Origin of the sequence: Nocardia lijiangensis NBRC 108240 (assembly GCF_001613045.1) — a bacterium.
In the GTDB taxonomy this organism is placed as follows: Bacteria; Actinomycetota; Actinomycetes; order Mycobacteriales; family Mycobacteriaceae; genus Nocardia; species Nocardia lijiangensis.
Genome location: NZ_BDBP01000047.1, coordinates 1 through 56,253, shown reverse-complemented (window position 1 = coordinate 56,253; position 56,253 = coordinate 1). Strand labels below are relative to the sequence as shown.

General features: G+C 68.3%; 56 protein-coding genes and 1 pseudogene (1 of these 57 only partly in view). 27 read left to right on the top strand and 30 right to left on the bottom strand.

Annotated features, from left to right (window positions below; translation table 11 throughout):
• Window positions 1-20: the start of a hypothetical protein gene (locus NL1_RS18675; RefSeq protein WP_245673381.1), read on the bottom strand. Its footprint begins 238 nt before the window's first position; 20 of the gene's 258 nt are visible here — the first part of the coding sequence; it begins with the start codon at window positions 18-20; its stop codon lies off the left edge, out of view.
• A 220-nt stretch (window positions 21-240) separates the two neighbouring features.
• Here NL1_RS18675 and NL1_RS18670 point away from each other — a divergent pair, with 220 nt between their 5' ends.
• A complete protein-coding gene (locus NL1_RS18670) occupies window positions 241-1,101 on the top strand; it encodes a helix-turn-helix domain-containing protein (RefSeq protein ID WP_067841070.1) in 861 nt (286 codons plus the stop codon).
• 9 nt (window positions 1,102-1,110) lie between these two features.
• Window positions 1,111-1,332 carry a DUF397 domain-containing protein gene (locus NL1_RS18665; protein WP_067841068.1) on the top strand — a complete coding sequence of 74 codons (222 nt, stop codon included), beginning with the start codon at window positions 1,111-1,113 and terminating at the stop codon, window positions 1,330-1,332.
• 245 nt (window positions 1,333-1,577) lie between these two features.
• On the opposite strand, the gene NL1_RS18660 is transcribed toward NL1_RS18665, so the two are convergent.
• The 5 genes from NL1_RS18660 to NL1_RS18640 form a co-directional block, all read right to left on the bottom strand.
• Entirely contained in the window at window positions 1,578-1,907 is a 330-nt protein-coding gene (locus tag NL1_RS18660; protein ID WP_084510733.1) for a DUF3349 domain-containing protein, read from the bottom strand.
• A gap of 11 nt (window positions 1,908-1,918) precedes the next feature.
• On the bottom strand, window positions 1,919-2,203 hold the full coding sequence (locus NL1_RS18655) for a hypothetical protein (protein WP_067841066.1): 285 nt from the start codon (window positions 2,201-2,203) through the stop codon (window positions 1,919-1,921).
• A gap of 12 nt (window positions 2,204-2,215) precedes the next feature.
• Window positions 2,216-3,553, bottom strand: coding sequence for an inorganic phosphate transporter (locus NL1_RS18650; protein WP_084510732.1), 1,338 nt, complete (start codon window positions 3,551-3,553; stop codon window positions 2,216-2,218).
• 106 nt (window positions 3,554-3,659) lie between these two features.
• Window positions 3,660-3,857 (bottom strand): lipase family protein, encoded by a 198-nt coding sequence (locus NL1_RS18645; protein ID WP_067841064.1) that lies wholly within the window; start codon window positions 3,855-3,857, stop codon window positions 3,660-3,662.
• Window positions 3,858-3,964: 107 nt separating this feature from the next.
• Window positions 3,965-5,539: an ATP-dependent DNA ligase gene (locus NL1_RS18640; RefSeq protein ID WP_067841062.1), complete on the bottom strand. Its 1,575-nt coding sequence runs from the start codon at window positions 5,537-5,539 to the stop codon at window positions 3,965-3,967.
• Between the two features lie 92 nt (window positions 5,540-5,631).
• Here NL1_RS18640 and ramB point away from each other — a divergent pair, with 92 nt between their 5' ends.
• Window positions 5,632-7,038, top strand: coding sequence for an acetate metabolism transcriptional regulator RamB (ramB, locus tag NL1_RS18635; RefSeq protein ID WP_067841060.1), 1,407 nt, complete (start codon window positions 5,632-5,634; stop codon window positions 7,036-7,038).
• A gap of 90 nt (window positions 7,039-7,128) precedes the next feature.
• Here the strand turns inward: ramB and NL1_RS18630 are convergent, their stop codons facing one another.
• A complete protein-coding gene (locus tag NL1_RS18630; RefSeq protein WP_067841104.1) occupies window positions 7,129-8,955 on the bottom strand; it encodes an acyl-CoA dehydrogenase in 1,827 nt (608 codons plus the stop codon).
• A 466-nt stretch (window positions 8,956-9,421) separates the two neighbouring features.
• Between NL1_RS18630 and urtA the strand changes: the two genes are divergently transcribed.
• The 5 genes from urtA to urtE all read left to right on the top strand — a co-directional run bounded on the left by urtA (window position 9,422) and on the right by urtE (window position 14,481).
• Window positions 9,422-10,693, top strand: a complete 1,272-nt coding sequence (urtA, locus tag NL1_RS18625; RefSeq protein ID WP_067841058.1) for an urea ABC transporter substrate-binding protein — start codon at window positions 9,422-9,424, stop codon at window positions 10,691-10,693.
• A 222-nt stretch (window positions 10,694-10,915) separates the two neighbouring features.
• On the top strand, window positions 10,916-11,800 hold the full coding sequence (gene urtB, locus NL1_RS18620) for an urea ABC transporter permease subunit UrtB (protein WP_067841056.1): 885 nt from the start codon (window positions 10,916-10,918) through the stop codon (window positions 11,798-11,800).
• On the top strand, window positions 11,797-12,960 hold the full coding sequence (gene urtC / locus NL1_RS18615) for an urea ABC transporter permease subunit UrtC (RefSeq protein WP_067841054.1): 1,164 nt from the start codon (window positions 11,797-11,799) through the stop codon (window positions 12,958-12,960). The genes urtB and urtC overlap by 4 nt, the downstream gene beginning before the upstream one ends.
• Complete coding sequence (gene urtD / locus NL1_RS18610) at window positions 12,957-13,796, top strand: urea ABC transporter ATP-binding protein UrtD (protein WP_067841052.1); 840 nt, start codon at window positions 12,957-12,959, stop codon at window positions 13,794-13,796. Before urtC ends, urtD begins: the two co-directional genes overlap by 4 nt.
• Window positions 13,789-14,481: an urea ABC transporter ATP-binding subunit UrtE gene (gene urtE, locus NL1_RS18605; protein ID WP_067841051.1), complete on the top strand. Its 693-nt coding sequence runs from the start codon at window positions 13,789-13,791 to the stop codon at window positions 14,479-14,481. The genes urtD and urtE overlap by 8 nt, the downstream gene beginning before the upstream one ends.
• Before the next feature lie 6 nt (window positions 14,482-14,487).
• Here the strand turns inward: urtE and NL1_RS18600 are convergent, their stop codons facing one another.
• Window positions 14,488-15,378 (bottom strand): nuclease-related domain-containing protein, encoded by an 891-nt coding sequence (locus NL1_RS18600; RefSeq protein WP_067841049.1) that lies wholly within the window; start codon window positions 15,376-15,378, stop codon window positions 14,488-14,490.
• 219 nt (window positions 15,379-15,597) lie between these two features.
• Between NL1_RS18600 and NL1_RS18595 the strand changes: the two genes are divergently transcribed.
• Window positions 15,598-16,143 (top strand): carboxymuconolactone decarboxylase family protein, encoded by a 546-nt coding sequence (locus NL1_RS18595; protein ID WP_067841047.1) that lies wholly within the window; start codon window positions 15,598-15,600, stop codon window positions 16,141-16,143.
• A 4-nt stretch (window positions 16,144-16,147) separates the two neighbouring features.
• Here the strand turns inward: NL1_RS18595 and NL1_RS18590 are convergent, their stop codons facing one another.
• Window positions 16,148-16,864, bottom strand: coding sequence for a TetR/AcrR family transcriptional regulator C-terminal domain-containing protein (locus NL1_RS18590; protein WP_067841103.1), 717 nt, complete (start codon window positions 16,862-16,864; stop codon window positions 16,148-16,150).
• A gap of 351 nt (window positions 16,865-17,215) precedes the next feature.
• On the opposite strand from NL1_RS18590, the gene NL1_RS18585 reads away from it, so the two are divergent.
• Window positions 17,216-17,593 carry a VOC family protein gene (locus tag NL1_RS18585; protein ID WP_067841045.1) on the top strand — a complete coding sequence of 126 codons (378 nt, stop codon included), beginning with the start codon at window positions 17,216-17,218 and terminating at the stop codon, window positions 17,591-17,593.
• A 78-nt stretch (window positions 17,594-17,671) separates the two neighbouring features.
• On the opposite strand, the gene NL1_RS18580 is transcribed toward NL1_RS18585, so the two are convergent.
• The gene (locus NL1_RS18580; protein WP_067841101.1) at window positions 17,672-18,523 is read right to left on the bottom strand and encodes an SDR family oxidoreductase; all 852 of its coding nucleotides are present in this window, start codon (window positions 18,521-18,523) and stop codon (window positions 17,672-17,674) included.
• Window positions 18,524-18,620: 97 nt separating this feature from the next.
• On the opposite strand from NL1_RS18580, the gene NL1_RS18575 reads away from it, so the two are divergent.
• Together NL1_RS18575 and NL1_RS18570 are read left to right on the top strand one after the other, a co-directional pair.
• Window positions 18,621-19,019, top strand: coding sequence for a winged helix-turn-helix transcriptional regulator (locus NL1_RS18575; protein WP_067841044.1), 399 nt, complete (start codon window positions 18,621-18,623; stop codon window positions 19,017-19,019).
• Window positions 19,020-19,066: 47 nt separating this feature from the next.
• Window positions 19,067-19,483, top strand: a complete 417-nt coding sequence (locus NL1_RS18570; protein ID WP_067841042.1) for a PPOX class F420-dependent oxidoreductase — start codon at window positions 19,067-19,069, stop codon at window positions 19,481-19,483.
• 149 nt (window positions 19,484-19,632) lie between these two features.
• Here the strand turns inward: NL1_RS18570 and NL1_RS18565 are convergent, their stop codons facing one another.
• Both NL1_RS18565 and lpdA read right to left on the bottom strand, forming a co-directional pair.
• Entirely contained in the window at window positions 19,633-20,331 is a 699-nt protein-coding gene (locus tag NL1_RS18565; RefSeq protein WP_067841040.1) for a polysaccharide deacetylase family protein, read from the bottom strand.
• Between the two features lie 70 nt (window positions 20,332-20,401).
• Window positions 20,402-21,802 carry a dihydrolipoyl dehydrogenase gene (gene lpdA / locus NL1_RS18560; protein ID WP_067841038.1) on the bottom strand — a complete coding sequence of 467 codons (1,401 nt, stop codon included), beginning with the start codon at window positions 21,800-21,802 and terminating at the stop codon, window positions 20,402-20,404.
• A gap of 154 nt (window positions 21,803-21,956) precedes the next feature.
• On the opposite strand from lpdA, the gene NL1_RS18555 reads away from it, so the two are divergent.
• The gene (locus NL1_RS18555; protein ID WP_067841036.1) at window positions 21,957-23,003 is read left to right on the top strand and encodes an AraC family transcriptional regulator; all 1,047 of its coding nucleotides are present in this window, start codon (window positions 21,957-21,959) and stop codon (window positions 23,001-23,003) included.
• A gap of 156 nt (window positions 23,004-23,159) precedes the next feature.
• On the opposite strand, the gene NL1_RS18550 is transcribed toward NL1_RS18555, so the two are convergent.
• Window positions 23,160-23,801, bottom strand: coding sequence for a maleylpyruvate isomerase family mycothiol-dependent enzyme (locus NL1_RS18550; protein WP_067841034.1), 642 nt, complete (start codon window positions 23,799-23,801; stop codon window positions 23,160-23,162).
• Between the two features lie 796 nt (window positions 23,802-24,597).
• On the opposite strand from NL1_RS18550, the gene NL1_RS18545 reads away from it, so the two are divergent.
• Window positions 24,598-25,629 (top strand): NADP-dependent oxidoreductase, encoded by a 1,032-nt coding sequence (locus NL1_RS18545; protein ID WP_067841032.1) that lies wholly within the window; start codon window positions 24,598-24,600, stop codon window positions 25,627-25,629.
• 322 nt (window positions 25,630-25,951) lie between these two features.
• On the opposite strand, the gene NL1_RS18540 is transcribed toward NL1_RS18545, so the two are convergent.
• Window positions 25,952-26,926 (bottom strand): dipeptidase, encoded by a 975-nt coding sequence (locus NL1_RS18540; protein ID WP_067841030.1) that lies wholly within the window; start codon window positions 26,924-26,926, stop codon window positions 25,952-25,954.
• 179 nt (window positions 26,927-27,105) lie between these two features.
• On the opposite strand from NL1_RS18540, the gene NL1_RS18535 reads away from it, so the two are divergent.
• The gene (locus NL1_RS18535) at window positions 27,106-27,651 is read left to right on the top strand and encodes an AMIN-like domain-containing (lipo)protein (RefSeq protein WP_067841029.1); all 546 of its coding nucleotides are present in this window, start codon (window positions 27,106-27,108) and stop codon (window positions 27,649-27,651) included.
• Window positions 27,652-27,769: 118 nt separating this feature from the next.
• Complete coding sequence (locus tag NL1_RS18530) at window positions 27,770-29,824, top strand: prolyl oligopeptidase family serine peptidase (protein ID WP_067841027.1); 2,055 nt, start codon at window positions 27,770-27,772, stop codon at window positions 29,822-29,824.
• Between the two features lie 59 nt (window positions 29,825-29,883).
• Here NL1_RS18530 and NL1_RS18525 read toward each other — a convergent pair whose 3' ends face one another.
• From NL1_RS18525 to NL1_RS18495, 7 genes are all read right to left on the bottom strand, one after another.
• On the bottom strand, window positions 29,884-31,239 hold the full coding sequence (locus NL1_RS18525) for a WS/DGAT/MGAT family O-acyltransferase (RefSeq protein WP_067841025.1): 1,356 nt from the start codon (window positions 31,237-31,239) through the stop codon (window positions 29,884-29,886).
• 141 nt (window positions 31,240-31,380) lie between these two features.
• Window positions 31,381-32,241, bottom strand: a complete 861-nt coding sequence (locus NL1_RS18520) for an alpha/beta hydrolase family protein (protein WP_067841023.1) — start codon at window positions 32,239-32,241, stop codon at window positions 31,381-31,383.
• A gap of 62 nt (window positions 32,242-32,303) precedes the next feature.
• Window positions 32,304-32,909, bottom strand: coding sequence for a TetR/AcrR family transcriptional regulator (locus tag NL1_RS18515; RefSeq protein ID WP_084510729.1), 606 nt, complete (start codon window positions 32,907-32,909; stop codon window positions 32,304-32,306).
• Between the two features lie 279 nt (window positions 32,910-33,188).
• The gene (locus tag NL1_RS18510) at window positions 33,189-33,983 is read right to left on the bottom strand and encodes an HAD-IIA family hydrolase (RefSeq protein WP_067841019.1); all 795 of its coding nucleotides are present in this window, start codon (window positions 33,981-33,983) and stop codon (window positions 33,189-33,191) included.
• A 211-nt stretch (window positions 33,984-34,194) separates the two neighbouring features.
• Window positions 34,195-34,854 carry a DUF8020 domain-containing protein gene (locus tag NL1_RS18505; protein WP_067841017.1) on the bottom strand — a complete coding sequence of 220 codons (660 nt, stop codon included), beginning with the start codon at window positions 34,852-34,854 and terminating at the stop codon, window positions 34,195-34,197.
• 126 nt (window positions 34,855-34,980) lie between these two features.
• The gene (locus tag NL1_RS18500; RefSeq protein ID WP_067841015.1) at window positions 34,981-35,391 is read right to left on the bottom strand and encodes a DMT family transporter; all 411 of its coding nucleotides are present in this window, start codon (window positions 35,389-35,391) and stop codon (window positions 34,981-34,983) included.
• Window positions 35,392-35,427: 36 nt separating this feature from the next.
• Window positions 35,428-35,892: a MarR family winged helix-turn-helix transcriptional regulator gene (locus tag NL1_RS18495; protein ID WP_245673377.1), complete on the bottom strand. Its 465-nt coding sequence runs from the start codon at window positions 35,890-35,892 to the stop codon at window positions 35,428-35,430.
• 111 nt (window positions 35,893-36,003) lie between these two features.
• Between NL1_RS18495 and NL1_RS18490 the strand changes: the two genes are divergently transcribed.
• The 3 genes from NL1_RS18490 to NL1_RS18480 all read left to right on the top strand — a co-directional run bounded on the left by NL1_RS18490 (window position 36,004) and on the right by NL1_RS18480 (window position 38,625).
• Window positions 36,004-36,984 carry an SMP-30/gluconolactonase/LRE family protein gene (locus NL1_RS18490; protein WP_067841014.1) on the top strand — a complete coding sequence of 327 codons (981 nt, stop codon included), beginning with the start codon at window positions 36,004-36,006 and terminating at the stop codon, window positions 36,982-36,984.
• Between the two features lie 24 nt (window positions 36,985-37,008).
• Complete coding sequence (locus NL1_RS18485; protein ID WP_067841012.1) at window positions 37,009-37,698, top strand: ZIP family metal transporter; 690 nt, start codon at window positions 37,009-37,011, stop codon at window positions 37,696-37,698.
• 186 nt (window positions 37,699-37,884) lie between these two features.
• Window positions 37,885-38,625 carry a DUF6585 family protein gene (locus NL1_RS18480; protein WP_245673375.1) on the top strand — a complete coding sequence of 247 codons (741 nt, stop codon included), beginning with the start codon at window positions 37,885-37,887 and terminating at the stop codon, window positions 38,623-38,625.
• Between the two features lie 146 nt (window positions 38,626-38,771).
• On the opposite strand, the gene groL is transcribed toward NL1_RS18480, so the two are convergent.
• Both groL and NL1_RS18470 read right to left on the bottom strand, forming a co-directional pair.
• Window positions 38,772-40,397: a chaperonin GroEL gene (groL, locus tag NL1_RS18475; protein WP_067841098.1), complete on the bottom strand. Its 1,626-nt coding sequence runs from the start codon at window positions 40,395-40,397 to the stop codon at window positions 38,772-38,774.
• A 282-nt stretch (window positions 40,398-40,679) separates the two neighbouring features.
• The gene (locus tag NL1_RS18470) at window positions 40,680-40,982 is read right to left on the bottom strand and encodes a hypothetical protein (RefSeq protein WP_067841008.1); all 303 of its coding nucleotides are present in this window, start codon (window positions 40,980-40,982) and stop codon (window positions 40,680-40,682) included.
• Window positions 40,983-41,137: 155 nt separating this feature from the next.
• Between NL1_RS18470 and NL1_RS18465 the strand changes: the two genes are divergently transcribed.
• Window positions 41,138-41,812 carry a suppressor of fused domain protein gene (locus NL1_RS18465; protein ID WP_067841006.1) on the top strand — a complete coding sequence of 225 codons (675 nt, stop codon included), beginning with the start codon at window positions 41,138-41,140 and terminating at the stop codon, window positions 41,810-41,812.
• Between the two features lie 46 nt (window positions 41,813-41,858).
• Window positions 41,859-43,916: an NAD(+) synthase gene (locus NL1_RS18460; protein ID WP_067841003.1), complete on the top strand. Its 2,058-nt coding sequence runs from the start codon at window positions 41,859-41,861 to the stop codon at window positions 43,914-43,916.
• Between the two features lie 175 nt (window positions 43,917-44,091).
• On the opposite strand, the gene NL1_RS18455 is transcribed toward NL1_RS18460, so the two are convergent.
• From NL1_RS18455 to NL1_RS18430, 6 genes are all read right to left on the bottom strand, one after another.
• A complete protein-coding gene (locus NL1_RS18455) occupies window positions 44,092-44,832 on the bottom strand; it encodes a Clp protease N-terminal domain-containing protein (protein ID WP_067841002.1) in 741 nt (246 codons plus the stop codon).
• Window positions 44,833-44,902: 70 nt separating this feature from the next.
• Window positions 44,903-45,991 (bottom strand): NAD(P)/FAD-dependent oxidoreductase, encoded by a 1,089-nt coding sequence (locus NL1_RS18450; protein WP_067841000.1) that lies wholly within the window; start codon window positions 45,989-45,991, stop codon window positions 44,903-44,905.
• A 96-nt stretch (window positions 45,992-46,087) separates the two neighbouring features.
• Window positions 46,088-46,981, bottom strand: coding sequence for an RNA polymerase sigma-70 factor (locus NL1_RS18445; protein ID WP_444980021.1), 894 nt, complete (start codon window positions 46,979-46,981; stop codon window positions 46,088-46,090).
• A 35-nt stretch (window positions 46,982-47,016) separates the two neighbouring features.
• Window positions 47,017-47,919, bottom strand: a complete 903-nt coding sequence (locus tag NL1_RS18440) for a CDP-alcohol phosphatidyltransferase family protein (protein WP_067840999.1) — start codon at window positions 47,917-47,919, stop codon at window positions 47,017-47,019.
• Complete coding sequence (locus NL1_RS18435) at window positions 47,919-48,632, bottom strand: phosphatidylserine decarboxylase (protein WP_067840997.1); 714 nt, start codon at window positions 48,630-48,632, stop codon at window positions 47,919-47,921. Before NL1_RS18435 ends, NL1_RS18440 begins: the two co-directional genes overlap by 1 nt.
• 100 nt (window positions 48,633-48,732) lie before the next feature.
• A complete protein-coding gene (locus NL1_RS18430; protein WP_067840995.1) occupies window positions 48,733-49,005 on the bottom strand; it encodes a GlsB/YeaQ/YmgE family stress response membrane protein in 273 nt (90 codons plus the stop codon).
• 226 nt (window positions 49,006-49,231) lie between these two features.
• Here NL1_RS18430 and NL1_RS18425 point away from each other — a divergent pair, with 226 nt between their 5' ends.
• On the top strand, window positions 49,232-50,260 hold the full coding sequence (locus NL1_RS18425) for a beta-ketoacyl-ACP synthase III (RefSeq protein WP_067840993.1): 1,029 nt from the start codon (window positions 49,232-49,234) through the stop codon (window positions 50,258-50,260).
• Between the two features lie 64 nt (window positions 50,261-50,324).
• On the opposite strand, the gene NL1_RS18420 is transcribed toward NL1_RS18425, so the two are convergent.
• The gene (locus tag NL1_RS18420; protein WP_067840991.1) at window positions 50,325-50,780 is read right to left on the bottom strand and encodes an SRPBCC family protein; all 456 of its coding nucleotides are present in this window, start codon (window positions 50,778-50,780) and stop codon (window positions 50,325-50,327) included.
• Between the two features lie 517 nt (window positions 50,781-51,297).
• Here NL1_RS18420 and NL1_RS18415 point away from each other — a divergent pair.
• The 5 genes and pseudogenes from NL1_RS18415 to NL1_RS18395 form a co-directional block, all read left to right on the top strand.
• Complete coding sequence (locus NL1_RS18415) at window positions 51,298-52,965, top strand: NAD(P)/FAD-dependent oxidoreductase (protein WP_067841095.1); 1,668 nt, start codon at window positions 51,298-51,300, stop codon at window positions 52,963-52,965.
• 16 nt (window positions 52,966-52,981) lie between these two features.
• The gene (locus NL1_RS18410) at window positions 52,982-54,463 is read left to right on the top strand and encodes an ATP-binding protein (protein ID WP_067840989.1); all 1,482 of its coding nucleotides are present in this window, start codon (window positions 52,982-52,984) and stop codon (window positions 54,461-54,463) included.
• Between the two features lie 276 nt (window positions 54,464-54,739).
• Window positions 54,740-55,093: a UBP-type zinc finger domain-containing protein gene (locus NL1_RS18405; RefSeq protein WP_067840987.1), complete on the top strand. Its 354-nt coding sequence runs from the start codon at window positions 54,740-54,742 to the stop codon at window positions 55,091-55,093.
• A gap of 66 nt (window positions 55,094-55,159) precedes the next feature.
• Window positions 55,160-55,591, top strand: a complete 432-nt coding sequence (locus NL1_RS18400) for a hypothetical protein (RefSeq protein ID WP_067840985.1) — start codon at window positions 55,160-55,162, stop codon at window positions 55,589-55,591.
• A gap of 66 nt (window positions 55,592-55,657) precedes the next feature.
• Window positions 55,658-56,253 (top strand): annotated as a pseudogene (locus NL1_RS18395) (AAA family ATPase); the annotation flags it as partial.

The following is a 56,253-nucleotide window of genomic DNA, read 5'->3' as shown; positions in this document are numbered from 1 at the left end:
GGCGTCCGATCACCGACCATCAAGCACTTATCCACAACATGCACAGACATCCGACCCCTCGATCCCGCCGGGCGGGACCGGCCGGCGAACACCCGCGATGTGACATGAGACACAATGAGGCTAGGTGAGCGTTGCGTTGTGCGTCAAGTTGACCAAACGACCGGCCTCGCGCGGGCCGGTCACGGCGGGGAGTACGGTTCTCTGCACGCATCGCTAGAGCTGGAAGGACACCATCCAACGATGGCACCACTCTCGCCGACGGTCGCGCGTCGGGAACTGATGCTCCGCATCGGGCGGAGGCGCAAGCAGATCGATGTCAGCGTGTCCGCGATCGCCAAGGAACTCGGCTTCTCCATCTCCTACTGGTCGAAGGTGGAGAAGGAGCGGGTCCTCGCGGAATCGAAACTCGACGAGCTGATGAAGCTACTCGATTTCGACGAGGCCGAACGCGAAGAGCTGCACGAGCTTCGCGACATCGCCAGGCAGCGCGGGTGGTGGACGAACTACGCCGGACTGCTTTCCGACGAGATCTGCCGCCTGTACGGCCTCGAACACGGCGCCGACAACGTGCGAACCTACGAAAGCATCCTGATTCCCGGCCTTTTGCAGACCGCCGACTATGCCCGCGCGCTGATCGCCAACGATCGCGCGCGAATCCGCCAGGTCGAGGTCGACCGGCTGGTGGAGATCCGGATGCGCCGCCAGCAGCGGCTGAAGGGCGCGGATCCGTTGCGGCTCACCGCGATCGTCAACGAGGCCGCGCTGACCCAGCAGATCGGCGGCCCCGAAATCATGTCGGACCAGGTTCGCCACCTCGCCGCGCTCATCGAGGAGCATGTGGAGACCCTCGACCTGCGCATCGTTCCCTTCGAGGCGACCGGCGGCGGATTGCTCGGCGGCGCAACGTTCCACCTGCTCGGCTTCGACAAGTCGGTGCTGCCGGATGTCGCGTGGACCGAGACGCTGGTTCATCACGCCGTCATCGAGGACACCGAGCCGGTGCGCCACCTCGACACGTTGTTCGCGAACGCCCTGGCCGAACAAGCACTTTCGCGCGAGGAGTCCTTGTCGGCGCTGGAACGCAAGGTTTCCGGCGCGTAGCATCGCGCTATGAGCGAGCGTAGGCCGTCAGCCGAGACAGGCTGGTTCAAGTCGTCCTACTCCAGCGATTCGGTGGCCTGCGTGCAGGTCAAGTTCGAACCGGGCCGGGTGCTGATCCGGGACACCAAGTACCGAGGCGAACCGAATGGGCGGCCGATGCTCGCCTGCTCGCCCGCGGACTGGGCGGCGCTCACCTCCGGTATCCGCGCGGGCGAATTCGACAACGGCTGAGTCCGTTTGGTTCCGCGGAGACGTTCACAGCCGACTCCCAGCGTCGTCACCGCTGTTCTCGAGCTGGGCGGCCGAGGATCGACACCGTCACGACGGAAGGCCCCACGGCGCTCCACGTGGGGCACCTCCACTTCCTTTCGCGACACGGTGGCTCACTGCCCTGAACCACCATCCGCCGGACCGGCGGCGCCGATCCCTCGCAGCGCGCCGCCGGCCCGCACCCCTGGCGGAAACACTCGAGGGGTTCAGTCGGCGTCGGACAGCGGTTCGTCCAGCGGCCAGCCACCCGCCGCGAGACGCGAGGCGACCCTGGCGACGTCGTGCTGATCCGGTTGCTCCTTGGCGATCCTGGTGATCGCGGCCTCGATGTCGTCGGTGCTGATCTCGGAGTCGGGCTTGCCCGCGGTCAGTTCCTCGACGATGACGGCCACCTCGTAGTCGGTGAGGTGACGGTGCAGCACCGCGAACAGCGCGACGTAGTCCGACTTCGGAATGCCCTGCGGATATCCGGCGCGCAGCCAGCCGATGACGCGGCCCAAGACCTTGGGCCGGGAGGTTTGCGTGTGATCGGTCAATGCAGCGCCCTTCAGGACTGTCCGAACAGGTGAATGCCGAACTTGGCGGCGAGGAACGCCTTCGCGGTGTAGAGGATCCCGGTGACGATCGCGACGACGATCAAGGCGAAACAGGCGTAGGCGCCGACAAGCGCCGGATAGTTCCGGCGGGCGACGCTGCCTTCGCGGCCAACGGTATCGGCCGCGGACCACAGCCGCACACCGACCGCGAAGACGACCGGTAGCCCGGCTCCGAGGACCAGGGACACCGCGACCACTTTCCACAGCGAGTTCAGGTTGGTGACGAGCGTGTGCACGGCTGCTCCTCTCTACAGCTGGGCGGAACGGGTAGACGGGTGCGCGGGCGCGGGCGGGCCTGCGTTGCGCGCTTGGTCGTCGCGTGGTCGATCGTTGCCGCGCGGTTGGTCATCATTGCGCGGTTGGTCGTCGGGCTGTCGATCATCACCGCGTGATCGGTCGTCGGGCTTCGCAACACCGGAGTCGGCCGACGTCTCCGAGGACCCGGCCGCGTCGCCGCCCGGCCATTCGTTGACGTTGGTGGTGTCGACCGGGTTGCGCCGGGACCGCAGCCACATCGCCGTCGCGAGGACGACGAGAATCCCGAACACCACGAGCACGCCGGGCAGGCCGCCGACGAAGTGCGCGATGGCCCAGCAGATCGCGCCTGCCAGACCGGCGAGCGGCAGCGTGAGCAGCCACGCGACGACCATCCGTCCCATCACCGACCAGCGCACCTCGGCGCCCTTGCCGAGCCCGCTGCCCAGGATGGAACCGGTGGCCGTCTGGGTGGTCGAGAGCGGCAGCCCGAAGTGCGCGGAGGTGAGGATGATCGCGGCGGAGGAGGACTCGGCGGCCAAGCCCTGCGGCGAATCGATCTCGACCAGTCCCTTGCCGAGGGTGCGGATGATCCGCCAGCCGCCGAGATAGGTGCCCGCGGCGATCGCCACGGCACAGGCCGCCATCACCCACAGCGGCATCTCGTCGTCCTTGGTGAGCGTCCCGTGCGCGACCAGCGCGAGGAAGATGACGCCCATCGTCTTCTGCGCGTCGTTGGTGCCGTGCGCGAGGGAGACCAGCGAGGCCGAGCCGATCTGGCCCCAGCGGAAGCCCTGCTCGACCTTGTCTCCGTCGGACTTCGCGGTGATCCGGTAGACCGCGCGGGTGCCGACGGCCGAGACCAGCGCGGCGACCACCGGGGCGAGCACGGCGGGCAGCACGATCTTGGTGAGCACGCCGTCGGAGCCGGACGACCAGATCACCCCGCCCCAGCCGAGCGACGCGATGGTGGCGCCGATCAGGCCGCCGAACAATGCGTGCGAGGAACTCGACGGCAGGCCGAACAGCCAGGTCAACAGGTTCCAGAGGATGCCGCCGACCAAACCGGCAAGGACGATGATCAGCAGATCGTGTCCGTCCACCGCGCCGAGCTGCACAATGCCTTTGGCCACCGTGGCCGCCACCTCGACCGACAGGAACGCGCCGATCAGGTTCAGCACCGCCGAGACCGCGACCGCGATCCGAGGCCGCAGCGCACCTGTCGCGATGGAGGTCGCCATGGCGTTGGCGGTGTCGTGGAAGCCGTTGGTGAAATCGAAAGCGAGTGCCGTGACGATCACGATCAGCAGAACCAGTAGTTCGACGGTCACGACTCCAGTGTGAGGTACCGGTCGTCCGGATTGCCATCAGGTAACCGCCTGCTGGACAGTCATTCGGATGCGCTAGCGTTGACGCCCGAGGTGGCGCCTGATGCGGTTACCGGCGTCCGAACCTGGAGCAGCCGCTCGGCGCGGGCCGGCCCGCGAGGCGCTCGTCGATCCAGGCGCTGGCGCCCGGGATGCCGCTGGTTCCGACGATCACGTGCTCGCCGAGATAGACCTCGAGCCGCACCGACGCCCCCTGTGCACACCAGTCGTCGTAGAGATTCTCGGCGCCCTCCAGCGGAACCCACACCTCGTTTACCGAGCCGGTTCTCGGCGAGGATGCGCTGGATCATCGGCGTCTCTGGTCAGACGCTCAGGGACGGTTCGGCGGCACGGCTTCGGAAGGCTCTCCCACACTCACGGCAGCAGCGCGCGGACGGACTCGATGGTGTCGGCGTCGACGGGCTCCTTGTCGGGCCGATACCGGACAACACGGGCGAAGCGCAGCGCCACACCGCCGGGATAGCGGGGACTCACCTGGACGCCGTCGAGGGCGATCTCCACCACGAGCTCCGGCCAGAGGTAGACGGTGTGCTCGTCGCGCGAGCGCTCGTGGCGCGGGAACTCGGCGGTCTGCCACTGCAACAGCGCGTCGGTAAGGCCCTTGAAGGTCTTGCCGACCATGACCGGCTCGCCGGTCATCGGATCGCGCGCGCCGAGGTGCAGATTCGACAGGTACCCGGTCCGGCGGCCGTATCCCCACTCCGCGCCGAGCACGATCAGGTCCATGGTGTGCGTCGGCTTGATCTTCAGCCAGGCGCGGCCACGGCGACCCGCGGCGTACGGCGCGGTCAACGACTTCACCATCACGCCCTCGTGCCCGGCGGCGAGCGCGCCGTCGAAGTACTCGGCGGCGGCTTCGGCATCGGGGCGGATCAGCGCGGGGATGGTGTGCTCGCCCGCCACCTGCAGCAGCGCGGCGCGGCGTTCCGAAAGCGGGGCGTCCAGCAGGTCCCGGCCGTCCAGGTGCAGGCAGTCGAAGAAATACGGATGCAGCAACAGCTCCCTGGCCGAGCTCACCGCGGGAACCAGTGGACCCGCCGCGGCGCCGGGCGGCAGCTTGGCCTCGCCGCCCGGATCGGCGGTGGCGAAGCGGCTCATGGTCTCCTGGAACGGCCGGGGCCGCCCGGAATCGGTGAGCGCCAACGTCTCCCCGTCCAGCACGACGCTGGTGCATCGGAGCCCGGTGACGAGCCGCACCAGTTCGGGCACGCCCGCGGTGATGTCGCGCAGGGTCCTGGTGAAGACGCGCACCTCGTCGCCGTCGCGGTGCACTTGAATCCGCGCGCCGTCCAGCTTGTGCTCGACGCTGACTTCGCCATCGAACTCGGTCATCGCCTCGTCGAGCGCGGCGCCCGGCGAGGCGAGCATCGGCTGGATCGGCCTGCCCACCTCGAGCCGGAACGCGGCGAGGGCCTCCGACCCGCCGGTCAGCGCCGCGGCGGCGGTGACCGGCAGCTGACCGGACAGCATGTACGCGCGCCGGACCTGATCCACCGGCACCCCGGCGGCCGCCGCGACCGCCTCGGCGACGAGCGCGGTCAGCGCGCCCTGCCGGATCTCCCCGGTGAGCAGGCGCAACAGGAACGACTGCTCGGCGGCGGTGGCCGCGCCCCACAACGCGGTCAGCAGCTCCTTACGCCGGTTCGCTGACCCCTTTCCGGCGACGGTGGCCAGCTCGTCGAAGATCTTGTCGACGGCCGAAACCGACAGTGTCGCAACCGAGGACGGCGTGCCGTCCAGTGCGGCGAGGGTGCGCCAGCCGGTGCCTATGCGACCCTGGCGCAACTCACCGGACACCCACGCCACCACGGGCGTGAGCTCCTCCGGCGCGGCCGCGCCGAGCAGCTCTGCCAGCGCGGCGATCTTCGTCTTCCGGGACCGAGTCGCGCGAACGGTCTCCGACGTCAGCACGACTTCCGAGAACAGCACCCCTCGACGGTAACCCGAGGCTGTGACATATAGCTCAGCTCCGCTGTTAATTTCGATTGGCAAGGCTGCAAAACACCCCATAAACTGGACATATGGCCAAAACGTACGTCGGCGCACGGCTGCGTCAGCTGCGCACCGAACGGGGGTTGAGCCAGGTCTCGCTGGCGCAGAAGCTGGAGATCTCGGCCAGCTACCTGAACCAGATCGAACACGATGTTCGCCCGCTCACCGTGCCGGTGCTGCTGAAGATCAGCGAAGTCTTCGGGGTGGACGCGACCTTCTTCTCCTCCGCCGACGACACCCGGCTCATCGCCGAGCTGCAAGAGGTCGTCATGGACCAGGAGCTGGGCATCGAGGCCGACACCCAGGAAATCGCCGACATGGTCTCCGCGCACCCGAGCATCGCCCGCGCGATGGTCGCCATGCACAACCGCTACCGCAACACCAGCGCGCAGCTCGCGGCCGCCACCGAGGACCGTTTCGCCGACGGCGCGGGCAGCGCCACCATCAGCAAGCCGCACGAGGAAGTGCGCGACTACTTCTATCAGCGGCAGAACTACATCCACCAATTGGACACCGCCGCAGAGGAACTCACGGCCCGCATCCGATTCCACGGCGGCGATGTGCCCAGCGAGATCGCGCGCAGGTTGCGCTCGCACGACGTGCGGATCACCGAGCGCATCGATCTGGGCGAAGGCGTGCTGCACCGCTACGACACCGAGTCCCGGGTCCTGGAGATCGCACCGCACCTGTCCGGCGGACAGCGCACCTTCAAACTCGCCGCCGAGCTCGCCTACTTCGAATGCGGCGATCTGCTCGAAAAGCTGGTGGAAGAGGGCAATTTCGCCTCCGAGGACACCCGCAAACTGGCAATGCTCGGCCTTGCCAATTACTTCGCCGCCGCGACCGTCTTGCCCTACACGCAGTTTCACGAGGTGGCCGAGGACTTCCGCTACGACATCGAGCGACTCTCGGCGTTCTTCACCCAGAGTTACGAGACGATTTGCCACCGGCTGTCCACCCTGCAACGGCCCAAGCTGCGCGGCGTACCGTTCTCCTTCGTCCGAGTCGACCGGGCGGGCAATATGTCGAAGCGCCAGTCCGCCACCGGTTTTCACTTCTCCTCCAGCGGCGGCACCTGCCCGCTGTGGAACGTCTACGAGACCTTCGCCTACCCCGGCAAGATCATGACCCAGATCGCGCAGATGCCCGACGGACGCAAATACCTCTGGATCGCCCGCACCGTCGAGCGGCGCGCCACCCGCTACGGCCAGCCGAGCAAGACCTTCGCCATCGGCCTCGGCTGCGAGCTGCGCCATGCCGGCCGGGTCGTCTACGCCGACGGCATCGACCTCGACGAGGTGCAAGCGACCCCCATCGGCGCGGGCTGCCGCGTCTGCGAGCGCGCCAACTGCCCGCAACGCGCCTTCCCTCCGCTCGGCAAGGTGCTCGACATCAGCGAGCACCGCAGCTCGGTGTCCCCCTACGTGCTGAAGTGAATTCCGCCGCCGCAGCCCAGTGAGATCGGCCCGAGCGCCACCACCATGGGCAGCGCCCGGACCGAACGGTCGCCTCTCCGGAACCCGGACTCAGAACGCCGCCTCGTCCATCTCCATGATGTCGTTGTCGATAGCGGCGAGGACTTTCCGCGTCGCAGTCAGCTGTGGCAGCACGTTCTTCGCGAAGAAGCTTGCCACCGCGACCTTTCCGGCATAGAACGACCGGTCCTTGGCGTCCGCGTCGCCGGCCAGTGCGGAGGCGGCGATTTCGGCTTGGACGAGCAGTCGCCAGCCGATGAGCAGGTCGCCGACGGCGAGCAGGAAGCGCACGGAGCCGAGGCCGACCTTGTACAGCTCGGCGGGCGACTGCTGGGCCGCCATCACGAATCCGGTGAGTGTCGCGGCCATCGCCTGCACGTCGGCCTGCGCGGTGCGCAGCAGTTCCCGCTCGGTTTCGAAGCGCCCGCTGGTGGCGCCGAGGAAGGCGGTGATCCGGCCGTCGACGTGCGCGAGCGCAGCGCCCTTGTCCCGAATGATCTTGCGGAAGAAGAAGTCCTGCGCCTGGATCGCGGTGGTGCCCTCGTAGAGCGAGTCGATCTTGGCGTCGCGGATGTACTGCTCGATCGGGTAGTCCTGCAAGTATCCCGAACCGCCGAGCGTCTGCAGGGATTCCGTCAGGTACTGGTAGGCCCGCTCCGAGCCGACGCCCTTCACGATGGGCAGCAGCAAATCGTCCACCCGATGCGCCAGTTCCGCGTCCGCACCCGAAACCAACTGCGCCACATCGGCATTCTGGTGGGCGGCGGTGTAGAGGTACACCGCGCGCAGCCCCTCCGCGTAGGCCTTCTGCATCGCCAGTGAACGGCGCACGTCCGGATGGCGGGTGATGGTGACGCGCTGCGCCTCCTTGTCCGCCATCTGCGTCAGGTCCGCACCCTGCACGCGCTCCTTGGCGTAATCCAGCGCGTTCAGGTAGCCGGTCGAGAGGGTGCCGGAGGATTTGACGCCGACCATCATCCGGGCGTTCTCGATCACCTGGAACATCTGTGCGATGCCGTTGTGCACGTCGCCGACCAGCCAGCCCTTGGCGGGGACCGCGCCGCCGAAAGTCAGCTCACAGGTCGGCGAGGACTTCAGGCCCATCTTGTGCTCGACGCCCGTCACGTAGACGCCGTTGCGGTCGCCCAGTTCGAGCGTCTCGTGGTCGAACAGGAACTTCGGCACGTAGAACAGCGACAGGCCCTTGGTCCCCGGGCTTGCGCCCTCAGGGCGGGCCAGCACGAGGTGGAAGACGTTCTCGGCCGTATCGCCCACGTCGCCGCCCGAGATGAACCGCTTCACGCCCTCGATGTGCCAGGAGCCGTCCTCTTGCGCGATCGCCTTGGTGCGGCCCGCGCCGACGTCGGAGCCCGCGTCCGGCTCGGTCAGCACCATGGTGCCCTGCCAGCCCTTCTCGTAGCCGAGGGTGGCCCAGTGCTTCTGCTGCTCGTTGCCGACGTTGAACAGCACCGACGACATCACAGAGCCCATGCTGAAGAAGCTGGCCGACGGATTGGCGCAGGTGATCATCTCGTTGACCGCCCAGACCACCGCGTTGGGCGCGGCCGTGCCACCCATGCCCTCCGGCATGCCGAGCCTGCCCCAGTCGGCATCGCGCACCGCCGCGACGGTCTTGCGCAACGGTTCGGGTACGGAGATCTCGAAGGTGCTCGCGTCGTAGACCACCGGCTCCCGGTCGGCCGCGGCGAAGGAGTCCGCGATCGGGCCCTCGGCCAGGCGCTTCACCTCGGCGAGAATCTCGCGCACGGTGTCGGAGTCGAGGTCGCCGTAGGCGCCGGTATCGAGGAGCTTGTCCAGCCCGAGTACCTCGAAAAGGTTGAATTCGATGTCACGCACGTTCGCCTTGTAGTGCCCCACCATGTCCTCCTCGACTCGCGCGCCGTGCCCACCGCTGCACCGCTCCGGCGCTTCTGACGATGTACAAATCGCAGCCTGCCGCACGGCGAATCGGCTACGCAACCGTAGGGAAAACCCGGAGCGAACACCGCACGAAGAAGTCCGCCTACCGCCTGCGCCGGAGCGAACACAGGTGCGACCGCCCCTACGGAACCGTAGGTGACCCGAGGCATATCTACGAGCCGGCTACGGACCTCACTGTCGTTCACCCATCGCTTGCCGGAAAGGATTCACACGGACGAAACGTCGGCAACGGACTCGTCACCGAGAGATATTCCGGCGCAACAACTTCTGTCTACTCTTCGCACCACGAATATGGCGTTGTATACACCCCGGTCGACAGCCGTGACCGGGGCAAACACGGCGTATTCGGCGCGGCGCGGCCAGCGCCGCCGACACCTGATGAGGAAGTGAGAGGGTCCGCCCCATGTCAGATTCTCGTGCCGCGCATCGGCATCGTTCCCACCTGACCAGAGCGCTTGCCGCCCCGACCGCGCTGGCGCTCGCCGCACTGTTGCTGACCGCCTGCGGCGCCAAGGACGACGCCGCGACCGGCTCCAACGCCGCTTCCTGCGTCGACACCTCCACCGGCACCATCAAGGTCGGTTCGCTGCATTCGCTCTCGGGCACCATGGCCATTTCCGAGGTCACCGTCGCCAACTCCACCAAGCTGGCCGTCGACCAGATCAACGCCGCGGGCGGCGTGCTCGGCAAGAAGATCGAGCTGGTGCTCGAGGACGGCGCTTCAGACCCGAAGACCTTCGCGGAGAAGGCCGAAAAGCTCATCAGCTCCGACTGTGTCGCTGCGGTGTTCGGCGGCTGGACCTCGTCGAGCCGCAAGGCCATGAAGCCCAAGTTCGAGAACCTGAACTCGCTGCTCTACTACCCCGTCCAGTACGAGGGCCTCGAGGACAGCAAGAACATCTTCTACACCGGCGCCACCACCAACCAGCAGATCGTGCCCGCGCTGGATTACCTGAAGCAGAAGGGCATCACGTCCCTGTACCTGGTCGGCTCCGACTACGTCTTCCCGCAGACCGCCAACCGCGAGATCAAGGCGTACGCCGCGGCCAACGGCATCGAGATCAAGGGCGAGGACTACACGCCGCTGGGCTCCACCGACTTCTCGACCATCGTGAACAAGGTGCGAAACGCCAAGGCGGGCGCGGTCTTCAACACCCTCAACGGCGACTCCAACGTGGCGTTCTTCCGCGAGTACACCAACGCGGGCCTGAAAGCCGCTGAGATGCCGGTGGTTTCGGTATCCATCGCCGAGGAAGAGGTCGCGGGCATCGGCGCGCAGAACATCGCGGGCCAGCTGACGGCGTGGAACTACTACCAGACGGTCGACTCCCCGCAGAACAAGGCGTTCGTCGACGCGTACAAGGCCGCCTTCGGCGCCGGCAAGCCCACTTCGGATCCGATGGAGGCCGCCTACGCCTCGGTCTACCTGTGGAAGAACACCGTCGAGAAGGCCAACTCGTTCAAGGTCGAGGACATCCAGGCCGCGGCCGACGGCGTCAGCTTCGAGGCGCCGGAGGGCCTGGTCACCATCGACGGCTCCAACCACCACATCACCAAGACCGCCCGCATCGGCGAGATCCGCGCCGACGGCCTGATCTACACGGTGTGGGACTCCGGCAAGCCCATCCAGCCGGACCCGTACCTGAAGTCCTACGACTGGGCCAAGGGCCTGTAACGACGTCCTCCGCTGCTCCCGGTACCGGCTGATGCGGAACCCACGTCGTCGCACTCCCAGCCACTTCCGGGGCGAGTCTTACGAGCCCGTTCGCGGCCGTCTCGCTTCCGAGTGGTCGAAGCGCATGCGACGAAGTCGCGAGTCTCGACCGCTCGGAAGCGAGACATAGAAGGCCGCGAACACGCGCGCGCCAGCGCGCCAACAACACAGGAGGGACCACTCATGGACGTGTTGATCGGCCAGCTCTTCACGGGGTTGAGCCTTGGATCGATTCTGCTGCTCGCCGCCCTCGGCCTCTCGCTCACCTTCGGCCAGATGGGCGTGATCAACATGGCGCACGGCGAGTTCATCATGGCCGGCTGTTACACGACCTACGTTGTGCAGAAGGTGATCTCGTCGGCGGGGGTCTCGCTGCTGGTGTCGCTGGTGGTCGGGTTCCTGGTCGGCGGCGCGCTGGGCGCGGTGCTGGAGATGGGCCTGATCCGCTGGATGTACGACCGCCCATTGGACACCCTGCTCGTCACCTTCGGCGTCGGCCTGGTGTTGCAGCAGTTCGCTCGCGACATCTTCGGCGCGCCCGCCAAGAACGTGCTGGCCCCCGAGTGGCTCAGCGGCGGCGTCACCATCATGGGCGCGGTCGTGCCGAAGACACGCATCTTCATCCTGGTCCTCGCAATTCTCGCGGTGACGGCGCTGGCGACGGTGCTGAAGACGACACCGCTCGGCAGGCGCATTCGCGCCGTGGTGCAGAACCGCGGACTGGCCGAAACCAGTGGCGTCTCCAGCCGTTTCACCGATATCGGCACCTTCTTCATCGGTTCCGGTCTGGCGGGCGTCGCGGGCGTCGCGCTGACCCTGATCGGCTCGACGAGCCCCACCATCGGTCAGAGCTATCTGATCGACGCGTTCCTCGTGGTGGTGATCGGCGGCCTCGGTCAGATCAAGGGCACGGTGATCGCGGCGTTCGCGCTCGGGCTGCTCAATTCCTACATCGAGTACGAGACCACCGCGTCCATCGCGAAAGTCGTCGTCTTCGTGCTGATCGTCGTCTTCTTGCAGGTCCGTCCGCAGGGCCTGTTCACCGTCCGGACAAGGAGTTTGGCATGACCACGCTGACCAGACACTGGCGTGAGCACTCCTCGCTGACCGCGCTCGGCGGTTTCGCCCTCGCGGCGGTCCTGCTGTTCGCGGTGGCCCCGGCGGTGCTCAGCGACTTCCGGCTGAACCTGCTCGCGAAGTTCTTGTGTTTCGCGATCGTGGCCGCGGGCATCGGCTTGGCGTGGGGGCGCGGCGGCATGCTGACCCTCGGCCAGGGCGTGTTCTTCGGCATCGGCGCGTATTTGATGGCGATGCACCTGCAAATGGCCGACGCCGCCCGGCTCGGCAACGACGTTCCCGAGTTCATGGAGATCTCGGGCATCCGCGAATTGCCCGGATTCTGGCAGCCTTTCGCGTCCGCACCGGTGGCGATCATCGGCATTCTGGTGCTGCCAGCGCTGGTCGCGGCGGTGCTCGGCTACGGCGTGTTCAAGCGACGGGTCAAGGGCGCCTACTTCGCCATCCTGAGCCAGGCACTGGCCGCCGCGCTGGCCATTCTGCTCACCGGTCAGCAGGCGCTCGGCGGCTTCACCGGGCTCTCGGACTTCCGCGCCTTCTTCGGTTTCAAGCTGTCGGACCCGGTCAATCGGCAGATGCTGTTCTTCATCGCGGCGGGCACGCTGCTGGTGGTGGTCGCGCTGGTCCGCCAGTTGATGCACAGCCGCTACGGCGAACTGCTCGTCGCGGTGCGCGATCAGGAGGAGCGGGTGCGCTTCCTCGGCTACGACCCGGCCAACATCAAGATCGTCGCGTACGTCGTCGCCGCCTTCTTCGCGGGCATCGCGGGCGCCCTGTTCACGCCGATCGTCGGCATCATCTCCCCCGCCGACATCGGGGTGGTGCCCTCCATTGCCTTCCTGATCGGCGTCGCGATCGGCGGACGCACCACCCTGCTCGGTCCGGTGCTCGGCGCGATCGGCGTGGCGTGGGCGCAGACCGCGTTCTCCGAACAGTTCCCGTCCGGCTGGACCTACCTGCAGGGTGTGCTGTTCATCGTGGTCGTCGGGTTCGTCCCGGCGGGGCTCGCGGGCGTCTGGCCGATGCTGAAAGGCGTGCTGGAGAGCAGGTTCCGGCGCACCGGCTCGGTCACTGTGCGCGAGAGCCCGCCGCCGGACGACGCCGCACCCGCCGAACAGCAGCTCGCCGAGGAGAAGGTGGAATCCCGATGACGACATCGACGAGTGAACCCAAGCTCGGCGGCAACGCGGGCATGGACAGCGAGTACCTCGAAATCCGTGGTCTCTCGGTGAGTTTCGACGGCTTCCAGGCGGTCGCCGACGTGGATCTGACGGTGCTGCAAGGCGATCTGCGCTTCCTGATCGGTCCCAACGGCGCGGGCAAGACCACGCTCATCGACGCGATCACCGGCCTCGTCCCCGCCACGGGTTCGGCGCAGAAGTCCGGGACCGAACTGCTCGGCAAGAAGGTGCACCAGATCGCCCGCCTCGGCGTCGGGCGCACCTTCCAGACCGCCAGCGTGTTCGAGCAGCTCAGCGTCCTGCAGAACCTGGATATCGCGGCGGGCGCCGGTCGTTCGCCGCTGACCCTGTTGCGCAGGCGCAAGTCCGTGCTGCCGAGTATCGAAGAGGCGCTGGAGATCACCGGTCTCGCCGCCCTGCGCGACCAACCGGCGGGCGTGCTCGCACACGGCCAGAAGCAGTGGCTGGAGATCGGCATGCTGCTCGTGCAGAACGCCGCCGTGCTGCTGCTCGACGAACCGGTCGCCGGCATGAGCGCCGAGGAGCGAGAAGAGACCGGAAACCTGCTGCGCCGCATCGGGGCGGAGCGCGTCGTGGTGGTGGTCGAGCACGACATGGAGTTCATGCGCTCGTTCGCCACCTCGGTGACGGTTCTCGCGGGCGGCCGGGTGCTGAGCGAAGGCACGGTCGAGCAGGTGCAGGCCGATCCGCAGGTGCAGGAGGTCTATCTCGGCACCGCCGCGGCCATCGGCACCGAGCTCGAAGACGAAACCACGGTGCAGAACAAGGAGTCCGCCGATGCTTGAACTGGTCGACGTCCATTCCGGCTACGGCCGGACCGAGGTGATTCACGGTGTGTCGGTAGCGGTTCCCGACGACAGCGTGGTGGCGATCATGGGCCACAACGGTGCGGGCAAGACCACGCTGTTGCGCACCGCGGTCGGGCTGCTCGCCACCAAGTCCGGCCGGATCACCTTCGACGGCGAGACGATCACGAAACTCTCGCCCTCGCGCCGGGTCAAGCGCGGCATCGCGTATGTGCCGCAGGGCCAGCAGAGTTTTCCGCAGCTCACCACCGCGGAGAACCTGCAGGTGGTGGCCGACGGGCGCAAGCGCGGCAAGGCGCTGATCGACGAGTCGCTCGACCTGTTCCCCGCACTGCGAGAGCTGTTGAGCCGCAAGGCCGGTCTGCTCTCCGGCGGTCAGCGCCAGCAGCTGGCCATCGCGCGCGCCCTGATCACCGAGCCCAAGCTGCTCATCCTCGACGAGCCGACCGAGGGCATCCAGCCGTCGGTGGTGGCCGAGATCGAGCGCACCATCATCGAATTGACGGCCAGGGGCGGGTTGAGCGTGCTGCTGGTCGAGCAGCACATCGGATTCGCTCTGCAAGCGGCGCAACGGTATTACGTGCTGCAATCCGGCCGGGTCACCTCCACCGGCGACGGCGGGGCGGGCGCGGAGACCGAAGTTCGCTCGGCGATGGCGATCTGACGCCGTTCAGCAGTCCGTTTGGAACGGATAGCAGTCGCGCGGGCGATACGGCGGCGGGGACGGGGTCACCGTGGTGGAGGTGGTCTCCTGCCCCGAATCGGGACGCGGCTCGTCCCGCGCCACCGCCGTGGCGACGACGCCGAACACCACGAGCATGCCGATCACGGCCGCTGCCACGACCGCCCAGGTCGCCGCGTGCTGGGTGCGGCTCGGCCCGCGCGGCGGCGGAGGAGGGATGCGCGGCGCGGGAGTGACGGGGACGTCGGCGGGGAGATGTGAATGCGGCGCCAGCTCGTCGAAGCCGTCGGCGAGCAGTTCGGCCCGCGAGGGCGCCGTCACGCCGAGCGCGGTGGCCGCCGAGATCACCCGATCGGCGCTCCAGCTGCGCGGACCGGCCGCGAAACCCTCCAGGTAGATACGCAATTCGGTGGCGTCGGGCACGTTGGCCACGACGACGTCGATACCGGAGCGCAGGTTCGTCCGAGCGGGGCGCACCACCACGCCGCGCAACGGAATCAGCGCGACAACGCCGCACACGTGGCCCGGATCGATCAGCGCCCGTTCGAGTTTGCTCTTGACCGCGTACACGGCCTGCTCCAGGCGTTCGGTCGGGTTCGCGGAGCTCTCGTCGTCGAATTCGGCGGGGGTGTCGCTGATCGTCCACGGCTCGTCGGCCTGCGCGCTGAGAATGCCGCTCTGGCGCCGCCGGAACCCCCTGACCTCGACCACCGTGATGCCGCGCGGGGTGATCAGCACCGCATCGATCTGACGGGTTCCGTTGTCCCCCACGTGCGCATCGATCGCCGCGAACGCCGTCGTCGGAAAGGACCTCAGGCAGTCCACGAATTCCTGCTCGGCACCGGAGAGCTGCGCTCCGGGCCTGATTTTCACCAGCATGTGCCTCGACCCCTGCTCAACCTGTTCGCACTCGCGGCGCAGCCCGCCCACGGCCCCGGCGGTCCGCACCGGTACTGATGATGCCGGTCCGCACCCGCGAAAACCACTGGAAAGCCGAAAGCGCGGGTAGGCTCGGCTCTCGGTCCAGCGCGACGCCGCCGGACCCGACCACGATGGCGTGGCGCACGGGGAGGCGCGCACAGCGCGGAAGGCGGAAGCATGGTTTCGATGTCGCAACCACGGATCGCACCGGGGCGTCTCAAAGAACTGGGTCCGGTGAATTGGGCTGTCTGGCAGGTGCTCTCCCGCGCCGCGGGCACCTCCGACGCGCACCTGTTCAGCACGCTCGGCCGCACCAAGGGACTGTTCCGCGGCTGGCTGCACTACTCGGGGCGGCTGATGCCGGGCGGGCGGCTGCCGAGGCACGAATCCGAGCTTGTCATCATTCGCGTCGCCCACCTGCGCCGCTGCGAGTACGAGATGGACCATCACATCCGGCTCGGCCGTCGCGCGGGCGTCACCCCCGAGATCTTGGAACGGCTGCGCAGCGGGCCCGCCGATCCCGGCTGGTCGGACAAGCACCGTGTGCTGCTCGAGGTGGTCGACCAGCTCGTGGCGACCCGCGACATCGACGACGCAGGCTGGGCGCGACTGGCCGCGTACTACGACGAGCGCAGCCTCATCGAGATCGTGCTGCTTGTCAATCAGTACGAGGGGCTGGCCTCGACCATCACCGCCCTGCGCATCCAGCGCGACGGGCTCTGAGCGCTCACCGTTTCTCGATCAGCCGCGCCAAGCCGTCCACTACCCGGGCCAAGCCGAACTCGTAGGCGTGATGGGCGCTGTACGCGGCGTCGTGCGCACCGCCCGCGGCGGCACCGACCCGGGCGGCCAGCGGGTACCGCTCGGCATCGAAAACCCGCTCCAGCACCGGAGCGGCCCGCTCCCACCACTGCCGATCGGTGAGCGCGCTGTCCGCGGCGGCCCGTTCGGTATCGATGGCGATGCGCGCCACCGCGTTCACGAAACCGAGCACGTAGGTGAGCGCGGCGTCCATGTCGACGTCGGTCAGGCCGAGGCCCTCGAAGGCGCGCAGCTCGTGGTCGTACTTCGCGGCGAGGCCGGGACCGAGCGGGGGCCGGGTGGTCGGCAGGTACGCCACCCACGGATGCCCGGCCAGCAGCTCCCGGTTCTCCGCCGCGATCGTCGCGACCCGCTCGCGCCAGGACATGCCGGACAGCTCGGCGCGCGGCATATCGCGGTAGACCGCGTCCAGCATGAGGTCGATCAGCTCGGCCTTGCCGGGGACATAGGTGTAGGTCGCCATCGGCGTGAGACCGAGTTCGGTCGCGACGGCGCGCATGGTGAGCGCGGCGATGCCGTCCGCGTCGGCGATGCGAACGGCGGCCGCGACCACGGCGTCCACGCTGCTGCGCTGTTTGGGGCCGCGGGTGGGCGCGGTCTCGGGCGGGACGCGCCACAGCAGTTCGAGGGTGCGCGCCGGATCGCCCGCGCTGCTGCGGTCTGCCGAGCTTCCGCGTTGGGCGGGTCCCTCGGCGCCGCGTCGTGTCGATTTCGCGCTGCTGCGTTGTGTGGATTCCTGGCCGCCGCGCTGTGCGGATTGCTTGCCACTGCGCTGTGTCGATTCTCGGCCCCCGCGCTCGGTCGAATCGCCGACCGCGTCTCCATCGCGTGGATGCTCTCGCACGCCTGACTCCTCCCGTCCGACGCCCGACCGTAACGGCGTGATCCAGCTCATAGTGCAGGCGTCCGGAAATTTCTCTACAAAGTACAGCGTACTAAGTATAGAGTTTGTTCGGAGCTCCGAGGAGGACGTATGAACATCACCGCTTCCGCCATCTCGCTCAATGTCGCCGACCCGCAGGCCTCGGCGAAGTTCGTCATCGACCATCTCGGGTTCACCGAGAGCATGTCCGCCGACGGGTTCGTCTCGCTCGAGCGGCCCGACGCCGGGATGAACCTCATCTACCTGCGCACCGGACTGTCGACCTTCAAGCCGGCCAGCGCGGCGGGCAGCGCGGGCGACGGGCTGCTCGTGGTGTTCGTGGTCGACGACATCGACGCCGAATACGCCCGCCTCCAGGGCGAGGGAGTGCCGATCGTGACGCCCATCGAGACCGAGGAGTGGGGCGAGCGGTACTTCCAGATGTCGGACCCGAACGGAATCCTCATCCAGCTCGTGCAGTGGGTATGACGACGAACGGGGCATGACGACGAACACCGGTGTGCGGTCCACGCGCGTGGATCGCACACCGGCGCAACGGTTCTCGCCTTAGGCGAGGGCGGTGCGGAACACCTCGACCGCCGACGTCGCCGGGCGGCCGAGCAGCTTCTGTAGGTCGCCGGAGTCGACGTCGAGCACGCCCGCGGCGATGCCGGTGTCCGCGTCGGCCAGCGCCTTCGCGTATCCGGCGGGCAGCCCGGCCTGTTCGAGCACGGCCGCGTAGTCCGCCTCGGCGAGGTTCTCGTAGCGCACCGGCTTGCCCGCGGCCGTCGAGATCGCCTGCGCCAGTTCGGCATAGGTGAGCCGCTCGTCACCGCCGAGCTCGTAGACCCGGCCCGCGTGGCCGTCGGTGGTGAGCACGCGCGCGGCGGCCGCCGCGTAGTCCGCACGGGACGCGCCCGCCACCCGACCCTCGCCCGCTGCGCCGTGCAGCACGCCGGATTCCACCGCGTGCGCCAGACCGCCCAGGTAGTTCTCCCAGTACCAGCTGTTGCGCAGCAGCGTGTACGGCACGGTCGCCTCGGCGAGCACGGCCTCGGTGCCGCGATGTTCCTGCGCCAGGATCAGCGGGTTCTCGGTGGCGCCCGGGATGCTGGTGTACGCGAGCAGCTGGACGCCCGCCCGCTCGGCGGCGCGAATCACGGTGGTGTGCTGCGCGACTCGCGCACCGAACTCGTTGCCCGAGACCAGCAGCAGCCGGTCCACACCCGCCAGCGCGAGGTCCAGCGCGGCGGCGTCGCCGTAGTCGGCCTGGCGCACGTCGACGCCGAGCTCGGCCAGGTCGGCCACTTTTCGCGGATCGCGCACGATCGCGACGACGGGCGTGGCGCCCGCGCGCAGCAGTTCCTCGACGACGAGCCTGCCCAGCTGTCCACTTGCCCCTGCGACGGCGACGGTCATGATTTCCTCCAGGTGTTTACCGCTTTGCATGTACTAACTATTCGTAAGCACTATGCATTCCGACGCCACTGTGGTCAAGGTGGGTACCATTTAGGGCATGAACACCCAGCGCACCCCGTCGGACGAGACCGACGACCCGACGCTGGAAGCCGACGTGTTTGCGCGAAACTGCACGTCGCGGCCGGTTTTGCAGAATGTGGCGAGCCGGTGGGGCATCCTCGCCCTGGTGGCGCTGCGGGAGGGGCCGTACCGCTTCAGCGCCCTGCGCAGGCGCGTGGACGGTGTGAGCGAACGCATGCTCTCGCAGACCCTGCAGGCCCTGGAACGCGACGGCATGGTGCACCGCGAGGTCCAAGAGACCATCCCGCCGCGCGTCGAATACACCCTCACCGAACTCGGCGCCGAAGTGGCCGATCAGCTCGAGGCGCTCATTCAGGTGGTGGAGAAGAACATGCCGAGGGTCCACGAGGCCCAGGCCGCCTACCACCGCGATTGATCGCGCAGGCCGGGAACGACCGCGCCCGGTGATCGGTTGCAGGTGACATGGAACTCTCCGAAGCCGTCGATTTCGCCCGTTCCGCCCGCCGCTCCGTGCTCACCACCATCCGCCGCAACGGCAGGCCGCAGCTGTCCAACGTGCTGCACGTCGTCGGGGACGACGATGTCATCCGCATCTCCATCACCGCCGACCGCGCGAAATACCACAATCTGCGCCGCGACCCCTGGGCCGCGCTGCACGTCACCCGCGACGATTTCTTCGCCTACGCCGTCCTCGAAGGCACCGTCGAACTCACCCCCGTCGCCGCCGACCCCGACGACCCCACCGTCGACGAACTCGTCGCCTACTACCGCTCGGTCTCCGGCGAACACCCCGACTGGTCCGACTATCGACGCGCCATGGTCGAAGAACGCCGCGTCCTCGCCCGCTTCACCCCCACCAACGCCTACGGCATGCTCTGACGCTGCCGAACGCCGGCTGATCCACGCCTGCCGCCACCGCCGTTCGCACCGTGGACGCGGCGAGCAAGCCGGGGCGTGCGCCGAAGGGCTGCCGGGCGCGGCTATTGCGCGCGACGGACTGGCTGGCGACACCGAGAGCCAGGCATCGCTCAGCGGGCGAGAAGCTGCGAGACGGGGAGGAAGGTGTAGCCGTCGGCACGTAGTTCGGCGACTATGCGCGGGATGGCGGCGAGGGAGTCCGGGTTGCTCATCACGTGCAGGAGGATGATCGAGCCGGGACGAACCTCGGCGACCGTTTCGCGGACGATCTCGTCAGTGGTAGCCACCTTGCCGGAATCCGGTTCGACGTCCCACATGACGGTGGTGCGGTCGTGCTCGGCGAGATATTCGGGCAGCGAAAAGAGTTTCTTGCCGTAGGGCGGGCGGAAGGTGATGGGCCCGCGGTAGCCGGTTTTCGCGATCTCGGCGTCGGTGTCCTCGATCTCGGCGCGCACGGTCTCGTCGGAGACGAACACCATGCGGCGGTGGTTGTAGGTGTGGTTGCCGATCTCGTGGCCCGCGGCGGCGATCGCCCCGCCCGCCTCGGGACGGGCCGCGAGATCCCGCCCGTTCAGGTAGAACGTGGCCGGAACGCCCGCGTCGGCAAGGACTTTCAGCACGGCGGGCGCGTTACCGGAGGGTCCGTCATCGAACGTCAGCGCGACCACTCTGTCCGCGGTGTCGACGCGATCCACCAGCCGCCCCGCCACCTGATAGGTGCGCGAGTTCATCAGGTAATAGGTGCCGACTCCCATGAGCACCACCAGGACGAGCGCGAGCGCGAACCCGACCAACCACCGGCGAAGCATCTTCGCTGTATATCACGACGAAAAACGGTGGCGCTCGGCTCTTTCAGCCGAGCGCCACCGTTCCCGTAACTCAGAAGTTGATCATGTGACCCGCGAGACCGTGGATGGCCTCCTGCAGCGCCTCGCTCAGCGTCGGGTGGGTGTGCACGTTGCGGGCGAGTTCGTTGACCGTGAGGTCCCACTTCTGGGCCAAGGTCAGCTCGGGCAGCAGCTCCGAGACGTCGGGTCCGATCAGGTGGCCGCCGATCAGCTCGCCGTACTTGGCGTCGGAGATCAGCTTCACGAAACCGGTCGCGTCGCCGAGGCCGTGCGCCTTGCCGTTGGCGGTGAACGGGAAGGTCGCGACCTTCACGTCATAGCCCTCGGCGCGCGCCTGCTCCTCGGTGAGGCCGAAGCTGGCCACCTGCGGCTGGCAGAAGGTGGCGCGCGGCATCATCCGGTAGTCACCGAGGGTGAGGGTCTCCGCGCCGCCGATGGTCTCGGACGCGACCACGCCCTGCGCCTCTGCGACGTGCGCGAGCTGCAGCTTGCCGGTGACGTCACCGATGGCGTAGATGTGCGGCACGTTGGTGCGCATGTAGTCGTCGATGGCGATGGCGCCGCGCTCGAGCTGCACGCCGGTGTTCTCCAGGCCGTAGCCCTCCACCCGCGGCGCGAAGCCGACGGCCTGCAGCACCTTGTCGACGGTGACGGTCTCCACCGAGCCGGTCTTGTTGTCCTTGATCGTGACGGTGACCTTGGATCCGTCGTCGTTCATGGACTGCACGGCCGCACCCGTGGTGATGGTGATGCCGAGCTTCTTGTACGCCTTGGTGATCTCCTTGGAGACGTCGGCGTCCTCGTTGGGCAGCGCGCGGTCCAGGAACTCCACGATGCGCACGTCGACGCCGTAGTTCTTCAGGACGTAGCCGAACTCCATACCGATCGCGCCGGCGCCGACGATGAGGATCGAACCGGGCAGGTCCCTGGTCAGGATCTGCTCTTCGTAGGTGACGACGTTGGCGCTGAGCTGGGTGCCGGGCAGCAGCTTGGTGACGGTGCCCGTCGCGATGATCACGTTGTCGAACGTGACGGTCTCGGTGCCGCCCTTGGACAGCTCCACCGCGAGCGTGTTCGCGTCGACGAAGGTGCCCTTGCCGTCGAACTCGTCGATCTTGTTCTTCTTCATCAGGAAGTGGACGCCCTTGACCCGGCCGTCCGCCACCTTGCGGCTGCGGTCGAACGCCGCGCCGAAGTCGAAGCTCGCCTCACCGGAAATGCCGAAGGTCTTGGCTTCTTTGGTGAAAATGTGCGCGAGCTCGGCATTGCGCAGCAACGCCTTCGACGGGATGCAGCCCACGTTCAGGCACACACCGCCCCAGTATTTCTGCTCGACGATCGCTGTTCGCAGGCCGAGTTGAGCGGCGCGGATCGCGGCGACGTATCCGCCGGGACCAGCACCGAGAACGACGACATCGTAGTGGGAAGTCACGTCACCGAGCCTAACTCTGTTGCGGGGAGTTCACCCATCGTGCCCCCGCCTAGGTGAGATGCAGGTCACAGGCCGCCGTGTCCCGCTCCGACGAGCGCCGCGAACGCCGCGACGACCTGGGCGTGAGCGGCCCGGACCGCACTACTGTGGGCTGGTGGCGAACGGTGGATCGAGCGGTGTCGGCGCAGCCCGTCCGTTCGATCCGATCGACGGCACCACCTCGACTCATCTCGTTCGCCTCGTCCGTGATGTCGTCCGGCTATCGAACGCCGACCCCGCTCGGCTGGCCCGCATTCCCGCGATCGACGATGCCGCGCTGGCCGGTGAACTCAACCGGATCCCGCTGCGCTCGCTGGTCGATCTATGGGAGTTGCTCGCGCAGACCAGGCCGGAGCCGGGCACCGGTCTGGCGGTGGCGGCAGCCGCCCCGCTCGGCACCCTCACGACCTGGGATTACCTCGTCACCAACGGACCGACGCTGGCCGACGCGCTGTGGGCGGCCCAGCCCTATCACCGGCTGGTGACCGCCGCCGCGGAGGGCTTCGAGCTGGATCACCCCGGCGAGCTCACCGTCGGCTACCGCACCAGCGCCGACGATCCCGCGGTCGCCGCGGTGGTCAACGAATACGTCCTCGCCTACTACCTGCGGCGCGCCCGCGAGGCGACCGGCCGCCAGGTGATCCCCGCCCGCCTCACCTTCAGCCGGTCCGCCCCCGCCACCCACGACGCGTTGACCGCCGCCTTCGGCACCGATCGCATCGAATTCGACGCGCCCGCCGACTCCATCACCTTCACCGCGGCCGACGCCGCTGCCCCGCTGCTGCGCGCCGACCCGATGCTCGCCGACCTCCTGCGCAGCCACGCCGACCTGGTGCTCGCGACGGCCAAGCCGGTCCCCGGCCCACTGGAGGCCTTCCGCCTCGCCCTCGACGCGACCCTCGAGCAGGGCGAACCGTCGCTCGCCGAGGTCGCCCGCCGCTTGGCCGTGAGCCCACGAACCTTGCAGCGTCAACTTGCCGAACACGACACCGGGTGGCGCCACGAGGTCGACCTCGCCCGCTACCAACGCGCGAAAGCACTCCTCGACCAAGGGCTTACAACCGCGACCGTGGCAACCCGGCTCGGCTTCGCCGACGACCGCGCCTTACGCAAAGCCTTCCACCGCTGGACCGGCACACCCCCCTCCGCCCGGCCTACCTGATTCGCGCCCCTCACCACTCCCCCCAAAGGCTCAGCCCTGCAAAGCCTTTGTGCGGGCTCATCTGCCAGAGCAGCGGTACCCGCTGCCGCCCCGGCGACGTGCGGCGCTGGCCACGATGTGCCCACGCACTTCACAGAGGGCTCATGGTTTTGTCCATCATGTCTGACGTCGGTTGTCCGTGAATCGTGACGGCACCGGGTGTGTCAGGGGAGGTTGTGTTCGTGAATCCTGACGGCCTGTCGCGAGGAGCAGTAGATCGATTGCCGACCCATTGATCTCCTCGAGTCCGTCTCCGTAGGTCCACTCTGTGTCGGTCGCAGTCAAACGCGCTCCGCGAAACCCTTTCCGCGCACCGTAGAACCTACTGGTGAGCACATGGTCGAGCGCGACCACGACCCGCTCGGCCGGTGTCTGCCAGCTTCGTCCGAGCGGACGGGCGATGTCCTGCCCATGCACGATGATGTCCACCAACGGATCCACCGGTCCCGCACCGGGTGCCCGGTGGGCCGAGCCAGCGGCTTCCCGCAACTGTGCGATCAGCTGGGTGGGCGTGAACCGTGCGGCGTGCTCGCGCGCCAGCTCGGCGGTCATCCGATCCCAGTTGCCCCGGGCACGGATCATGCCCACAAGTGCGGTCCACACGGTGTCCCGGACGGTGATGTGGGCGAGCACGTCGTGAACGGTCCAGCTGGAGCACAGCGAGTCCTGGGCCCATTCGGTTTCGGTCAGGTTGTCGAGGAAGTCAGCGAGGGCGAGTCGCTCCGCTCGCACCCAGGTCAGGATCAGGTCACGGTCCATCGTCGATTCTCCCGGTCGAGTGTCTGTCACCGATACCGACGGGTCCGAACACCGAAACTCATCGGCCCGGTCGCACTGGCCACTAGGCGCACGTACGCGCTGTCGCGTTCGGACTGCCGTCGATATTCGTGAGCGACACGCCCACCACCCCTTCTCCAGCCGCCGTCAGGATTCGTGAACAACCGCCGTCAGAGATCGCGAACAAAGCCAGGCTCAACCCGGCGAAGCGTGCACCGCCTATGTGAGGCCGCGCCTGCCACAGCGGCGGGCACAGCCCGGAGGCGCCCAACCCGTGAGCTACGGCGGAAGAACGCGCCACACACCGTCGACACGCTTCGCAGCGCACTCGAGCCTGTGAGGCGTACGGCCCCTTTGTGGCAGCGGGGGACTCCCCCTGCGCCGAGCCGATGACATGCGGCGCCGACGCGACACGCGCCTCACATACCTTCCACACGCATCACAGAACGCTCAACCCTGTGAGACATGCGGACCCCTTTCTGAGGCCGCGCCTGGCCTCAGCGCCAAGTACGCCGCGCCGACCCGATGACGTACAGCGCCGGGCGCGACGCGTGCCTCGCATACCTTCCACACGCCTCGCAGACGTTGCAACCCCTGCGAGGCGCATGAAGCCTCTGCGAGGTCGGGCCTGCGGCGGTGGTCGGAGAGGGCGCCGGGATGGTGGCGTGTTTGGGCCGGTTGGTGGCGGTGGAGGGCCTGGGAAGTTGGGTTGCGGGCTCATAGCGTCGTCGGTACCGGATGGAACTGTCCGGGAGGTTCTCGAGAAAGTGCGAAACAGATGACTACTCAGTCGATTTCGGCCACATTGCCCGTCAGTACCCGGGAGATTCAGTTGGCGGCGCGCCCCGAGGGTGCGCCGAGCGCCGCGAACTTCGCGCTGGTGACCCGTCCGATCCCTGAGCTCGCCGACGGTCAGATCCTGGTGCGCAATACCTGGATGTCGGTCGACCCTTACATGCGGGGGCGGATGGATGACCGTCCGTCCTATATCGCTCCGTTCCAGGTCGGTGCGGCCATGGAGGGCTCTGCGGTCGGTGAGGTGATTGCCTCGCGCTCGGCGCGGATTCCGGTGGGCGCCCAGGTGACTCACTTCGCGGGGTGGCGTGAGCACGCGGTTCTCGACGCGGAGCTGGCGACCCCGGTCGACACGACCGCGGCCGCGCCGCAGCACTTCCTCGGCGCGCTGGGCACCACCGGGCTCACCGCGTACGCGGCGCTCACCGATGTGGCGCCGGTTCGGCCCGGCGATACCGTCTTCGTCTCGGCGGCGGCGGGTGCGGTGGGCAGCGTCGCAGGTCAGCTCGCCAAGGCACTGGGGGCGAGCCGGGTGATCGGCTCGGCGGGCGGTCCGGCGAAAACGGCCCTGCTGCTGGAAGAATTCGGTTTCGACACCGCCATCGACTACCGCGCGGGCGATCTGGCCGGACAGCTCGCGGCGGCCGCGCCGGAGGGCATCGATGTCTACCTGGACAGCGTCGGCGGTGAGCACCTGCGCGTCGCCGTGGCGGCCATGCGACCGAAGGGGCGCGTCGCGCTGGTCGGCGCGATCAGCGGCTACAACGGCGCGACCGGCGAGCCTGGCCCCGATCTGTATCTGGCTGCCACCAATGAGGTTTCGCTACGCGGCATGCTGGTGAGCAGTTACTTCCCGATCTTCGGGGAGTACATCGGCAAGGCCGCCGCCTGGCTCGCCGACGGCACCCTGCGCACCAGGGAAACCGTCTACGAAGGTCTGGAGCAGGCGCCCGCCGCATTCCTCGGCGTGCTGTCCGGCGCCAACACCGGCAAGATGCTCGTGCGCCTGGGGTGATCGAGCGAACTCGGTCGCGCCAGACCTGCTCGGCGCCCCAGCGGAAGTTCCCGCCGAACACCGCAGCCCGCTCCCCCCGGTGAACCCGAGCACCTGGGACGGATCGAGCGAACTCAGCTCCGCCAGACCTGCTCGCCGACCCGCCGGAAGTCCCCGCCAAACACCCGCGGCCCGCTCGCCCTCGGTGAACTCGTGACCCTGGGGCGATCGAGCGAACTCAGTCCCGCCAAACCTGCTCGCCGAGCCGGCGGTAGGTCTCGCGGAACACCGCGCGGCCCGCTCATCCTTGGTGAACTCGTGACCCTGGGGCGATCGAGCGAACTCAGTTCCGCCAGACCTGCTCGGCGACCCGCCGGAAGTTCCCGCCGAATACCGCGGTCCGCTCGTCCTCGGTGAAGCCGCGCGCGGCAAGTTCCGCGTCGAGCCCGGCACCCACGCCGAGGCCGAGCAGGTCTTCCGGCGGAACCCATTGCAGCGGGCCCCATTTGGTGTAGGACTCGGAGAACGCCTCAGGGTTGGCGAAGAGTTCGGCATTGAAGTCCGCGCCGTCGAAGGAGTAGTCCGAGCCGACGCCGATGTGCTCGATGCCGACCAGTTCGGCACCGTACCGAATGTGGTCGGCCATCGCCGCAACGCGCTCCGCCTGCGCGCCTGCTTCGTTGCGGCCCAGGAAGATTCCGACGCCGTTGATACCGATGACGCCGCCGGTCTCGGCGCAGGCCCTGGCCTGATCGTCGGTGATGTTGCGCGGGTGATCCCACAGCGCGGCGAAGTTGGCGTGGCTGTAGATCATCGGCACGGCGGTGCACGCGGAGAGGTCGAGCCCGGTGCGCCGGGAACAGTGCGCGCCGTCGACGAACACGCCGACCTCGTTGAGCTTGCGCACCAGGTCCTTACCGTAGGCGGTGATGCCGGTGTCCTCGGTATCCAGGCAACCGCAGCCCGCCACGTTGGCGTGGTTGTAGGTCGGCAGCAGCGAGCGCACCCCGAGGTCGTGGAACACCTCGACGTTGTCCAGGTCGCCGCCGAGCGGACCGGAGTCCTCGAGATCGAAGGCCAGCGCGATCCGCTCCGGGTCGCCGAGGTCGTCCAGCCCGGCGACTAGCCGGAAGCGCCCGTCCGCCAACGCATCCCGGCGGAACTGCCGCACCAGCGCCAGCGCGTCCGCGGTGCGCTGCCTGGAGTATCCGATGTTCACCGACAGGTACGAGCCGAGCGGGTACCTGGCCAGCTCCGCGATGTCCGCGGAGGGCAGCAGCGGCAGACAGCAGTGCTGTTCCCATAGGAAGGGCGGCAAATTCGGACTCCTGTCGCTCGGTGAGGAATTCCGATCCTAGAAGCACCGCCGGACGAAAACCGTCCGCACCCGCACGAGGTGAATTCGAGACCGATCCGCGACCCGATCGCGGCTAACGAAACGTCCGATTCGACCGATTTTCCGGTTGTTTCATCCCCCACTGCCCAAGGCGGTGCGACGTGCGTCGCTTCCTCGTTCTGATTTCCGCGCTGGTCGCCGGAATCGGATTCTCGATCATCCCCAACTCCGCTCTCGCGGCTCCCTCCTACTGCGGCCTGGTCTGGGGTTCGCTGGACAAGTCGGACCCGAGCCACTCGACCGCTCAGGTCACGAATGTGCGTTCCGGCCGCCACCAATGTTTCGACCGTCTGGTCATCGACGTCGCGGGCCCGGTGACCGGCTACCGGGCCGCCTATGTCGGCTCGGTGACCATGGATGCGTCGGGCGCGCCCGTGCCGCTGCGCGGCGATGCGTTCCTCAGCGTGACGGTGCATGCACCCGCCTACGACGACGCGGGCAGCAGCACCTACCGCCCGGCCGATCGCGGTGAACTGGCGAGGGTCGGCGGCTATCAGACCTTCCGTCAGGTCGCCTGGGCTGGTTCGTTCGAAGGTCAGACCACCTTCGGTCTCGGCGTGCGGTCGCGGCTGCCGTTCCGGGTGTTCACGCTGGATGGGCCGGGCGGTGGGTCGCGAGTCGTGCTCGACGTCGCACACTTCTGGTAACCGCGCACGCAGGGACGACGTCGCTCAGCAACAATATTGGTATGAGGGAACGCAGTGAGCGAATCATGTCCCAGCGCGCTTCGCGCATGCCGGAGCCGAGCGCCAGCGAGGCGCAGGCATGAGCGTTGAGCAGAACGTGACGGATCCTTACCTCTGGCTCGAAGAAGTGACCGGCGAGCGGCCCCTGGCGTGGGCGCGCGCGCACAACGAGGTGGTCGGGGAGCGCTTCGCCTCGACCGAGCGGTTCGCCGACCTGGAGCATCGCATCCTCGACATGCTCGACACCGACACCAAGATCGCCTACCCGGGCCGCCGGGGCCGCTGGCTGTACAACTTCTGGCGCGACGCCGAACACCCGCGTGGCCTGTGGCGTCGCACCACGTTCGCCGAGTACGCCAAGGAATCGCCGGAGTGGGACGTCCTGATCGACCTGGACGCCCTCGCCACCGCCGAAAGCGAGAACTGGGTGTGGGGCGGCGCGGCGGTGCTGCGCCCCGAGCAGTCGCGCGCGCTCATCAGCCTGTCCCGTGGCGGCGCCGACGCCAAGGTCGTTCGCGAATTCGACATCGACCGAAGGGAATTCGTCGATGTGGCGGACGGCGGCTACTTCCTGCCCGAAGCCAAATCGGAGATCAGGTGGATCGATGTCGACTCGGTGTACGTCGGCACCGATTTCGGGCCGGGTTCGCTGACCGAGTCCGGATATCCGCGCATCGCCAAGCGCTGGCACCGCGGCACCGAACTCGCCGACGCCGAAACGGTTTTCGAGGGCGCCGCGGACGATGTGGCGGTCTCGGCAGGCTACGACCGCACCCCCGGCTACGAACGCCATTTCGTCGGCCGCGCCACCGATTTCTTCAACGAAGAGGTGTACCTCATCGAGCCGGACGGCACGCTGCGCTACATCGACGTGCCGACCGACGCGAGCGAATCCTGGTACAAGGACTGGCTGCTGGTCCGGCTGAAGTCGCCGTGGGAGGTGGGCGGGGTGACCTATCCGTCCGGCGCGCTGCTGACCATCGATTTCGAGAGCTTCCTCTCGGGCGCAAGGGAATTCGAGGTGCTCTTCACCCCCGACGCGCACACCTCGCTGCACGGCTACGGCTGGACCGAGAACCACCTGCTGCTCATCACCCTGCAAGACGTGCAGACCAAACTGCACGTGCTGACCCCGGGACCAGACGGTTGGGCCATCGAGCCGCTGGCCGACACCCCGCCGATGGCGACGACCAGCGTCATGAACCTGGACCCGCTGGAGGGCGGCGACGAGTTCATGCTCACCACGAGCGGATTCACCACGCCCGCAACGCTGCTGGCCAGTGCGGTCGGCGGCAGCACCGAGCAGCTCAAGCAGGAGCCCGCCTTCTTCGACGCGGACGGCGTCGAGACCGAGCAGTTCTTCGCCCGTTCCGACGACGGAACGATGGTGCCGTACTTCGTGATCCGGCATCGTGACCGCAAGGACGCGCCCGGCCCCACCGTCATGTCCGGCTATGGCGGCTTCGAGGTCTCCCGCACCCCCGCCTACAGCGGCGCCTCCGGCATGGGCTGGCTGGAGCGCGGCGGCACCTGGGTGATGACCAACATCCGTGGCGGCGGCGAGTACGGCCCGGATTGGCACACCTCGGTGCAGAAAGCCAACCGCCACAAGGTGTACGAGGATTTCGCGGCCATCGCCAGGGATCTCGTCGATCGCGGCATCACCACGCCCGAACAGCTCGGCGCGGTGGGCGGCAGCAACGGCGGTCTGCTGATGGGCGTGATGCTGACCAGGTATCCGGAGCTGTTCGGCGCCATCGTCTGCCAGGTCCCGCTGCTCGACATGAAGCGCTACCACCTGCTGCTGGCGGGCGCCTCGTGGATGGCGGAGTACGGCGACCCGGACAAGCCGGAGGAGTGGGAGTACATCGGCAAGTACTCGCCGTACCAGAACACCCGCGCCGACGCCGGCTATCCGCCGATCCTGCTCACCACCTCCACCCGCGACGACCGCGTGCACCCCGGTCACGCCCGCAAGATGGCGGCGCTGCTGGAGGAGCAGGGCCACACGTTCTGGTACCACGAGAACATCGAGGGCGGCCACGGCGGCGCGGCGGACAACAAGCAGATGGCGTTCCAGGCCGCGCTCATCTACGAGTTCTTCACCCAAATGCTCATGGAGCGAAGCGAATAGGCGGCTGACCCTGCCGATCTCGGCCAGGCGCGAACCGCGTCCGGCCGAGGTCGGGGGAACTACGCGGTGGCGTGCTCGAGCTCGGCCAGCCCGTTCTCCAGGTGTCGGAGGAGGCGTTGCAGGTGCGGCACGCTGCGGCGGCAGCCGACCACGCCGAAATCGAGGTTGCCCGCGTTGGACGTGACGGTGATGTTGAGTGCCTGGCCGTCCAGCACGATCGACATCGGATAGTTGCCGTCCAGCCGCGCGCCGTACCAGTACATCGGTTCGCGCGACCCCGGCACGTTGGAGATCACGATGTTGAACGGCGGGCGCGTCATGGCGACGAAACCGGGGACGTTCGACAGGCCGAGCGGCGCGACCATCAGCGCGGACACCGCGAGCGCCTCCGCCTTCGGCATCTGCGCGAACAATCGTTTGCCCTCGCTCATCGACGCGCTGATCGTGCGCAGGCGCTCGCCCGGGTCGGGCAGATCGGTGCCGAGGGTGCACAGGATGGTGCCCACGGCGTTGCCGCTCGCCTCGCCCGCGCCGTCCTGCCGCAGCGACACCGGGACCATCGCGATCAGCGACCGATCCGGTAGCGCGTCGTGTTCGAGCAGGTAGGCGCGCAGCGCCGCCGAGCACATCGCGAGGACCACGTCGTTGACGGTGACGCTGGCCGCCTCCTGCACCGCCCGTATCCGCGCCAGCGGCCACGACTGCGCCGCGCAGCGCCGCGCTCCGCCGATCGGGACGTTGAACATGGAGTCCGGCGCGTCGAACGGGAGCGCGAGCCGATGTTCCACGAATGCCTGCTTGGCCATGGTCAGGGTCGACGGCGCGAGTCTCCCGAGACCGCGCAACGCACCCGTCGCGCGCCCGGCCAGCGACGGACCCCGCCCGCGTTCGTGCTCGCTCTCGATGCTCCACGGCACCCGCACGTCGGTCGCGTGCGGGTCGGTGCTCAGCGTGCGCTGCAACAGGCGTTGCGCCGCGATACCGTCGATCAGGGCGTGGTGGACCTTGGTGTAGACCGCGAGCCTGCCGTCGTCGAGCCCCTCGATCAGATGCTGCTCCCACAGGGGCCGATACCGGTCGAGCAGGCCGCCGTGCAACCGGGACGTGAGGTCGAGCAGTTCCCGCACCCGGCCCGGTGTTGGGAGCGCGGAGCGGCGCAGGTGGTAGTCCAGATCCACCTCGTCGTCGTAGTACCAGGTGAGGCTGGAGATGCCGCCGAGCAGGGTGCCGGGGCGCTTGCGGAACACCCGCCTGCGCACCGGCATTGCGCGCATCCGTTCGTGGATGGACCTGATGAAATCAGGCCCGGCGCCCTCCGGCGGCTGGAACAGCTGGAGGGAACCCACGTGCATCGGGTGTTCCCGTGACTCGTTCACCAGGAAGATCGCGTCAGGTGGAGAAATGAACTCGACCATGTGTCCGTCCCTTGCCGAACCCGAGTCGGAGCAATGTACCGCTTCGCCCAGCGTAGCTGCCACGCCGTGGCGTCTACCACGGCCGCATGCTCGACGGCTTCGCGGGCCGGTCGGCGATCGGCCGCTGAGCCCGCCGCACGACTACCGCTCGCGCAGCCACTTCTCGATTCGGTCGACGGTGGAGTTCGGATCCGGGATCCAGCCGTTGTGCCCCAACCGTTCCGGCTGATGCCAGGTGGTCAGCTCGGCCTCGGGCATCTTGCTGAGTAGATGCTCGGCCGAGCCGCGCGGCGTGAGTTCGTCGCCCTCGATGGTGACCGAGAGGACCGGCAGCTTCAGCCGGGCGATGCGTTCCTCGTAGTCGATGTCGGCCCCGACCGGAACGAAGCGGCCGGTGCGCGCCAGCCGCGCCCAGTCGGAGATGAGCACCTTCGACTGGGGGCCGAAGCCGCCGACCGTGATCCGATCGCCCGGCCAGAAGCCGGCGAGGCTGGCGGTCAGCGAGGCCGCCGCGGTGCCGAACAGCATGCCGGGACTGAACAATCCGCGATAGCCGCGGTAGTACGGCGTGCCCGAGGCGACGAGAATCACCCCGCCCAGCCTGCCGCGGATCCGCGCCGCGTACATGACGGCGAGCTGGCCGCCCATGCTGTGCCCGAGCAGATACGGCGTGCTTCCCGGGAACCGGTCGCGCACCACCTCGAAGATCGCGGGGAAGTCCACCGACACCAGCTCGTGGTAGCCGTAGGTGCTGGTCGGGCTCGGCCGCGGGCGGCTGTCGCCGTTACCGCGCAATTCGCCGATGGCGGCATCGAATCCGCGCGCGGCGAGCTGCTGGGCGACCATTTCGTAGTACGCGCCCGGCACACCGAGCCCGGGCACGATCACCACGACCGGACGCGGCGCGTCGAGCGTGACCGGATGCCGGTGCTGACCCTCGCCCGGAACCAGCCGCACCGGAATGGTGCTGCCGTCCGGCACCTGGATCGGAACTGTCTCCATGCTGCGCACGCTACCGCGCGGCGGTATGCACCGCCGCGGGGGCAGCCCGACCACCCGGTCTGCTACGCGCCGACGGCGCCCATGATCACGCGGCTGAGTACGCGGATCACGTCGTCCAGCGGCGGGCGCGGATCCGAGCCGCTCCACGAATCCACCACGTAGTTGACCGCGCCGATGATCGCCAGCACCCGCATTTCGTAGTCGCCAGGCGGGATTTCGCCCTGCATGGCCGCGTCCTCGGCGGCGCTGGCCAGCAGCGAACCCCACACGCGGCGTAGCTCGAGGCGGAACTTCTCCACCTTCGGTCCGGCGCCGACCACTTCGACGAGCGCCACCCGCGCCTTGCGCGGATCGGCCCCGATGGACTCGACGTAGGCGCGCACCGCGGCGTCGATGAGCTCCAGCGCCGACGCGTCGGTCTTCTTGTCCAGCGCGGCCGTCACCGCATCGCGGGACTCCCTGTCGATTTGCTCGTAGAGCTCTAGTAGGAGCGACTCGCGCCCGGTGAACTCCTCGTAGAACTGTCGTGAGGAGAGCCCGGCGTCTTTACAGATGGCGCCCACCGAACTATTGGCGTATCCGTCGCGCGCAAAGACCGTCAGGCCTGATTCCAGAAAACGCGCACGCCGCTGGCGTTGCCGGTCCTCTACGGGTTGCCCGGCATACATTCGTCCCGTATTCGCATCCTGTGACATTGGGGCAGACAATACCGAAGGGCCCGATCCCCTCGTCATGGATCGGGCCCTTCGTCTCAACCTTCGACTGACCGCGCGTTAGCCGAAAGTTGTCAGCCTGGTAGCTAGATCAACCGTTCCTCCAATCCGACCATCGCGGCTCCGTTGTCACTGGCTGTTTGCCGACACGGACGATACCGAGGGTTGCGCCGCGCAGGAAGGGTTTTGGAGGAATTTAGTAGAACTTTTTTTGAACGGACCGGTCCCTCTTCTTCACCCGCTGTCGCCGCTGGTCGACAGCAGTTCCGGCAGCGCACCGACGGAGTCGATCACGTGGTCGGGAGCGGTCTCGGCGGCCGCGAGCACGCCGGGCCGGAATTTACCGGTACGGACCAGTACTCCGGTCATGCCGACGGCTTGCCCGGCAAGCACATCCGAATGCAGGTCGTCCCCGACCATTACGATCTCCGCGGGCTCCAGATCCATGAGTTGCGCGCACGTGCGGAATCCCGTCGGCGCGGGCTTGCCGATCACCTCGATCTCCGCATTGCCCGCCGCCGAAAGCCCCGGAAGATAAGCGCCCGCGTCGATACGCAAGCCGTCGGCGGTGGCCCAGGTGAGACCGCCTTGCATCGCGACGGCGGGCACGCCGTCCAGCATGAACTCGGCCACGCGGCTGAGCGCGCGATGCGTGAATTCCGTTCCGGCGCCGCCGATCACCACCACATCGGGACGTTCCTCGACGAGGTCGAGCCCGGCGAGATCTTCGGCGATGTCCCCGTGATTCAACACCCAGACCCGCGCACCCGGATAGCGGCGCCGCAGGAATTCGGCGGTCAACCGGCCCGCCGTGACGATTTCCTCGGTATCGATCTCGAATCCGGCCGTCGTCAGCCGTTTGCCGATCTCGGCGCAGGTACTCGACGTGGTGTTGGTGAGAAATGCTCGGCGCAAACCTCTTTCGCGTAATTCGCACACGGCGGCCAGTGCTCCGTCGATCGGCCGCCACGAAGTAACCAGCACGCCGTCGATGTCGTAGAGCACGCCTCTGATCTCGCCGCCCGACATGAATTCAGCCTACGACCGGAGCGAGGCTCCCGCCCTCGGAACGCGCGGACCGGGCGTCTACCTGGCGTACTCACCGCGAAGCCTTCCAACCGAGCACGCGACCACGGCCGGTCCCGGCATTCCGATCCCCGACTCGATGCAAAACAGAAAGGCGCTGCGCCGGATGTGTTCCGGCGCAGCGCCTTTCCTTGTTCGGCTCAGCTGCCGTATGTCAGGGCAGCACCTGCGGAATGGCATCGGGCACGACCGTGCCCACGATCGCGCCGATCACGGCGCCCATGATGCCGGTGGTGATCACACCGACCACCGCGCACAGCCCGTAGCCGACGATGAAGACCGCCAGGGTGGGGATGCAGGTGATGGCGGCGAGGACCGCGCCGACACCGGCGCCGGCCGCGGCGCCGTTCATGACCGGATCCGGGTACTGGGCCTGCGGATTGGTCGCGATGTCCTTCAGTTCGGCGCCGGTGGCGGCCGAGACCTCGGGGGTCTCCACCGACAGGGTGCGGCCGTCTTCGGACACCTTCGCGTCCAGCGCGATGGCGGTCCCGGACGGGGTGGTCACCTGGAGCGGAAGCTCGGTGACCGCCGCGCCTGCGGCGTCGACGACCTTGACCGAGGACTCACCGAGCACGAACGTGCCGGCATCCAGCTTGGCGGAAACGGCGCTCAGGTCCGGCGCCACCGTGGTGTGGTAGCCGATCTCGGCGGCCTGGCCCGACGTCGACATGGCGCCTGCCAGCCGCGCCTGCTGATCGGCGTAGCCGTCGGCCGAGGCCGCGCCGGCCCCGGCGAAGGTGGCGGCCGCCGCCAGCGGCAGCACACCGATGAGCGCAGTGCGGCCGATCCGCAGTGCAGTGCGATGGAACATCGAAATCTCCCTCCCGACCCCGACCCCCGGACGACGTGAACCGTCGTATTCCCCCCGGAAAATCGAACGTCGTAACGTGCGATGTGAACGCCTCATTCGTAGTCGGCGCACGATGAACAAATCAAATCATGTGACATACCCAACAATGCGGAACCGTTGCGCTACAACAGTTTTGCCGATCCACCAGCCAATTCGAGCAAATGTCGAGCGAAAATCAGCGGGCCGCAACGGGTTCGGTCGCCGCGGAGCGCGCAAGGGCGCGGCCAGCGGCAGGGCGAACAGCAACGAACTCACCAACAGCGACTGCACGAGCAGCACCGAGCCGCGGCCGAGCGCCAGCGCCTGGAACACGTAACCGGCCGCGCCGACGACGGTCCCGAGCCACCACCGCGGCCGGTGCACCAGGCTGCCGATCGCGCCGAAACGACCGAGATCGGCATCCGGCACCCGCGCGGCCTCCCGCTGACGCGAGACGGCGCTGAACGCAATGCACAGCGCGGCGACCAGCGCGAAGCCGATCGCGAGCGGGTGCGTCATGAGCGCAGACTACCGAGGGCTGCGGCGACGACCGCGCTACTCCGTCGAGGTGGAAGTGTCCTGAGTTCGGGTCGCGTCGTAGGCGTCGGCGCAGCGGGTGAGCAGGGCGAGGAGGGTGTCGCGTTCCGCGGCGGTGAACGCGGCGTCGAGCGCCCGTTCCACCCGGATCGCGCGCGCGTCGGCGTCCCGCATCACCGCCTCGCCGCGTTCGGTGAGACGCGTTTCGAGGACGTTCTTGTGCCAGGCGTGCGGTGTCCGTTCGATGAACCCGCGCTCCTGCAAGTTGGTGAGCACGGTGTTCATCGTCGGCGGCGTGACGCCGCAGAGCCGGGCGAGGGCCGCCGCCGAAATGCCCGGGTTCTCGGAGAGGAACAGCAGCGCCGAGTACTGGGCCACCGTGATGCCCGTCGGCTTCAGCGCGGCGTTCTTCGCCATGGTCAGCGCCTGCTCCGCGCGCTTCACATAGGAGCCGATGCGTTCGGAGGCGGGCATGGACGTCATGCCTGGCATCGTATCCGCTCGTCATTTCATTAGAACCTTGACGATCATTAGAACTCTAATCTATGTTCGCATTCGTTCTTTGATTTGACTCCATCATCGAAAGGCTCGAGCATGTCCACCACGCGCACCCTTGCGATCGCCGCCGTCGCGCTGGCCGCCACCGCGATCACCGCGTGCGGCTCCCCCGATGACGCCGCGCCGGTCAGCACGGCCTACGAACTCCCCGGCGATCGCGTCTACCCCGAAGGCATCGCGCGGGACGCCCGCACCGGCGACACCTATGTCGGCTCGTACAGCACCGGCACGATCTACCGCGCCACCCCGGGCGACGAACGGGCGGAGGTCTTCCTGCCCGAGGGCGCCGACGGACGAAAGACCGCCAACGGCATGAAAGTGGACGGGGCAGGCCGGCTCTGGGTGACCGACTCGACCGCAGGCGTCGCCGTGTACGACACCGCGACCCGCGCGCTGATCGCCCGCTTCGACGTGCCCGGCGCCGACCCCCGCTTCGTCAACGACGTCGTCATCGCGCCGGACGGCACCGCCTACCTCACCGACAGCGTCCGCGCGGTGGTCTACCGTGTCACGCCCGACCAGGTGACCACGACCGCCGCGCAGGGCGGGCGCGGGGAACTGACACCGCGATTCGAGCTGGCGGGTGTCATCGAGCCGCGCGAGCAAGGGTCCTTCAACCTCAACGGCTTGGTCGTGGACGCGTCCGGTCGCTACCTGCTGGTGGTCGACATGGTCGGCGGCGACCTCTATCGCGTCGACCTCACCGCCGCCGCGCCGATCCGCAAGGTCGACCTGCGCGGCGGCGACATGACCAACGCCGACGGCCTCGACCTGCGCGGCGACACGCTGTGGGCGGCGCACAACAGAACCAACACCCTCTCGCGCTGGACGGTGACCGACGACGGCGCCGCGGCGCGGCTGGACGAACAGCTCACCGACGAGTCACTGAGCATTCCAACCACTTTGGTGCGCGACGACGAGCGAATGCTGGTGGTCGCTTCACAGTTCGACAAGGGCGGACCGATGGCCGCGGGCACGCCGGGCGTCTTCCGCGTCGTCGCGGTCACCGGCATCTGAGCGGTACGCCCTAGGGTGAGCCGCATGCTGACCGCACTGCTCTACGGCCTCGGCACCGCGGTGCCGCTGCTCGTCGGCGCCGCGATCGGACTGCGCTGGACGCTGCCTCGAGCGCTGCTCGCCTCGCTGATGGCTTTCGGCTCGGGCACCATGATCGCCGCGGTCTCCTCGGAACTGTTCGAACCGGCCTTCCATCAGGCGGGCGCGCTGATCGCCGGGGCGGCGCTGTTCGCGGGCGCGGGGGTCTACGTGGTCGCCAGCCATCTGATCGAGACCAGGCTGGGTCCGGCCGCCATCGGCTGGGCGCTGATGCTCGGCACCATCCTGGACGGCGTGCCGGAGAACCTCGCGCTCGGCGTCTCGCTGAGCTCGGGCGGCGGGTTGGTGCTGCTGGTCGCGGTGGCCGTCGGCAACGTGCCGGAGGCCATTGGCGGCTCGGCGCTGATGCGTCGCGAGCACGGATTCGACAAGGCCCGCGCCTTCGGATTGTGGGCGGCGACCGGCGCGGTGCTCGTCCTGGTCACCGTGCTGGGAAACAGTCTGTCGGACAATCTGTCCGCGACCCATATCAGCGTGGTGCAGGCCTTCGCGGGCGGCGCGACCATCGCCGTGCTCGCCGATTCGCTGATGCCGGAGGCTTATCGCGAGGGCGGCTGGTGGGTCGGAATGGCCACGGCAGCAGGTTTTCTGGTCGCCTTCGTTCTCCAGGGCTGATCCCGTGACGACACCGACGCAATTTCCGGGGGGTTGCAGTAGCGGTATCCGGTCCGGTGGCATACGCTTCGCGCGGATGAAAACCGCCTCATGGAGGGACTATTGACCACTCCGAGCATGCCGGAGGACGGTGCAGGCGGAACCGACGTCCGGCGAGCAATACCGCTGTCGCAGCTTGTCCACTTGATGGCCGAATACGAAAAGCTCGGCACGCACCGCCAGACCTATCTCCCCGCACCGGTGAGCGACACGTTCGTGCGCGGGTGCGGCATCGTCGCGGGCGGACTCGCCGCGGTCGGTGTCATCTGCGCGGCGGTGGGATCTCTCGTGGCCGGTGTCGCGGTGGGTGTCGTCGCGCTGGTGCCCGCCACCCTGGCCTCGGTACGCGGGCGGCAGAACCGCCAGAACCGCTCGGCCCGGCTGGATCTGTTCGACCACGGCATGACCGTCTACCGGACCGGGGAGCAGATCGCCGGGTTCCGCTGGGACACGGCCGAAGTCCGCCAGCAGGTCATCCCGTTCCAGAACACCTCGCGCGCCGAGTACTCCTTGGCGATGAGCGGCCCCGACGGGGCGCACGCCTCCTTCGACGACACCGAATTCGCCGACGCGCGCGAATGGGGCAGGGCGATCCAGTCGGCCATCACCGGAACCCAGCTGCCGCGCGCCGTCGCCACCATCGACCGGGGCGACATCATGCAATTCGGCGACATCGGCCTGGAACTGACGGCCCTCATCTTCCGCAACCAGGCCTACCCCTGGGAACGCATCCAGCTCATCGACGCCCGCAGCGGCCTGGTCCGCATCAAGGTCGACGGCACCTGGATCTCCCTCGCCCCCGTCGCCGCCATCCCGAATTTCTACATCTTCAACGAACTAGCCGAACGCCTCCGCCTCCCGGCCACCGCCCCGGACCCGACCACATAGGTCCGGCGCGCGACGAATCATTCGGCCGCGCAGCACCGTAGGAGGGCCCGGTGGTGTAGCACCACAGGACTCGCGATACGCGGAAGGCCGGTCCACCCGAGGGTGGACCGGCCTTCGTGACTAGCGAGAACTCGCTGATCCGGGGATCAGAAGTCCATGCCGCCCATGCCACCGGTCGGGTCGCCGGCGGGAGCGGCGGCCTTCTCCGGCTTGTCGGCGACGACGGCCTCGGTGGTCAGGAACAGGGCCGCGATGGAGGCCGCGTTCTGCAGGGCCGAACGGGTGACCTTGACCGGGTCGGCAACGCCGGCGGCCAGCAGGTCCTCGTACTCGCCGGAGTCGGCGTTCAGGCCGGAACCCGCGGGCAGGTTCGAGACCTTCTCGGCGACCACGCCGGGCTCGAGGCCGGCGTTGAAGGCGATCTGCTTCAGCGGAGCCGACAGCGCGACACGCACGATGTTCGCGCCCGTGGCCTCGTCACCGGTCAGGTTCAGCGCGTCCAGCGCCGGAGCCGACTGCAGCAGGGCCACGCCACCACCGGCGACGATGCCCTCTTCGACGGCAGCCTTCGCGTTGCGGACGGCGTCCTCGATGCGGTGCTTGCGCTCCTTGAGCTCCACCTCGGTGGCCGCGCCCGCCTTGATGACCGCAACACCGCCGGCCAGCTTGGCCAGACGCTCCTGCAGCTTCTCACGGTCGTAGTCCGAGTCGGAGTTCTCGATCTCGGTGCGGATCTGCGCAACGCGGCCCTTGATGGCCTCCGCGTCGCCCGCGCCCTCGACGATGGTGGTCTCGTCCTTCGTGACGACGACCTTGCGCGCCTGGCCGAGCAGCTCGACACCGGCGGTCTCCAGCGAGAGGCCGACCTCTTCGCTGATGACCTCGCCACCGGTCAGGATGGCGATGTCGGCGAGCTGAGCCTTGCGGCGGTCACCGAAGCCCGGAGCCTTGACGGCGACGGACTTGAAGGTGCCGCGGATCTTGTTGACCACCAGGGTCGACAGGGCCTCGCCCTCGACGTCCTCGGCGATGATCAGCAGCGGCTTGCCGGCCTGGATGACCTTCTCCAGCAGCGGCAGCAGGTCCTTGACGGTCGAAACCTTCGAGCCGACCAGCAGCAGGTACGGGTCCTCGAGGACCGCTTCCTGACGCTCCGGGTCGGTCACGAAGTAACCCGAGATGTAGCCCTTGTCGAAGCGCATGCCCTCGGTCAGCTCCAGCTGGAGGCCGAAGGTGTTGCTCTCCTCGACGGTGATGACGCCTTCCTTGCCGACCTTGTCCATGGCCTCGGCGATCAGCTCACCGATGGACGCGTCGCCGGCCGAGATACCGGCGGTGGCAGCGATCTGCTCCTTGGTCTCGACCTCCTTGGCGGTGTCGAGCAGCTTGGCGGTGACGGCCTCGACGGCCTTCTCGATGCCGCGCTTCAGACCCAGCGGGTTCGCGCCGGCCGCGACGTTGCGCAGGCCCTCGCGCACCAGCGCCTGAGCCAGGACGGTGGCGGTGGTGGTGCCGTCGCCCGCGACGTCGTCGGTCTTCTTGGCGACTTCCTTGACCAGCTCGGCGCCGATCTTCTCGTACGGGTCCTCCAGCTCGATCTCCTTGGCGATGGACACACCATCGTTGGTGATCGTGGGGGCGCCCCACTTCTTCTCCAGGACAACGTTGCGACCCTTCGGGCCCAGCGTCACCTTGACCGCGTCGGCGAGGCTGTTCAGACCCCGCTCGAGGCCGCGGCGAGCCTCTTCGTCGTACGCAATTGTCTTGGCCATGGCGTTGTTGAGATCCTCCATGTGTATGGCTGACACACAGGACGACCGCTGGTTGGATCGCCCCATTTACGCTGGCCAGGTTCGGTGCCCGCGACGGACGACCGAGGGTGTCGATGAAACCCGGCCTCACCGTCCCGACCCTGGCACTCACAGGTCGAGAGTGCCAAAGCCATTTCTAGCACTCGGGGGTGCCGAGTGCAAGGTCCGGGCCGGGGTGCCGGACCACTCTTCGCTCCGGCCGTGTGCAAGCCGAGGACGGGATGTCGTCCGCGGCCGCGCCGGTCAGCGCCGGTCGTCGAGGCGCAGCATCAGCGCGATCAACGCATCGGTGCGCCGATCCTCCGGCGTCCTCGGTTCCTCGTTGTCCACGGTGACGAGCTCGGCGTCGTGCAACAGCAGTTCGGCCTCCACGCGCATGACGGCTCGAATGAACGGGGGCGCCACTTCGGGCGGCAGATCACCGTTCACGATGTATTCGCCATCCGGCCCGGATTCCGTGGACACATACGACAGGGCGCGCAGCAGATCGGCGCGATGTTCACCCGCTACTAGGTCGGAATCCGTGTCTGTCGATTCATCCGCCATCGCTATAGCTTAGCGGTCGGCGGTGACAACGCCCGGTCGAGCAACCCGCTGGCATACTCCACACGCCCGGCGCGCCGGGACCGAGACCGCAAATCGACGCCAGAGGGCGGCGTCTGCGGAAATTTGCGCCCGCACCGACCCCCTACAGTTACCGGGTGAGTGTTGGACCCGGCCGGGATGCGATCGATGGCGTCCTGGCACAGCTGTACGGCGAGCTACTTCCGGTGCACTGGACGGTCGGGCACCCCTGGTCACTGGGCGGAGCCGATCCGCTGGAGGGTGTGAGCGCGTACCCGCGGACCGATCCGGTCCCGCACTGGCATTACATCGGGTACGGCATGAGCGAGCTCGGCGAGAAGGAATGGGGCGACCCGGAGGTCTCCGGGTGGGGATTCGAATTCACGTTCCGGCTGGCGGGCGACGCGGCCACAGTGCAGCCGCCGATCTGGCCCGCGCACTTCTTGCAGAACCTCGCCAGGTACGTCTTCCAATCGGGCAAATCGTTCGAACCGGGCCACACCATCAAGGCCAACGGCCACCTCGCCCCCGACCGGCCCGATTCGGCGATCCAGGCCGTCGGGTTCGTCACCGACCCGGAGCTGGGCAGCATCGCCACCCCCAATGGCCGGGTCACGTTCCTCCAGATGGTCGGGCTGACGACGACCGAGTACCAGACCGCGCTGGGCGGAAAGCTGCTCGCGCTGCTGGACGGTCTCGCGCCGCGGCTGCCGCTGTTCGTCACCGATCTCGATCGGGAATCGCTGGTCGCCGCCCCCAAGCCGCAGGCGCAGTGGCCGAGTTGGGGCGGCGGATTGCGCGGACGCGCGTAGATTCCGCGGTGGACCACGATCGCGTTCGATCCCGAAAGGGGACGAGATGGGCGGACTGCCGTTCGATTCGCTGTACCGGCACGGGTTCGCCCGGGTCGCGGTCGCGGTGCCACGGGTCAGGGTCGCCGATCCGGCGTACAACGTCGAGGAGACGCTGCGCCTGGCGCGCCAGGCGGCCGCCGACGGTGCGGCGCTGACGGTGTTTCCCGAGCTCGGCCTCTCCTCTTACACCTCCGACGATCTGTTCCACCAGGACGCGCTGGACGACGCGGTGGACGCGGCGCTGGCCAGGGTGGTCGCCGAGAGCGCGGACATCGACACGGTGCTCGTCGTCGGCGCGCCGGTGCGCACCCAGGGACGGCTGTTCAACTGCGGCATCGCCGTCTGCCGCGGGCGGGTGCTCGGCGCGGCGCCCAAGAGCTATCTGCCGAACTATCGCGAGTTCTACGAGAAGCGCCAATTCGCCGCCGCCAGAGAGAATCTCGCGGGCGAGATCACCATCGCGGGGCAGCGCGCACCGTTCGGCGCGGATCTGCTGTTCACCGCGACCAATTTGGCGGCCTTCACTTTTCACCTCGAGATCTGCGAGGACGGCTGGGTGCCGCTGCCGCCGAGCGGTTACGCCGCGCTGGCCGGGGCGACGGTGCTGGTGAATCTCTCGGCCAGCAACATCGTGATCGGCAAGGCCGACTACCGCAGGGCGCTGTGCGCCTCGCATTCGGCGCGATTCCTCGCCGCCTACCTGTATTCGGCTGCGGGACACGGCGAGTCGACGACCGATATGGCCTGGGACGGGCAGGCGCTGGTGTGCGAGAACGGCGACCTCGTCGCCGAGGGCGAACGCTTCGCCGACCACCCGCAGCTGGTGACGGCCGATCTCGACCTGCAACGACTGGCCGCCGACCGCCTCCGCACCACCAGCTTCGCCGACAACGTGCACGATCACCGCGAACGGCTCGGCGCCATGCGCCGCGTCGAATTCGACCTGCCGATACCGGAGACCGTGGTACCTCTGCGCCGCGAAATCCAGCGCTTCCCTTATGTTCCCGCGGATCCGGCCGCGCGCAACGAACGCTGCGCCGAGGTGCACCACATCCAGGTGGAGGGCCTGACCACCCGGCTGCGCGCGACCGGGCTGCGGCGGTTGGTGATCGGCGTCTCCGGCGGGCTCGACTCGACCCAGGCGCTGATCGTGGCGGCCAAGACCATGGACCGGCTCGGACTGCCCCGCGCGAACGTACTGGCCTACACCATGCCCGGGTTCGGGACGAGCGCCCGTACCCGCACCGATGCGCACCGGCTGATGGCGGCGCTCGGGGTGACGGCGGCGGAGATCGACATCCGGCCCGCCGCGACCCAGATGTTGCGCGATCTGAATCACGCTGCCGCCGAGGGAGTTCCGCAGTACGACGTCACCTACGAGAACGTGCAGGCGGGCGAGCGCACCTCGCATCTGTTCCGGCTGGCCAACCAGCACGGCGCGCTGGTGGTCGGCACCGGCGATCTCAGCGAATTGGCGCTCGGCTGGTGCACTTTCGGCGTCGGCGACCACATGGCCCACTACAGCGTGAACGCCTCGGTGCCCAAGACCTTGATCAAATACCTGATCGCCTGGGCCGCCGACACCGGACAGTTCGGCCCGGAGGCGACAAAGGTGTTGCAATCCGTTCTGCGAACCGAGATCTCACCGGAGCTCATCCCGCATGCCGACGCCGATGCCGAAGGTCCCGGCCAGAGTTCCGAGGCCACCGTCGGCCCGTACGAACTCCAGGACTTCCACCTGTACTACCTGCTGCGCTTCGGCTATCGGCCGAGCCGGGTGGCGTACCTGGCCAGGCACGCCTGGTCGGACCCGGAGCGCGGACCGTGGCCCGACCTGATCCCGGCCGACCAGCGCCACGCCTACGATCTGCCGACCATCAAGCGCTGGCTCGCCGAATTCCTGCGGCGGTTCGTCCAGACCAGCCAGTTCAAGCGGTCGACCCTGCCCAACGCGCCGAAGGTCGGTTCCGGCGGCTCGCTCTCGCCGCGCGGGGACTGGCGCGCTCCCAGCGACGCCTCGGCCGCCGCCTGGCTGGACGAGCTCGAGCGCAACGTGCCGTGAGCGCGTCGGCGCGCGGCCCGCACGATCCGTCGGCGCCGCGCGCATTCGGCGTAGGCGTACCGAAAACCGATGAGCGGCAACACCATCCGCCCATCGCAACGCGTTCTGGCGACAGGGCGAAGTGCCACGGCAACGAGGGCAGCGAGCACCACCCGAACGCCGCGGCTTCCCGTCCTCATGGCTTCTGCGCAGCGATCACCGAAAGCAGTTCCACCAGATGCGCTTCGGTCTTCGCCTTGTCCATGCCGAGGCCGGTCAGCAGGCCCGCGCCGTTCTCCTGTTCGAGCAGGGCGAGCAGGATGTGCTCGGTGCCGATGTAGTTGTGGCCGAGGCGAAGCGCCTCGCGGAAGGTCAGTTCGAGCGCCTTCTTGGCCTCGGCGTCGAAGGGCACCAGACCGGTGGGAGCTTCCGCGCCGTCGGACTCGGGCTGCGGCAGCGCGGCGGTCGCGGCGGCGCGCACCTCGTCCAGGCCGAGGCCCGCGGTGAGAATCTCCTTGGCGGCAAGACCTTCGGGCTCGCTCAGCAGTCCGAGCACCAGGTGTACGGGCCCGATGAGCTTGTTGCCCGCGGCGAGCGCGGCCTCCTGCGAGGCCATCACCACCGCGCGGGCACGGGGGGTGAACTTGGCGAATCCCGCGTTCGGGTCCATCGCCGCCGCGTCGCCGGGGTCGCCGGGTCCCTTGGCCACGAACCGCTTCTGCGCAGCCTGCTTGGTGACGCCCATGCTGACGCCGATATCGGTCCAGGACGCGCCGGAGCGGCGGGCTTGGTCCACGAAGTGGCCGATCAGGTGATCGGCCACTTCGCCGAGGTGCCCCGCGGCGATGACCGCGTCGGAGAGCTGCTCGAGCGCGTTGTCCGGCCGAGCCTTCTTGATGGCGGTGATGAGGTCGTCGAGACGAATCGAAGAAGTCATGCGTCAACCATAAGTTGACGCATGAGCATCGTCAACCTTTAGTTGACGATCTTGTTCGACGCCCGCGCCGCTATCGCAACCCCGCGGCGGTCGCCGCGCCGCGCACGATGGTCTCCTTGACCTTGGCTCCGAGCCGCCCGCGCAACACGGTTCGCGCCGGGGTGTCGTCGGCGTGCAGCGCCTGGATGACCGCGTCGCGGCGGCCGAGGCTGATGCACTGGAGGATGTACCGGAACCGCAGGTCACGCGGTTCCCGCCCGCGCATCCGCGCCACGATCGCGTCGGCCGCGTACTTGCCGGTCGGCAGCGCCGTCGCGCACGCCATCCGCAGCGACCGCCCGCCGGGACCGGCGACCACCGCGCTGTCGCCCGCGGCGTAGATCTCCGGATGCGAGATCGAGCGTAGGGATTCGTCGGTCAGCACCCGGCCAGCGCCGTCCACCGCGAGACCGGCCCGGGCGGCGAGATCGGGCACGCCGAATCCGGTGGTCCAGACCGCGGTCCCGGCCTCGACGAAGTCACCGCTCGCGAGCCGGACACCGTCCGCGGTCACCTCGACCACCTTCACATCCGCGCGGATCTCGACACCGAGCTTCTCCAGCACCGCCCGGATGTGCGCGGCGGCCTTCGCCGAGAGCCAGGCGCCGGGTTCGTCGGCACTGAGCAGCACGACATGCGAATCCGGCTGGGACTCGGCCAGTTCCGCGGCCAGCTCGATGCCGGTGGCGCCAGCGCCGACAACGGCGATGGTTCCGCCGTTCGCGGCCCATGCCGAGTCCTCTGGTGTGGCAACGGACTTGGCGAACTCGGCGGCGCCAGGGACCTGGCCGCGATCGGCGAGACTGCCCAGCGCGTAGATCAGCACGTCGTAGCCGACGGAATCACCGCGATCCAGCTCGACCCGCTTGGCCGCGGCGTCGATGCGTGTCGCTCGCGCAAGGACGAACCGAATACCCTTGCGCTCCAAGATTTCTGCCAAGTCCCAGCGACGCAACCGCTGCCCGGCGACCTGCTGGTGCAACCGCACCCGCTCCACGAACTCGGCGCGGGCATCGACAACCGTGATCTGCGCTGCCCCCGCCCGCCCGGCAAGCCGCCGTGCCGCGGCCAGGCCCGCGTATCCGGCGCCCAGAACGACGATGTGCTGTTTCCCGGTCATGATGTGGCTCCTCTCGTTGGCCGATACCACTCAGACTGGGTAGGCCGCCGCTTCCTGACAGCCCGCGGCATGAGCCGCGTCACACCGGACGACCAGCTACGACGCCCGATCGGCCGCGGCGAAATAAGCCAGCTTGTCGGGGTTGACGACGAGGTACAGTTCGCGCGCCTTGTCGCCGTCGAGATCGAACCCGACGATCACCATCGGCGTTTCGGCGATCCGCACGACCACCGCGAGTGTCCCGTTGACCTCCTCGATCCCGATCGCCATGCCGGGGACCTCCCAGCGGAACAGGCCGACGAGGTAGCGCGCCACCCGGTCGGCGCCGTGCACCGGCCGCCGCGCGGCACTGATCCGGCCGCCGCCGTCCGCGGTGGCCGTGGCGTCGGCAGCGAGCATCCGCCCGAGCGTGTCGACCTCGCCGGAGCGCGCGGCCGCGAGGAAACGTTCGATCAGCGCCCTGGCATGACCGGGTTCGACGTCGAAGCGCGCCCGCCCGTCGCGCACCCGCTGACCGGCCCTCCGGTAGGTCTGCTGCGAGCTCGCCTCGGTGAGGTCGAGCATGTCGGCGATCTCGCGATGGGCGTAACCGAACGCCTCGCGCAGCACGAAGACGGCGCGCTCCACCGGGCTCAGCCGCTCCAGCGCGGTGAGCAGCGCCAGCGAGACCAGCTCGCGTTCCTCGACGGTCTCCAGCGGGCCGAGTTCGCCGTTCGCGGTCGGCACGGGTTCCGGCAGCCACGGGCCGGTGTAGGTCTCGCGCCGCGCCCTTGCCGAAACCAGCCAGGTGCGGCAGAGATTCACCACGGCGGTGGTCAGCCAGGCCTCCGCGGACCGGATGGCGGCCCGGTCGGTGCCGTCCCAGCGGAGGTAGGTCTCCTGCACCGCGTCCTCGGCCTCGGCCGCCGAGCCGAGCATGCGGTAGGCGAGCGCGAACAACCGCGGGCGATGCGCCTGGAATTCGCGCAGTCCGTCGGGTTCCACCGTCACCTTCCTCCGCGCTCGCCCGGCCGCGTTCGTCGATATCAGCGAACTACTTCGTCCGTCTGTTCCTTCCGGCCGCCCGGCCTGCGCAACCGCAGCCGCGCGCTCGAGCTGCGGATGCCGGACCGGATGGCGGGCCTGCGCCGCTGCGCCTTGCGCTGAGCACGGCGTTCGGCGGGCTTGTGCTCCCAGGTCTCCGGCCGGGCCGCCACCCAGCGCTGCGAATACCAGGCGAACGGAATGTGGCCGAGGTAGAGCGCGACCAGCACCAGCAGCAGCACGATCGGATAGGTCACCAGCAGGGCCGCCGCCACCGCGACCAGTACCAGCAGCCCGGCAGCTGCCTGCGGCGCCACCGACACGGACTTCATCGCCAGCGTCGGAATCGTGCTGACGCACAACGCCCCTGCGAACACCGTCCAGGCCGCGACCTCGTAGAAGCCGACCCACCAGCCGTCGCCGAACTGCACGTACAGCGCGATCGGCACGAGCGCGATCAGCGCGCCCGCGGGCGCGGGAACGCCGACGAAATAGTCACGCGACCAATCGGGTCGGGTGTCGTCGTCCATCAGCGTGTTGAACCTGGCCAGGCGCAGCACGATGCTCACCGCGAACAACAGCGCGATGATCCAGCCCGCGCTGTTCTGGTCGAGCAGCGCGATGTACAGCACCAGCGCGGGCGCGACGCCGAAAGAAATCGCGTCGGAGAGCGAATCGAGCTCCGCGCCCATCTTGGTGGTGGCGTCGAGCATGCGGGCCAGGCGACCGTCGAGGGTGTCCAGCACCGCGGCCGCGCCGACCATGGCCAGCGCGATGTCGAGTTCGCCGTCCAGCGCGAACTTCACCGCGGACAGACCGGAGCACAGCGCCAGGATGGTCACGATGCTCGGAAGCAGCCGGACGCTGCGGCGCCTGCGCCGTTGGGTGGGCACAGCCGCTTCCATCATGACAACACGGCCAGGACGGTCTCGCCCCCGATGGTGCGCTGCCCCGGCTGCACCAGCAGCTCGGTGCCCGCGGGGAAGTAGGTGTCGACCCGGGAGCCGAAACGGATCAGACCGTAGGTGTCGCCGATGGTGAGCACGTCGCCGACCTGCGCGTCGCAGACGATGCGCCGGGCGAGCAGACCGGCGATCTGCACCACGACCAGCTGCTTGCCCGCCGGGGTCTCGAGCACCATGCTGTTGCGCTCGTTCACCGAGCTGGCCTCGGGCAGATCGGCAGAGCGGAACTGGCCCGCCTGGTGATGCACCGCGCGCACCACACCGGAGACCGGGGTGCGCTGCACGTGCACGTCCAGCACGGAGAGGAAGATGCTCACCCGCGGCAGCGGCTGATCGCCGAGCCCGAGTTCCGCGGGCGGCACGGCCGTGTCGACCAGGGCGATCTCACCATCGGCGGGGGCGACGACGGCGCCTGCCCGGTTCGGCGGGACCCGCTTCGGGTGGCGGAAGAAGGTGGCGCAGGCCGCCGCGGCGAGCAGACCCGTCCGGCGCACCCATTTGCGCTTGCCGCCCACTACCGCGACCGCGAGCGGCGCGGCGACGAAGGGCAGGCCCGCCGGATGCAGCGGGGGGATAGCGGCCCGGACCAGATCGACGACGTGGCCGACGCCGGTCGTTTCGGGCGTGCCGGGCGGGGTGGGACGGCGTGCCACAGGCTCCTCTTTCGTGCTAGATGCAGTCGGTTGCGCCCTTCAACGATAGGTCCGGCGCAAGCGTTCACACCTTACGGGAGGAGCTTGTGGTACGTCCCGGTCAGCGCATGGCCCGGCGACTGGTGACGAGGCGGACCAGGAACAGCAGAATCACCGCGCCGCCGAGGCAGGTGAAGAAGCTGAACCACAGCCCGCCGCCCTCGACGTCGACGCCGAACAGCTTGAGCAGGAATCCACCGAGCAGACCGCCGACGACGCCGACGAGGATGTTCAGCAGGATGCCCTGCTGGGCGTCCGTTTTCATGATTTTACTGGCGATCCAGCCGGCGAGACCGCCGATGATGATCCAGCCGATAATCCCGAGACCGAGCATGGTGACCTCGCATCGATAGTGGGGATACACGCCGCGCCGGTACCGCTGACGTGTTTGGCGCTGATATACCCGGCGGTTGTGAGAATAAGCACTCCCGGTGGCAACCCTCGGGTAATATGAGGGAGCCTCATGTCTACGCTTCCGTGACAAGTGGGCGAACCGATGAAGGAGTTCGAGGCTCCGCCGGATCCCCGGCAGCAGCGCCGCAGGTATTAGGAGATCCATCATGTCTGCTCGAATCGCCCAGACCACCGGGGTTGAGCACACCGCGATCCTCGGGCTCGGCGTCTATCGCCCGGCCCGGGTGGTCACCAATGACGAAGTGGCGGGACCGATCAACTCCAGTGACGAGTGGATCCGGACCCGGTCGGGCATCAAGACCCGGCGTTTCGCCTCCGAGGACGAGACGATCCAGAGCATGAGCGTGGGCGCGGCGCGCGGCGCGCTGGAATCGGCGGGCGTGGATGTCGACGAGGTCGACTGCGTCATCGTCGCCACGTCGACGCATCTGCTGCTGACACCCGCCGCCGCCCCGCGCATCGCCACCGAGCTCGGCATGAACGGCGCGGCCGCGTTCGATGTCTCCGCGGGCTGTGCGGGGTTCTGTCACGCGCTGGCGCTGGCGTCGGACCTCGTTCGGTGCGGCACGTCCAAGAACGTGCTGGTGATCGGTGTGGAGAAACTGACCAACACCATCAACATGACCGACCGCTCCACCGCGTTCCTGTTCGCCGACGGCGCGGGCGCCGTGATCGTCGGCCCGTCCGACGAGCCAGGCATCGGTCCCACCGTGTGGGGCTCGGACGGCACCCAGCATCGCGCGATCCGCCAGGACAAGGACTGGATGGAGTTCTTCGCCGAGATCGACGAGAAGGGCCTCGACGCGGTCCGGCCGTACATGACCATGGAGGGCACCGCCGTCTTCCGGTGGGCCGCCCACTCGCTGGAGAAGGTGTGCCGCGACGCGATCGATCGCGCCGGACTCTCCACCGACGACATGCAGGCGATGATCCCGCACCAGGCCAACGGCCGGATCATCGAGATCATGGCCCGCGTGCTCAAGCTGCCGGAGAGCTGCGCGCTCGCGAACGACATCGAGGAGACCGGCAACACCTCGGCCGCGTCCATCCCGCTGGCCATGGAGGCGCTGCTGCGCAACGGCGAATCGAAGCCGGGTGACACCGCGCTGCTCATCGCCTTCGGCGCTGGCCTGTCCTACGCGGCGCAGGTCGTCACCCTGCCGAACTGGAAGTAGGTTTCTCCGCTGTGCCCTCGCCTCGTCCGGGGCGAGGGCACAGCCGTTTTCGCTGGTGGAAGGGTCAGGCGCCCGACTCGGCCGCGGCCTTGATCTTGGCGAGCGTCTCGTTCATGCCCCGGACCAGGTTGGCCTCGAAGGCAGGCTCACCACCGAGCGCGGCGTCGATGACCTTGCGGATCACCCAGGCAACGCCGTTGGACACGTCACGACGTTCGACCAGCCGAGTACCGTCCGCGGTCGGCTCCAGGGTGTAGCTCCACACCGTGTGGTTCTCGATCATCCGGAACGCGAAGGCCTGGTTCGGCTCGAACCGCACGATGCGGGAGGTGGTCGGCCAACGCTTCCGGCCGTCCTTGTTCCAGTTCACGGTCCAGGTGCCCGCCTTGGGCGTGCCGAGCGGGATCATCCGGACCGTCATCGGACTGAACTCGGGCATGCGCCGGAGGTCGGAGACGATCTGCCAGACGCGCTCCGGGGGCGCGGCAATATCGACGGTCGCTTCGAGATGGTTGGGCAACGCTGCCTCCGGGAATGCGCGGTCCGGACAAACCAGACACATGTGTGTACGACGAGTAACAGACATCCTAAACGGGAGCGCCTGGAAGACAACTGTGTCACATTTTGGCCTTTTGGTTGCCGGTAGTCGTAATGGACCGCGCACAATTGCGGATAGACGAAGCACAAGCCACTGCCACCAGCTTTCCCGTCCAGCGTGAGGTGATCGGCCGTGAAACTTCGCTCGCTTCTTCATCGTCGGCAGTCGGACCAAGTCCCACTGCTTCCCTCCTCGGAACCCGATGACGGGTCTGCCGAGCGCGGTGCGATTCCTCGTCGAACCGCGAAGAAGCTCGCCCAAGAGGAACGGCTGGAGCGACTGCTCACGCCGAGCGAACTCGATATCGTGCTCCACCACCGACTCTGAGCCCAGCCGCGCGGATGGCCGTGGCTGCGCCCAGGCGCGGGGCGCCGGGGGGTGACTCGAGGGGGCGAGAAACGACGGCGACACTCCGCCGCCGAAGCGACATACTTTTGTGGTGACTGCACCCGCTGCTACGAAACCGGTAATCCTGAGCGTCGACGACGATCCGGGCGTCTCCCGCGCGGTCGTGCGCGACCTGCGCCGCCGCTACGGCGCCGACTACCGGATTCTGCGCGCGGAATCCGGCCCGCAGGCGCTCGAGGCCCTGCGCGAAATGAAACTGCGCGGCCAGCAGGTCGCCGTGCTGATCGCCGACTACCGGATGCCGGGCATGGACGGCATCGAATTCCTGGAGCAGGCCATGGACCTGCATCCCTACGCGCGCCGCGTGCTGCTGACCGCCTACGCCGACACCAACGCCGCGATCGACGCGATCAATGTGATCGACCTGGACCATTACCTGCTCAAACCGTGGGACCCGCCGGAGGAGAAGCTCTACCCGGTGCTGGACGGACTGCTCGACGCCTGGCGCAGCAGCGAACACCGGCCGGTGGCCGGGACGAAGGTGGTCGGCAACCGCTGGTCGCCGCGCTCCTCGCAGGTCCGCGAGTTCCTGGCCCGCAACCAGCTGCCATACCGCTGGTACCTCGCCGACGAACCGGAGGGCGTCCGGCTGCTGGAGGCCGCGGGCGCCGACCCGGACCGATGTCCGGTGGTGATCACGGCTTCGGGTGACGCGCTGGTCCAGCCGACCGACAGCGCGCTGGCCGAGAGCGTCGGACTGAACGTCACCCCCACCGGCGATTTCTACGACCTGATCGTGGTCGGCGGCGGTCCCGCCGGGCTCGGCGCGGCCGTGTACGGCGCGTCCGAGGGCCTGCGCACGGTGCTCGTCGAACGCACCGCGACCGGCGGGCAGGCCGGGCAGAGCTCCCGAATCGAGAACTATCTCGGCTTCCCCGACGGGGTCTCCGGCGCGCAGCTGGCCGACCGGGCGCGGCGGCAGGCCGCCAAGTTCGGCGCCGAGGTGATCACCACCCGCGAGGTGGTCGGGCTGGAGGTCAACGGTTCGGCGCGCACCGTACGTTTCGCCGACGGCGGCACGCTGTGCGGCCACACCGTGATCATCGCGACCGGCGTGGACTATCGACGGCACCCGGCGCCGGGCGTCGACGAATTCACCGGTCGCGGAGTGTATTACGGCTCGGCGATGACCGAGGCGTCCGAATGCGCCGATCACGAGGTCTACATCGTCGGCGGCGCCAACTCGGCCGGGCAGGCGGCGGTCTTCCTGTCCCGCAACGCCCGCACCGTGCACCTGGTGGTGCGCGCGGACTCGCTGGAGAAGTCCATGTCGCACTATCTGATCCAGCAGATCGCGCAGATTCCGAACATCAAGGTGCACACCAACACCGAGGTGACCGCCGCCGACGGCAGCGACCACCTGGAACGGATCATGTTGCGCGACAAGGTCACAGGCGCGGAAGAGAAGGCCGAGGCCGAGCGGCTGTTCCTCTTCATCGGTGCGGCGCCGCAGACCGACTGGCTCGACGGCGTGGTCACACGCGACGAGGCAGGATACGTGCTGGCCGGGCCGGATCTCATGATCGAAGGCGCCAGACCGACAGGCTGGGAATTGCCCCGTCCGCCACACCATTTGGAGACCAGCGTGCCCGGCGTGTTCGTCGCGGGCGATGTGCACGCCGAGTCCGCCAAGCGGGTCGCCTCGGCGGTCGGCGAGGGCGCGATGGCGGTCATGCTCGTACACCGGTATCTGGCGTGACGTCAGGAGGACTGTTGTGACACTCGAAAACGCCGCGCGCCGTTCGCATCTCGTCTGCGATCCGGCGGAGCTGCGCACCCTGTTCCTGTTCGAGAAACTCGAAGACGACCAGCTGGCCTGGCTGTGCGCCGACGGGCGCATCGAATACATCGAGCCGGGACTCGTCTTCCGCGAAGGCGATCCGGCCACCTGCTTCTACGTCCTGATGGACGGCGAGGTGCGGCTGACCAAACTGTCCGGCGGCACCGAGATCGAGCTGAACCGCACCGACCACAAGGGCGCCTACGCGGGCGCGTGGAGCGCGTACCTGGGCGACAAGGCCGATCCGAACTACACCGGTTCGATGTACGTCACCCGCAAGTCGCGGTTCTACGTGCTGGACGCGGGCACCTTCGCGCGCATGATGCACGAGTGGTTCCCGATGGCGGTGCACCTGCTGGAGGGCGCGTTCTTCGGCAGCCGCAACACCACTCAGCGCGTGGCGGAGCGGGAACGGCTGCTCGCGCTCGGCTCGCTGTCGGCGGGCCTGACCCACGAGCTGAACAACCCGGCGGCCGCGGCGGTGCGCGCCACCTCAGGCCTGCGCGAGCGGGTCGCGGGAATGCGGCACAAGCTGGCCATGATGGCCGAAGGGAAGTTCCAGCCGGACGTGCTCGTCACCCTGGTGCGGCTGCAAGAGGAGGCGGCGGCCCAGGTCGCCAAGGCTCCCGAGCTGAGCCCAATGGAGGCCGCCGACCGGGAGGACCTGCTCGGCGAATGGCTCGAGGACCACGAGATCGCCGACAGCTGGGTGCTGGCGCCGAACTTCGTGCAGGCCGGATTCGACGTGGACTGGCTGGAACGGGTGTGGGGCACCCTGGAGGGCTGCCCGAACAAGGTGTTCGAGGGCGCGATCCGCTGGCTCAACTACACCATCGAGACCGAGCTGCTGATGAACGAGATCGCGGATTCGACCACCAGGATCTCCACACTGGTCGACGCCGCCAAGCAGTACTCGCAGATGGACCGTGCCCCGTTCCAGGTCGTCGACATCCACGAGCTGCTCGACAGCACCCTGGTGATGTTGAACAGGAAGCTCGGCGACGGTGTGCACGTGGTCAAGGAGTACGACCGCACCCTGCCGCCGCTGCCCTGCTACGCCGCCGAACTCAACCAGGTGTGGACGAACCTGATCGACAACGCGGTGTACGCGATGCGCGGCAAAGGCACCCTCACCGTGCGGACCAGCAAGGAAAACGACTGCGCCGTAGTCGAGATCGGCGACACCGGCCCCGGCATCCCCGCCGACGCGCTCCGCCGCGTCTTCGAACCGTTCTTCACCACCAAACCGGTCGGCGAAGGCACCGGCCTCGGCCTGGACATCTCCTTCCGCATCGTCGTCAACAAACACAACGGCGACATCCGAGTCGAATCCGAACCAGGCGACACCCGCTTCACAGTCCGCCTCCCACTACACCGCCCAGAGCAGAATGAAGAAGGCGCCCTAGAAGCCCCCTGACCCACAAAAACGGCACCTCACAACAGAACAGCAACAGCAACATCCCCACCCTCCCGACCACCCCCGGGGCGAGTCTTACGAGCCCGTTCGCGGCCCGTCTCGCGTCCGAGCGTTCGAGACGCATGCGCCGCAGGCGCGAGTCTCGAACGCTCGGACGCGAGACACCAGGGGGCCGCGAACACGCGCGCGCCAGCGCGCCAAAAACACAGCCCGCACACCCGCCCTGGGAAACCGCACCATCAACAAAAACCACACACCTAAAGGAGGCGCTCGGAAATGACTGAAGCCATCGAGGGCATCAATCCGGCTACCCCGCCCACCGGCCCCGGCTGCCTCGAATGCGAAGCCGAGCAAGGCTGGTGGGTCCACCTACGCCGCTGCGCCGAGTGCGGCCACATCGGCTGCTGCGACACCTCCCCCGCCCAGCACGCCACCAAGCACGCCAAGGACACCGGCCACCCCTTCATCCAGAGCTTCGAGCCCGGCGAGGACTGGTTCTGGGATTTCCGCAGCGAGGAAATGTACGGCGGCGGCCCCGAGCTGGCTCCCCCGCACAGTCACCCGGCCGATCAGGGCGTGCCCGGCCCGCGCGGCCGGGTTCCCGCGGATTGGCAAGCGCACATTCACTGAATGGTCCGGTACGCTGCTGCGGACGCGCCGGAGGCTCCGGCGCTGTGTGGCACCGGAAAGCACCAAATGAAGCGAATTTCCGTCATCGTCCTAGCCGCGGGCGCGGTGGCTCTGGCGGCGACCGGCTGCGGCGGGTCGGACGAGTCCACCGACGCGAGCGGCCTGCGCAAGGGCAGTACGGTCGCGAGCGCCAGCGCGACGCAGGCGCCGACCACGAGCGCTTCGGCGCCGATCACCTCCGCCAACGCGGCGACCGCCGCGCCTAGCGACGCGTCCGTTCTCGGCCCGGCCACGCGCACCACGTGCGGTGAGTTCAAGGGGCTCGACAGCGAGGCCGAGAAGCAGGTGATCGAGCAGATCCTCGCCGAGAATCCGGACAGCCCGTTCGCGGGCAGCCCGAATGTCGCGCTCGGCACCGCCAAGCTGGTGTGTCTGTCGGCGAGCAATGCCGAGAAGCCGGTGGCGGTGGCCGCGCGGATCATCGAGCCCGCGAACTAGTCGTCCAGTCTTCGCATTCACCTGCGGTCTCGCCCACCCGCGCGCCAACGCGGGCAGAATGGCACAGTGGCTGAACTGGCGCTCACCGCTCGACTGAATCCTTCCGCCGCCGACGCGAGACGCGGGGTGGTGCGCCTGCATCCGGAGGCGTTGACGGCGCTCGGCCTGCGCGAATGGGACGGGGTCGCGCTGGCGGGCTCGCGGCATACCGCGGCGGTGGTCGGTATCGCGCCCGCGGGCACGCCGGCGGGCGTCGCGCTGCTGGACGACGTGACACTGTCGAACGCGGGCCTGCGCGAGAACGCGACCGTGGTGGTCTCCCCCGCCCCGGTGTTCGGCGCCAAGCAGATCTCGGTGAGCGGTTCGTTGCATGCCACCCGCAGCATTCCGGCCGCCACGCTGCGGCAGGCGCTGCTCGGCAAGGTCGTCACGGTGGGCGACGCGGTATCGCTGCTGCCGCGCGACCTGGGACCGGATATTCCGTCGTCGGCGGCCAGTCAGGCGCTGTCGCGCACCTTCGGCATCGCGTGGACCACCGAACTGCTCACCGTCACCGCCACCGATCCGGTGCGCGGGCCGGTGAGCGTGCAGCCCAATACGGCCGTCGTCTGGGGCGCGGGGGCGGTCGCGGCACTGGACGCCGCGGAGCGCGCGGCGGCGGC

Excerpts from the sequence above, each read along its gene's own strand:
- NL1_RS18670 (WP_067841070.1), top strand. The coding sequence starts at position 241 with ATGGCACCACTCTCGCCGACGGTCGCGCGTCGGGAACTGATGCTCCGC.
- NL1_RS18665 (WP_067841068.1), top strand. The coding sequence starts at position 1,111 with ATGAGCGAGCGTAGGCCGTCAGCCGAGACAGGCTGGTTCAAGTCGTCC.
- ramB (WP_067841060.1), top strand. The coding sequence starts at position 5,632 with ATGGCCAAAACGTACGTCGGCGCACGGCTGCGTCAGCTGCGCACCGAA.
- urtA (WP_067841058.1), top strand. The coding sequence starts at position 9,422 with ATGTCAGATTCTCGTGCCGCGCATCGGCATCGTTCCCACCTGACCAGA.
- urtB (WP_067841056.1), top strand. The coding sequence starts at position 10,916 with ATGGACGTGTTGATCGGCCAGCTCTTCACGGGGTTGAGCCTTGGATCG.
- urtC (WP_067841054.1), top strand. The coding sequence starts at position 11,797 with ATGACCACGCTGACCAGACACTGGCGTGAGCACTCCTCGCTGACCGCG.
- urtD (WP_067841052.1), top strand. The coding sequence starts at position 12,957 with ATGACGACATCGACGAGTGAACCCAAGCTCGGCGGCAACGCGGGCATG.
- urtE (WP_067841051.1), top strand. The coding sequence starts at position 13,789 with ATGCTTGAACTGGTCGACGTCCATTCCGGCTACGGCCGGACCGAGGTG.
- NL1_RS18600 (WP_067841049.1), bottom strand. The coding sequence starts at position 15,378 with ATGCTGGTGAAAATCAGGCCCGGAGCGCAGCTCTCCGGTGCCGAGCAG.
- NL1_RS18595 (WP_067841047.1), top strand. The coding sequence starts at position 15,598 with ATGGTTTCGATGTCGCAACCACGGATCGCACCGGGGCGTCTCAAAGAA.
- NL1_RS18585 (WP_067841045.1), top strand. The coding sequence starts at position 17,216 with ATGAACATCACCGCTTCCGCCATCTCGCTCAATGTCGCCGACCCGCAG.
- NL1_RS18580 (WP_067841101.1), bottom strand. The coding sequence starts at position 18,523 with ATGACCGTCGCCGTCGCAGGGGCAAGTGGACAGCTGGGCAGGCTCGTC.
- NL1_RS18575 (WP_067841044.1), top strand. The coding sequence starts at position 18,621 with ATGAACACCCAGCGCACCCCGTCGGACGAGACCGACGACCCGACGCTG.
- NL1_RS18570 (WP_067841042.1), top strand. The coding sequence starts at position 19,067 with ATGGAACTCTCCGAAGCCGTCGATTTCGCCCGTTCCGCCCGCCGCTCC.
- NL1_RS18565 (WP_067841040.1), bottom strand. The coding sequence starts at position 20,331 with ATGCTTCGCCGGTGGTTGGTCGGGTTCGCGCTCGCGCTCGTCCTGGTG.
- NL1_RS18550 (WP_067841034.1), bottom strand. The coding sequence starts at position 23,801 with ATGGACCGTGACCTGATCCTGACCTGGGTGCGAGCGGAGCGACTCGCC.
- NL1_RS18545 (WP_067841032.1), top strand. The coding sequence starts at position 24,598 with ATGACTACTCAGTCGATTTCGGCCACATTGCCCGTCAGTACCCGGGAG.
- NL1_RS18530 (WP_067841027.1), top strand. The coding sequence starts at position 27,770 with ATGAGCGTTGAGCAGAACGTGACGGATCCTTACCTCTGGCTCGAAGAA.
- NL1_RS18525 (WP_067841025.1), bottom strand. The coding sequence starts at position 31,239 with ATGGTCGAGTTCATTTCTCCACCTGACGCGATCTTCCTGGTGAACGAG.
- NL1_RS18520 (WP_067841023.1), bottom strand. The coding sequence starts at position 32,241 with ATGGAGACAGTTCCGATCCAGGTGCCGGACGGCAGCACCATTCCGGTG.
- NL1_RS18515 (WP_084510729.1), bottom strand. The coding sequence starts at position 32,909 with ATGTATGCCGGGCAACCCGTAGAGGACCGGCAACGCCAGCGGCGTGCG.
- NL1_RS18510 (WP_067841019.1), bottom strand. The coding sequence starts at position 33,983 with ATGTCGGGCGGCGAGATCAGAGGCGTGCTCTACGACATCGACGGCGTG.
- NL1_RS18505 (WP_067841017.1), bottom strand. The coding sequence starts at position 34,854 with ATGTTCCATCGCACTGCACTGCGGATCGGCCGCACTGCGCTCATCGGT.
- NL1_RS18500 (WP_067841015.1), bottom strand. The coding sequence starts at position 35,391 with ATGACGCACCCGCTCGCGATCGGCTTCGCGCTGGTCGCCGCGCTGTGC.
- NL1_RS18495 (WP_245673377.1), bottom strand. The coding sequence starts at position 35,892 with ATGACGTCCATGCCCGCCTCCGAACGCATCGGCTCCTATGTGAAGCGC.
- NL1_RS18490 (WP_067841014.1), top strand. The coding sequence starts at position 36,004 with ATGTCCACCACGCGCACCCTTGCGATCGCCGCCGTCGCGCTGGCCGCC.
- NL1_RS18485 (WP_067841012.1), top strand. The coding sequence starts at position 37,009 with ATGCTGACCGCACTGCTCTACGGCCTCGGCACCGCGGTGCCGCTGCTC.
- NL1_RS18480 (WP_245673375.1), top strand. The coding sequence starts at position 37,885 with ATGGCCGAATACGAAAAGCTCGGCACGCACCGCCAGACCTATCTCCCC.
- groL (WP_067841098.1), bottom strand. The coding sequence starts at position 40,397 with ATGGCCAAGACAATTGCGTACGACGAAGAGGCTCGCCGCGGCCTCGAG.
- NL1_RS18470 (WP_067841008.1), bottom strand. The coding sequence starts at position 40,982 with ATGGCGGATGAATCGACAGACACGGATTCCGACCTAGTAGCGGGTGAA.
- NL1_RS18460 (WP_067841003.1), top strand. The coding sequence starts at position 41,859 with ATGGGCGGACTGCCGTTCGATTCGCTGTACCGGCACGGGTTCGCCCGG.
- NL1_RS18455 (WP_067841002.1), bottom strand. The coding sequence starts at position 44,832 with ATGACTTCTTCGATTCGTCTCGACGACCTCATCACCGCCATCAAGAAG.
- NL1_RS18450 (WP_067841000.1), bottom strand. The coding sequence starts at position 45,991 with ATGACCGGGAAACAGCACATCGTCGTTCTGGGCGCCGGATACGCGGGC.
- NL1_RS18440 (WP_067840999.1), bottom strand. The coding sequence starts at position 47,919 with ATGGAAGCGGCTGTGCCCACCCAACGGCGCAGGCGCCGCAGCGTCCGG.
- NL1_RS18430 (WP_067840995.1), bottom strand. The coding sequence starts at position 49,005 with ATGCTCGGTCTCGGGATTATCGGCTGGATCATCATCGGCGGTCTCGCC.
- NL1_RS18425 (WP_067840993.1), top strand. The coding sequence starts at position 49,232 with ATGTCTGCTCGAATCGCCCAGACCACCGGGGTTGAGCACACCGCGATC.
- NL1_RS18405 (WP_067840987.1), top strand. The coding sequence starts at position 54,740 with ATGACTGAAGCCATCGAGGGCATCAATCCGGCTACCCCGCCCACCGGC.
- NL1_RS18400 (WP_067840985.1), top strand. The coding sequence starts at position 55,160 with ATGAAGCGAATTTCCGTCATCGTCCTAGCCGCGGGCGCGGTGGCTCTG.